Annotated in this window: 50 protein-coding genes (1 of these 50 running past the window's edge); 33 read left to right on the forward strand and 17 right to left on the reverse strand. The window is 53.4% G+C overall.

What is annotated here, in order from left to right:
- Positions 1–35 precede the first annotated feature (35 nt).
- Positions 36–224: a hypothetical protein gene (locus N0B36_RS20415; protein WP_259688912.1), complete on the reverse strand. Its 189-nt coding sequence runs from the start codon at positions 222–224 to the stop codon at positions 36–38.
- Positions 225–376: 152 nt separating this feature from the next.
- On the opposite strand from N0B36_RS20415, the gene metA reads away from it, so the two are divergent.
- From metA to aceK, 4 genes are all read left to right on the forward strand, one after another.
- A complete protein-coding gene (gene metA / locus N0B36_RS20420) occupies positions 377–1,306 on the forward strand; it encodes a homoserine O-succinyltransferase (protein ID WP_016155321.1) in 930 nt (309 codons plus the stop codon).
- 268 nt (positions 1,307–1,574) lie between these two features.
- Positions 1,575–3,176 carry a malate synthase A gene (gene aceB / locus N0B36_RS20425; RefSeq protein ID WP_259688913.1) on the forward strand — a complete coding sequence of 534 codons (1,602 nt, stop codon included), beginning with the start codon at positions 1,575–1,577 and terminating at the stop codon, positions 3,174–3,176.
- A 35-nt stretch (positions 3,177–3,211) separates the two neighbouring features.
- Positions 3,212–4,516, forward strand: a complete 1,305-nt coding sequence (gene aceA, locus N0B36_RS20430; RefSeq protein WP_016155323.1) for an isocitrate lyase — start codon at positions 3,212–3,214, stop codon at positions 4,514–4,516.
- Between the two features lie 102 nt (positions 4,517–4,618).
- On the forward strand, positions 4,619–6,346 hold the full coding sequence (gene aceK / locus N0B36_RS20435; protein WP_259688914.1) for a bifunctional isocitrate dehydrogenase kinase/phosphatase: 1,728 nt from the start codon (positions 4,619–4,621) through the stop codon (positions 6,344–6,346).
- A 17-nt stretch (positions 6,347–6,363) separates the two neighbouring features.
- On the opposite strand, the gene iclR is transcribed toward aceK, so the two are convergent.
- Entirely contained in the window at positions 6,364–7,188 is an 825-nt protein-coding gene (gene iclR / locus N0B36_RS20440; RefSeq protein ID WP_047357748.1) for a glyoxylate bypass operon transcriptional repressor IclR, read from the reverse strand.
- A gap of 195 nt (positions 7,189–7,383) precedes the next feature.
- Between iclR and metH the strand changes: the two genes are divergently transcribed.
- Positions 7,384–11,067: a methionine synthase gene (gene metH, locus N0B36_RS20445; RefSeq protein ID WP_047357747.1), complete on the forward strand. Its 3,684-nt coding sequence runs from the start codon at positions 7,384–7,386 to the stop codon at positions 11,065–11,067.
- Positions 11,068–11,280: 213 nt separating this feature from the next.
- On the forward strand, positions 11,281–12,912 hold the full coding sequence (locus N0B36_RS20450; RefSeq protein WP_016155327.1) for a Na/Pi cotransporter family protein: 1,632 nt from the start codon (positions 11,281–11,283) through the stop codon (positions 12,910–12,912).
- A gap of 56 nt (positions 12,913–12,968) precedes the next feature.
- Here N0B36_RS20450 and pepE read toward each other — a convergent pair whose 3' ends face one another.
- On the reverse strand, positions 12,969–13,658 hold the full coding sequence (pepE, locus tag N0B36_RS20455) for a dipeptidase PepE (protein WP_016155430.1): 690 nt from the start codon (positions 13,656–13,658) through the stop codon (positions 12,969–12,971).
- A 157-nt stretch (positions 13,659–13,815) separates the two neighbouring features.
- Positions 13,816–14,235: a rhodanese-like domain-containing protein gene (locus N0B36_RS20460; RefSeq protein WP_259688915.1), complete on the reverse strand. Its 420-nt coding sequence runs from the start codon at positions 14,233–14,235 to the stop codon at positions 13,816–13,818.
- Positions 14,236–14,319: 84 nt separating this feature from the next.
- Here N0B36_RS20460 and ftrA point away from each other — a divergent pair, with 84 nt between their 5' ends.
- Entirely contained in the window at positions 14,320–15,300 is a 981-nt protein-coding gene (gene ftrA, locus N0B36_RS20465; RefSeq protein WP_181626657.1) for a transcriptional regulator FtrA, read from the forward strand.
- A 68-nt stretch (positions 15,301–15,368) separates the two neighbouring features.
- The gene (gene rluF / locus N0B36_RS20470) at positions 15,369–16,244 is read left to right on the forward strand and encodes a 23S rRNA pseudouridine(2604) synthase RluF (RefSeq protein ID WP_016155331.1); all 876 of its coding nucleotides are present in this window, start codon (positions 15,369–15,371) and stop codon (positions 16,242–16,244) included.
- On the opposite strand, the gene N0B36_RS20475 is transcribed toward rluF, so the two are convergent.
- The 3 genes from N0B36_RS20475 to lysC all read right to left on the reverse strand — a co-directional run bounded on the left by N0B36_RS20475 (position 16,241) and on the right by lysC (position 18,983).
- Positions 16,241–16,513, reverse strand: coding sequence for a DUF3811 domain-containing protein (locus tag N0B36_RS20475; RefSeq protein WP_003826541.1), 273 nt, complete (start codon positions 16,511–16,513; stop codon positions 16,241–16,243). The genes rluF and N0B36_RS20475 overlap by 4 nt on opposite strands.
- A 101-nt stretch (positions 16,514–16,614) precedes the next feature.
- A complete protein-coding gene (gene panS, locus N0B36_RS20480) occupies positions 16,615–17,541 on the reverse strand; it encodes a ketopantoate/pantoate/pantothenate transporter PanS (protein WP_019077880.1) in 927 nt (308 codons plus the stop codon).
- A 92-nt stretch (positions 17,542–17,633) separates the two neighbouring features.
- Positions 17,634–18,983, reverse strand: a complete 1,350-nt coding sequence (gene lysC / locus N0B36_RS20485; protein ID WP_016155333.1) for a lysine-sensitive aspartokinase 3 — start codon at positions 18,981–18,983, stop codon at positions 17,634–17,636.
- A gap of 302 nt (positions 18,984–19,285) precedes the next feature.
- Here lysC and pgi point away from each other — a divergent pair, with 302 nt between their 5' ends.
- The 5 genes from pgi to N0B36_RS20510 all read left to right on the forward strand — a co-directional run bounded on the left by pgi (position 19,286) and on the right by N0B36_RS20510 (position 25,177).
- On the forward strand, positions 19,286–20,932 hold the full coding sequence (gene pgi, locus N0B36_RS20490) for a glucose-6-phosphate isomerase (protein ID WP_103767236.1): 1,647 nt from the start codon (positions 19,286–19,288) through the stop codon (positions 20,930–20,932).
- 470 nt (positions 20,933–21,402) lie between these two features.
- Positions 21,403–21,645 (forward strand): exopolysaccharide production protein YjbE, encoded by a 243-nt coding sequence (gene yjbE, locus N0B36_RS20495; RefSeq protein ID WP_016155435.1) that lies wholly within the window; start codon positions 21,403–21,405, stop codon positions 21,643–21,645.
- Between the two features lie 63 nt (positions 21,646–21,708).
- Positions 21,709–22,347 carry a YjbF family lipoprotein gene (locus tag N0B36_RS20500; protein WP_259688916.1) on the forward strand — a complete coding sequence of 213 codons (639 nt, stop codon included), beginning with the start codon at positions 21,709–21,711 and terminating at the stop codon, positions 22,345–22,347.
- Complete coding sequence (locus tag N0B36_RS20505) at positions 22,344–23,081, forward strand: capsule biosynthesis GfcC family protein (RefSeq protein ID WP_181221082.1); 738 nt, start codon at positions 22,344–22,346, stop codon at positions 23,079–23,081. Before N0B36_RS20500 ends, N0B36_RS20505 begins: the two co-directional genes overlap by 4 nt.
- Positions 23,081–25,177: a YjbH domain-containing protein gene (locus N0B36_RS20510; protein ID WP_259688917.1), complete on the forward strand. Its 2,097-nt coding sequence runs from the start codon at positions 23,081–23,083 to the stop codon at positions 25,175–25,177. Before N0B36_RS20505 ends, N0B36_RS20510 begins: the two co-directional genes overlap by 1 nt.
- Positions 25,178–25,211: 34 nt before the next feature.
- On the opposite strand, the gene N0B36_RS20515 is transcribed toward N0B36_RS20510, so the two are convergent.
- Complete coding sequence (locus tag N0B36_RS20515) at positions 25,212–25,664, reverse strand: acyltransferase (RefSeq protein ID WP_016155439.1); 453 nt, start codon at positions 25,662–25,664, stop codon at positions 25,212–25,214.
- Positions 25,665–25,802: 138 nt separating this feature from the next.
- On the opposite strand from N0B36_RS20515, the gene psiE reads away from it, so the two are divergent.
- The gene (gene psiE / locus N0B36_RS20520; RefSeq protein WP_003031674.1) at positions 25,803–26,213 is read left to right on the forward strand and encodes a phosphate-starvation-inducible protein PsiE; all 411 of its coding nucleotides are present in this window, start codon (positions 25,803–25,805) and stop codon (positions 26,211–26,213) included.
- A gap of 45 nt (positions 26,214–26,258) precedes the next feature.
- On the opposite strand, the gene xylE is transcribed toward psiE, so the two are convergent.
- From xylE to malE, 4 genes are all read right to left on the reverse strand, one after another.
- Positions 26,259–27,734 (reverse strand): D-xylose transporter XylE, encoded by a 1,476-nt coding sequence (gene xylE, locus N0B36_RS20525; RefSeq protein ID WP_259688918.1) that lies wholly within the window; start codon positions 27,732–27,734, stop codon positions 26,259–26,261.
- 324 nt (positions 27,735–28,058) lie between these two features.
- Positions 28,059–28,949 (reverse strand): maltose ABC transporter permease MalG, encoded by an 891-nt coding sequence (gene malG / locus N0B36_RS20530; RefSeq protein WP_016155340.1) that lies wholly within the window; start codon positions 28,947–28,949, stop codon positions 28,059–28,061.
- A 14-nt stretch (positions 28,950–28,963) separates the two neighbouring features.
- A complete protein-coding gene (malF, locus tag N0B36_RS20535; RefSeq protein ID WP_019077872.1) occupies positions 28,964–30,508 on the reverse strand; it encodes a maltose ABC transporter permease MalF in 1,545 nt (514 codons plus the stop codon).
- Positions 30,509–30,695: 187 nt separating this feature from the next.
- Positions 30,696–31,886: a maltose/maltodextrin ABC transporter substrate-binding protein MalE gene (malE, locus tag N0B36_RS20540; protein ID WP_016155342.1), complete on the reverse strand. Its 1,191-nt coding sequence runs from the start codon at positions 31,884–31,886 to the stop codon at positions 30,696–30,698.
- Between the two features lie 359 nt (positions 31,887–32,245).
- Here malE and malK point away from each other — a divergent pair, with 359 nt between their 5' ends.
- The 5 genes from malK (at position 32,246) to ubiA (ending at position 37,515) form a co-directional block, all read left to right on the forward strand.
- Complete coding sequence (malK, locus tag N0B36_RS20545; RefSeq protein WP_016155343.1) at positions 32,246–33,355, forward strand: maltose/maltodextrin ABC transporter ATP-binding protein MalK; 1,110 nt, start codon at positions 32,246–32,248, stop codon at positions 33,353–33,355.
- Positions 33,356–33,531: 176 nt separating this feature from the next.
- The gene (locus tag N0B36_RS20550; RefSeq protein WP_016155344.1) at positions 33,532–34,890 is read left to right on the forward strand and encodes a maltoporin; all 1,359 of its coding nucleotides are present in this window, start codon (positions 33,532–33,534) and stop codon (positions 34,888–34,890) included.
- 113 nt (positions 34,891–35,003) lie between these two features.
- On the forward strand, positions 35,004–35,951 hold the full coding sequence (gene malM, locus N0B36_RS20555; protein ID WP_103767232.1) for a maltose operon protein MalM: 948 nt from the start codon (positions 35,004–35,006) through the stop codon (positions 35,949–35,951).
- A 180-nt stretch (positions 35,952–36,131) separates the two neighbouring features.
- The gene (gene ubiC, locus N0B36_RS20560; protein WP_016155346.1) at positions 36,132–36,629 is read left to right on the forward strand and encodes a chorismate lyase; all 498 of its coding nucleotides are present in this window, start codon (positions 36,132–36,134) and stop codon (positions 36,627–36,629) included.
- A 13-nt stretch (positions 36,630–36,642) separates the two neighbouring features.
- Positions 36,643–37,515 (forward strand): 4-hydroxybenzoate octaprenyltransferase, encoded by an 873-nt coding sequence (ubiA, locus tag N0B36_RS20565; RefSeq protein ID WP_003826589.1) that lies wholly within the window; start codon positions 36,643–36,645, stop codon positions 37,513–37,515.
- A 60-nt stretch (positions 37,516–37,575) separates the two neighbouring features.
- Here ubiA and plsB read toward each other — a convergent pair whose 3' ends face one another.
- Positions 37,576–39,996, reverse strand: a complete 2,421-nt coding sequence (gene plsB, locus N0B36_RS20570) for a glycerol-3-phosphate 1-O-acyltransferase PlsB (RefSeq protein WP_137367690.1) — start codon at positions 39,994–39,996, stop codon at positions 37,576–37,578.
- 171 nt (positions 39,997–40,167) lie between these two features.
- Here plsB and N0B36_RS20575 point away from each other — a divergent pair, with 171 nt between their 5' ends.
- The 4 genes from N0B36_RS20575 to N0B36_RS20590 all read left to right on the forward strand — a co-directional run bounded on the left by N0B36_RS20575 (position 40,168) and on the right by N0B36_RS20590 (position 43,053).
- Entirely contained in the window at positions 40,168–40,536 is a 369-nt protein-coding gene (locus N0B36_RS20575; protein WP_003826594.1) for a diacylglycerol kinase, read from the forward strand.
- 109 nt (positions 40,537–40,645) lie between these two features.
- Positions 40,646–41,254, forward strand: coding sequence for a transcriptional repressor LexA (gene lexA, locus N0B36_RS20580; protein ID WP_003826596.1), 609 nt, complete (start codon positions 40,646–40,648; stop codon positions 41,252–41,254).
- 134 nt (positions 41,255–41,388) lie between these two features.
- Positions 41,389–42,708, forward strand: coding sequence for an MATE family efflux transporter DinF (gene dinF / locus N0B36_RS20585; RefSeq protein ID WP_049041229.1), 1,320 nt, complete (start codon positions 41,389–41,391; stop codon positions 42,706–42,708).
- Positions 42,709–42,843: 135 nt separating this feature from the next.
- Positions 42,844–43,053, forward strand: a complete 210-nt coding sequence (locus N0B36_RS20590; RefSeq protein ID WP_019077869.1) for a CsbD family protein — start codon at positions 42,844–42,846, stop codon at positions 43,051–43,053.
- A 48-nt stretch (positions 43,054–43,101) separates the two neighbouring features.
- On the opposite strand, the gene zur is transcribed toward N0B36_RS20590, so the two are convergent.
- Positions 43,102–43,620 carry a zinc uptake transcriptional repressor Zur gene (zur, locus tag N0B36_RS20595; protein ID WP_003031709.1) on the reverse strand — a complete coding sequence of 173 codons (519 nt, stop codon included), beginning with the start codon at positions 43,618–43,620 and terminating at the stop codon, positions 43,102–43,104.
- A gap of 115 nt (positions 43,621–43,735) precedes the next feature.
- Between zur and N0B36_RS20600 the strand changes: the two genes are divergently transcribed.
- The 3 genes from N0B36_RS20600 (at position 43,736) to pspG (ending at position 45,706) form a co-directional block, all read left to right on the forward strand.
- A complete protein-coding gene (locus N0B36_RS20600; RefSeq protein ID WP_016155350.1) occupies positions 43,736–44,224 on the forward strand; it encodes a cupin domain-containing protein in 489 nt (162 codons plus the stop codon).
- Between the two features lie 107 nt (positions 44,225–44,331).
- Entirely contained in the window at positions 44,332–45,330 is a 999-nt protein-coding gene (dusA, locus tag N0B36_RS20605; RefSeq protein ID WP_016155444.1) for a tRNA dihydrouridine(20/20a) synthase DusA, read from the forward strand.
- Positions 45,331–45,463: 133 nt separating this feature from the next.
- Positions 45,464–45,706, forward strand: a complete 243-nt coding sequence (gene pspG / locus N0B36_RS20610) for an envelope stress response protein PspG (protein ID WP_016155352.1) — start codon at positions 45,464–45,466, stop codon at positions 45,704–45,706.
- A gap of 232 nt (positions 45,707–45,938) precedes the next feature.
- Here the strand turns inward: pspG and N0B36_RS20615 are convergent, their stop codons facing one another.
- On the reverse strand, positions 45,939–46,922 hold the full coding sequence (locus N0B36_RS20615; RefSeq protein ID WP_141876101.1) for a quinone oxidoreductase: 984 nt from the start codon (positions 46,920–46,922) through the stop codon (positions 45,939–45,941).
- Between the two features lie 64 nt (positions 46,923–46,986).
- Between N0B36_RS20615 and dnaB the strand changes: the two genes are divergently transcribed.
- The 5 genes from dnaB to N0B36_RS20640 all read left to right on the forward strand — a co-directional run bounded on the left by dnaB (position 46,987) and on the right by N0B36_RS20640 (position 52,298).
- Entirely contained in the window at positions 46,987–48,402 is a 1,416-nt protein-coding gene (gene dnaB, locus N0B36_RS20620) for a replicative DNA helicase (protein WP_003826610.1), read from the forward strand.
- Positions 48,403–48,449: 47 nt separating this feature from the next.
- The gene (alr, locus tag N0B36_RS20625) at positions 48,450–49,529 is read left to right on the forward strand and encodes an alanine racemase (protein WP_016155354.1); all 1,080 of its coding nucleotides are present in this window, start codon (positions 48,450–48,452) and stop codon (positions 49,527–49,529) included.
- Between the two features lie 129 nt (positions 49,530–49,658).
- A complete protein-coding gene (gene tyrB, locus N0B36_RS20630; RefSeq protein ID WP_259688919.1) occupies positions 49,659–50,852 on the forward strand; it encodes an aromatic amino acid transaminase in 1,194 nt (397 codons plus the stop codon).
- Between the two features lie 249 nt (positions 50,853–51,101).
- A complete protein-coding gene (gene aphA / locus N0B36_RS20635; RefSeq protein WP_003826615.1) occupies positions 51,102–51,815 on the forward strand; it encodes an acid phosphatase AphA in 714 nt (237 codons plus the stop codon).
- 126 nt (positions 51,816–51,941) lie between these two features.
- Positions 51,942–52,298, forward strand: coding sequence for an MmcQ/YjbR family DNA-binding protein (locus N0B36_RS20640; protein WP_016155357.1), 357 nt, complete (start codon positions 51,942–51,944; stop codon positions 52,296–52,298).
- 94 nt (positions 52,299–52,392) lie between these two features.
- Here N0B36_RS20640 and uvrA read toward each other — a convergent pair whose 3' ends face one another.
- Positions 52,393–55,215 carry an excinuclease ABC subunit UvrA gene (gene uvrA / locus N0B36_RS20645; protein ID WP_016155358.1) on the reverse strand — a complete coding sequence of 941 codons (2,823 nt, stop codon included), beginning with the start codon at positions 55,213–55,215 and terminating at the stop codon, positions 52,393–52,395.
- Between the two features lie 251 nt (positions 55,216–55,466).
- Between uvrA and ssb1 the strand changes: the two genes are divergently transcribed.
- The gene (gene ssb1 / locus N0B36_RS20650) at positions 55,467–55,994 is read left to right on the forward strand and encodes a single-stranded DNA-binding protein SSB1 (protein ID WP_016155359.1); all 528 of its coding nucleotides are present in this window, start codon (positions 55,467–55,469) and stop codon (positions 55,992–55,994) included.
- A 66-nt stretch (positions 55,995–56,060) separates the two neighbouring features.
- Here the strand turns inward: ssb1 and N0B36_RS20655 are convergent, their stop codons facing one another.
- Positions 56,061–56,342, reverse strand: a complete 282-nt coding sequence (locus N0B36_RS20655) for a YjcB family protein (RefSeq protein ID WP_016155360.1) — start codon at positions 56,340–56,342, stop codon at positions 56,061–56,063.
- A 551-nt stretch (positions 56,343–56,893) separates the two neighbouring features.
- Between N0B36_RS20655 and N0B36_RS20660 the strand changes: the two genes are divergently transcribed.
- Positions 56,894–57,671, forward strand: the 5' end (the start) of a protein-coding gene (locus N0B36_RS20660) for an EAL domain-containing protein (protein WP_047499546.1). Its footprint extends 809 nt past the window's final position; the window shows 778 of its 1,587 coding nt (coding positions 1–778); its start codon is at positions 56,894–56,896; its stop codon lies beyond the right edge, outside the window.

Here is a 57,671-nt window from a genome sequence, read left to right on the forward strand (position 1 = left end):
TGGCGGGCAGGACGCCCGCCATAAACTGCCAGGCATCAAATAAGTGAAGAAGCCCATCCTGCCGGATGGGCTTTTTTTGCGTCTGCAGGGCAGTCAGAACTGCCGGATGCAGCGTACCGTTTTATCCAGCCCATCATGTTGTAACCGGTGTTCAGGCCTGAGAAGCGCAGCGCACCTGGCTCTCCCGGCAGCACATTGCCTGTTACGCGAACGACGAATAGCATTCTCCTTTTTTCTTTACTGCACTAATCTACAGCAAGGAGCCGTGAAACTTTCTCAACTTGAGGATGCAGGCTCGACATTCGCATGATTCCTGGGTATCTTCAGCTATCTGGATGTCTAAACGTTTAAACGTATGTAGTGAGGTTATCAGGTTATGCCAATTCGCGTGCAGGACGAGCTACCCGCCGTCAATTTCTTGCGTGAGGAAAACGTCTTTGTGATGACGTCATCTCGCGCTTCTGGTCAGGAAATTCGTCCACTGAAGGTGCTCATCCTCAACCTGATGCCCAAGAAGATTGAAACGGAAAACCAGTTCCTGCGTTTACTGTCTAATTCACCGCTGCAGGTAGATGTTCAGCTATTGCGCATTGATGCCCGCGAGTCACGCAACACCCCTACGGAGCATCTGAATAACTTTTACTGTAATTTCGAGGATATCTGCGATCAGAACTTTGATGGACTGATCGTGACCGGCGCGCCGTTGGGTCTGGTTGAATTTAATGACGTAGCTTACTGGCCGCAGATTAAACAAGTGCTTGAATGGGCGAAAGATCATGTTACATCGACGCTCTTTGTCTGTTGGGCGGTGCAAGCCGCATTGAATATCCTGTACGGAATTCCCAAGCAAACCCGTACGGATAAACTCTCAGGCGTCTATGAGCACCATATTCTTCATCCTCATGCGCTGCTGACGCGTGGATTTGATGATGCGTTCCTGGCCCCGCATTCGCGCTATGCCGATTTTCCTGCTGCCCTTATCAGGGACTACACCGATCTCGAGATTTTTGCCGAAACAGAAGAGGGAGATGCCTACCTGTTTGCCAGCAAAGATAAACGTATCGCCTTCGTAACGGGCCATCCTGAGTATGACGCCCATACACTCGGCAGTGAATATTTTCGTGACGTCGAAGCGGGCTTAACGCCGGAAGTGCCCTATAACTACTTCCCAAAAGATGACCCGCAAAATAAACCGCGGGCAACCTGGCGTAGCCACGGCAATCTGTTGTTTACCAACTGGCTCAACTATTACGTTTACCAGATCACGCCATATGATCTGCGTCACATGAATCCAACGCTGGATTAATCTTCTGTAACAGACGATCCTTAAGCGTTTCAGCATGTTGAATCAGGCACCTTCGGGTGCCTTTTTTATTTCCGAAACGCACCTCACTGTGTAATTAAATTTTATTTATATTGTTATCAATAAGTTAATTGATAATTAAATTAAAAATGGAAATTGTTTTTGATTTTGAAATTTAAATGAGTAGTCTTAGTTGTGCTGAACGAAAACCGCACAACGATCCTTCGTTCGCATTGGGGATGTGTTTGGATCAATGACGAGGAACTACGCAATGAATCAACAGGCAACGACAACCGATGAACTGATCTTCACCAGGCCGCGTGGCGAACAGGAACAGCAGATTCTGACCGCTGAGGCGGTGGAGTTTCTGACCGAGCTGGTGACAAGATTTACGCCAAAGCGGAATAAACTTCTGGCTGCACGTATCCAGCAGCAGCAGGATATTGATGACGGTAAGTTGCCTGACTTTATTTCGGAAACAACTTCCATTCGTGAAGGTAACTGGAAAATTCGCGGTATTCCTGATGATTTACTGGATCGCCGTGTAGAGATTACCGGACCGGTTGAGCGCAAGATGGTTATCAACGCGCTGAACGCGAACGTCAAAGTCTTTATGGCTGATTTTGAAGATTCGCTGGCTCCTGAGTGGAGCAAAGTTATCGACGGGCAGATCAACTTGCGCGATGCGGTCAATGGCACCATTAGTTACACCAACGAAGCCGGTAAAATTTATCAACTCAAACCCAATCCGGCCCTGTTAGTGTGCCGCGTTCGCGGTCTGCACCTGCCGGAAAAACACGTCACCTGGCGTGGCGAATCGATCCCGGGCAGCCTGTTCGACTTTGCCCTCTATTTCTTCCACAACTACAAAACGTTGCTGGCAAAAGGTAGTGGCCCTTATTTCTATCTACCCAAAACGCAGGCCTGGCAAGAAGCGGCATGGTGGAGTGAAGTGTTCAGCTATGCAGAGGATCGCTTTAATCTGACGCGCGGCACAATTAAAGCGACCCTGCTGATTGAAACGCTGCCAGCCGTTTTCCAGATGGACGAAATTCTGCACGCGCTGCGTGACCACATTGTGGGCCTGAACTGCGGTCGCTGGGACTACATTTTCAGTTATATCAAAACACTGAAGAACCACCCGGATCGCGTGTTGCCGGACCGTCAGGTGGTGACGATGGATAAGCCATTCCTCAGTGCGTATTCGCGTCTGCTGATTAAAACCTGCCATAAACGCGGCGCGTTCGCGATGGGCGGCATGGCCGCGTTCATTCCCAGCAAAGATGCGGAACGTAACAACCAGGTTCTGACCAAGGTAAAAGCGGACAAAGCGCTGGAAGCCAATAACGGTCATGACGGCACATGGATTGCCCATCCAGGACTGGCAGATACCGCAATGGCGGTGTTCAACGACGTACTCGGTGAAAATAAAAATCAGCTGTTCGTGACCCGTGAAGAAGATGCGCCGATTACCGCAGAACAATTGCTGGCACCCTGTGAAGGTGAGCGTACTGAAGAAGGCATGCGTGCCAACATTCGTGTCGCGGTGCAGTACATCGAAGCGTGGATCTCCGGTAATGGCTGCGTACCGATTTATGGTCTGATGGAAGATGCGGCCACCGCCGAAATCTCTCGTACTTCCATCTGGCAGTGGATCCACCACCAGAAAACGCTCAGCAACGGCAAACCGGTTACCAAACCGTTGTTCCGCCAGATGCTGGCCGAAGAGATGTTGGTGATTCAGGACGAACTGGGGGAACACCGCTACAGCAGCGGGCGTTTTGACGATGCCGCGCGCCTGATGGAGCAAATCACCACTTCCGACGAGTTAATTGACTTCCTGACGTTACCGGGCTATCGCCTGTTGGCCTAATTTACCCACAATTTATCCTAATGGAGCATCTGCACATGAAAACCCGTACTCAACAAATCGAAGAATTACAGAAAGAATGGACTCAACCGCGCTGGGAAGGCATCACCCGCCCCTATAGCGCGGAGGAAGTGGTGAAATTACGTGGCTCGGTCAACCCGGAATGCACGCTGGCGCAGCTTGGCGCGGCGAAAATGTGGCGTCTGCTACACGGCGAATCGAAGAAAGGTTATATCAACAGCCTCGGCGCGCTGACTGGTGGTCAGGCGCTGCAGCAAGCGAAAGCTGGTATTGAAGCGGTCTACCTTTCAGGCTGGCAGGTGGCGGCAGATGCCAACCTGGCGTCCAGCATGTATCCGGATCAATCGTTGTATCCAGCGAACTCCGTTCCGGCGGTGGTGGACAGGATCAACAACACATTCCGTCGTGCCGATCAGATCCAATGGTCAACCGGTATTGAGCCGAACGATCCGCGCTATGTGGATTACTTCCTGCCGATCGTTGCCGATGCGGAAGCGGGTTTTGGCGGGGTACTGAACGCGTTTGAACTAATGAAATCGATGATTGAGGCTGGTGCAGCGGCCGTTCACTTCGAAGATCAGCTCGCATCGGTGAAAAAATGTGGTCACATGGGCGGCAAAGTCCTGGTGCCGACTCAGGAAGCTATCCAGAAACTGGTGGCAGCCCGTCTGGCTGCAGACGTTATGGGCGTTCCGACGCTGGTGATTGCGCGTACCGATGCTGACGCAGCCGATCTGATTACGTCTGATTGTGACCCATACGATAGCGAGTTCATCACTGGCGAGCGTACCAGCGAAGGGTTCTATCGTACGCATGCGGGCATTGAGCAGGCGATCAGCCGTGGTCTGGCTTACGCACCGTATGCGGATCTGGTGTGGTGTGAAACCTCCACGCCGGACCTCGAACTGGCGAAGCGCTTTGCCGATGCTATTCATGCGAAATTCCCAGGCAAACTGCTGGCCTACAACTGTTCGCCATCGTTTAACTGGCAGAAAAACCTGGATGACAAAACCATTGCCAGCTTCCAGCAACAGCTGTCCGATATGGGTTACAAATACCAGTTCATTACGCTGGCGGGTATCCACAGCATGTGGTTCAACATGTTCGACCTCGCGCATTCCTATGCGCAGGGTGAGGGCATGCGCCACTACGTTGAGAAGGTTCAGCAGCCGGAATTTGCGGCGGCTAAAGATGGTTACACCTTCGTGTCCCATCAGCAGGAAGTAGGGACAGGCTACTTCGACAAAGTAACCACCATCATTCAGGGCGGCACTTCTTCAGTGACCGCGCTGACCGGCTCGACTGAAGAATCGCAGTTTTGATCAATGCCCGGTGGCGCTGCGCTTACCGGGCCTACGAAGGGATGTAGGCCGGATAAGCGAATGCGCCATCCGGCATGACATTGTGCCGGATGGGAGAAATTGATGACGCGTGGCCTGGAATTACTGATTGCTCAGACGATTTTGCAAGGTTTCGACGCCCAGTACGGGCGTTTTCTGGAAGTGACATCCGGCGCGCAGCAGCGTTTTGAACATGCCGACTGGCACGCGGTTCAGCAGGCGATGAAAAGCCGTATCCACCTTTACGATCATCATGTGGGTCTGGTGGTGGAGCAACTGCGCTGCATTACTGATGGCAAAAGTACCGACGCGGATTTTTTACTTCGCGTGAAAGAGCATTACACCCGGCTATTGCCAGATTACCCGCGCTTCGAGATTGCGGAGAGTTTCTTTAACTCCGTCTATTGCCGGTTATTTGACCACCGCTCGCTGACTCCCGAGCGACTGTTTATTTTCAGCTCTCAGCCAGAGCGCCGTTTTCGCACGATCCCACGCCCGTTGGCGAAAGACTTTTTTCCCGATACCGGCTGGGAGTGGCTGCTTACGCGCGTCCTCAGCGATCTGCCCTTGCGTCTGCCGTGGCAGAACAGACATCGGGATATCCACTACATCATCGAACACCTGACCGAAACGCTGGGGGCGGATCTGTTGCAGCGCAGTCATTTGCAGGTGGCGAACGAACTGTTTTATCGCAACAAGGCCGCCTGGCTGGTCGGTAAGTTGAATACCCCTTCCGGGACGCTGCCGTTTTTACTGCCAATTCACCGTACTGACGAGGGTGAACTGTTTGTCGATACCTGCCTGACCACGACGGCGGAAGCCAGTATCGTGTTTGGCTTCGCCCGCTCGTATTTTATGGTTTACGCCCCACTGCCCGCCGCGTTAGTGGAGTGGCTGCGCGAGATCCTGCCCGGTAAAACCACCGCTGAATTGTATATGGCGATCGGCTGTCAGAAACACGCGAAGACCGAAAGTTACCGCGAATATCTGCTCTATCTTGCCCATTGCGATGAGCAATTTATCGAAGCGCCGGGGATCCGCGGCATGGTGATGCTGGTATTTACCCTGCCAGGCTTCGACCGCGTCTTTAAAGTCATCAAAGACAAATTTGCGCCGCAAAAAGAGATGTCGGCCGCCCACGTCCGCGCCTGTTATCAACTGGTCAAGGAGCACGATCGTGTCGGGCGGATGGCTGACACTCAGGAGTTCGAGAACTTTGTGCTGGATAAACGGCAAATCGATCCGTCGCTGATGGCGCTGTTGCTACAGGAAGCCCCGGAAAAAATTACCGATCTCGGCGATCAGATCGTCATTCGCCATCTGTATATCGAACGACGGATGGTGCCGCTGAATATCTGGCTGGAGCAGGTCGAAGGCCAGCAACTGCGCGATGCAATTGAAGAGTACGGCAATGCCATTCGTCAGCTGGCCGCCGCCAATATTTTCCCCGGCGATATGCTGTTTAAGAACTTCGGCGTGACTCGCCACGGGCGCGTGGTGTTCTACGACTACGATGAAATTTGCTACATGACTGAGGTGAATTTCCGTCATATCCCGCCGCCGCGCTACCCGGAAGATGAGATGAGCGCTGAACCGTGGTATAGCGTATCCCCGGGGGATGTCTTCCCGGAAGAGTTTCGTCACTGGCTATGCGCTGACCCGCGTATCGGGCCGCTATTTGAAGAGATGCATGCTGACCTGTTCAGCGCCGACTACTGGCGAGGTCTGCAAACGCGGATCCGTGAAGGGCACGTGGAAGATGTTTACGCCTACCGGCGCAAACAGCGGTTTTGCATCAGATTTGCGGCTTGACGCCCGGTAACCCTTTCTTAACGAAATCCGCCGTATGCCAGCGTGACTTCTTTCGCCGCTTTGATCGCCATGGCGCCAAACTCGGTCACTCGATCGTCGGTAATGCGCGAAATGGGTCCGGAGATGGAAATAGCGGCAAACGGCTCGCGGTGTTCATCATAAATGCACGACGCCACGCAGCGCAGACCCAGCGCATGCTCCTCATCATCAAAGGAGTAGCCGCGCTTGCGCGTCTGGGCTAAATCCTCTTTCAGATGCACCGGCGACACCAGCGTGGCGTGGGTGTATGCGTGCAGCCCTTTACGGTGCAGCAGGCCAGTCACCTGTTCTTCACTCAGTTGGGATAAAAACGCCTTACCCGCACCGGAGGCGTGCATCGGCAGTTTGCCGCCGATAGGCGCGGACATACGCATCAGTTGGGTACACTGCACCTGGTCGATAATAATGGCCTGATGGTCGCTTTGATCTAACACGGCCAGGTTTACCGTCTCACCGGAGTCTTCCATCAGCTTGCGCAGGATCGGGTGGACAATCGCCAGCAAATTACGGCTTTGCAAAAAGCTGCTGCCGACGATAAACGCATGCGCACCCACGGCCCAGTGGCCTAATTCACCCACCTGACGGACAAATCCTTGCTGCTGCATGGTGGTCAACAAACGGTGAGTCGTGGAGTTTGGCAAACCGGCCTGCTGTGCCAGCTCGGTTAGTGCCACGCTGCCGTTGGATTCTGCAATCCACTCCAGTAGCTTCAGGCCGCGAGTCAGAGACTGAACCTGCCCGGTTGCAGGCGTAGTAGCAGCGGCGGGTTTTCTACCGCGTTTCGCGGGGATTGTGGCAACCATGGCGGACTCCTTTTCTGTATCGTGGAAATCATTTTCGTTTTATTCAATTATAATGCAAGAATTCCTGTACTGATCGGATGAGTGAAGCTGAACATGTCTCATGTTGGCCGTTGTTCTCTTTTCCACCTCTCAGGTTTGTGCCAGTATGGTCTGTTGAGTTTTTTTCGGTCTGGTTGAGCGTTGTCGGGAGCGAGTGTGAGCAGCAAAGTTGAACAATTACGTCAGCAGTTAAATGAACGTATTCTGGTGCTGGACGGCGGTATGGGCACCATGATCCAGGGATATCGTCTGAGCGAAGAGGATTTCCGCGGCGAACGCTTTGCCGACTGGCCGTGCGATCTGAAAGGCAACAACGACCTGTTGGTGCTCAGCAAACCTGAGGTGATCGCCGCCATCCATAACGCCTATTTTGAGGCGGGCGCGGATATCATCGAAACCAACACCTTTAACTCCACGACTATCGCCATGGCGGATTACCAGATGGAATCCCTGTCGGCGGAAATCAACTTTGCGGCAGCCAAACTGGCGCGCGCAGCGGCAGACGAATGGACGGCACGCACACCGGAAAAGCCGCGTTATGTCGCGGGCGTGCTCGGCCCAACCAACCGTACGGCGTCTATCTCGCCTGACGTCAACGACCCGGCTTACCGCAATATTACCTTTGATCAGCTGGTGGCCGCCTACCGTGAATCCACCAAAGCGCTGGTGGAAGGTGGCAGCGACCTGATCCTGATTGAAACTGTCTTCGATACCCTGAACGCCAAAGCCGCTATTTTCGCGGTTAAAACCGAGTTCGAAGCGCTGGGCGTTGAGTTGCCGATTATGCTCTCCGGCACTATCACCGATGCTTCCGGGCGTACGCTCTCCGGTCAGACAACCGAAGCGTTCTATAACTCACTGCGCCACGCCGATGCGCTGACCTTCGGTCTGAACTGCGCCTTAGGCCCGGACGAGTTGCGCCAGTACGTGCAGGAGCTGTCGCGCATTGCCGAATGCTACGTTACCGCGCACCCGAATGCCGGGTTGCCGAACGCCTTTGGCGAATACGATCTCGATGCCGACACCATGGCGGCGCAAATACGCGAGTGGGCGCAAGCGGGCTTCCTCAACGTGGTTGGCGGCTGCTGCGGCACCACGCCGGAACACATCGCCGCGATGAGCCGCGCAGTGGAAGGCTTGCCGCCGCGCCGCTTGCCGGAAATCCCGGTAGCCTGCCGTCTGTCTGGCCTTGAACCGTTGAATATTGGCGACGATAGCCTGTTTGTGAACGTCGGCGAGCGTACCAACGTCACCGGTTCGGCGAAATTTAAGCGACTGATCAAAGAAGAGAAATACAACGAAGCGCTGGATGTCGCCCGTCAGCAGGTGGAAAGTGGCGCACAGATTATCGATATCAACATGGATGAGGGGATGCTCGACGCCGAAGCGGCGATGGTGCGTTTTCTCAACCTTATCGCCGGTGAGCCGGATATCGCCCGCGTGCCGATTATGATCGACTCCTCAAAATGGGACGTCATCGAAAAAGGGCTGAAGTGCATTCAGGGTAAAGGCATCGTTAACTCCATCTCGATGAAAGAGGGGGTTGAGACCTTTATCCACCACGCGAAGTTGCTGCGACGCTACGGTGCCGCAGTGGTGGTGATGGCCTTTGACGAGCAGGGGCAGGCCGACACCCGAGCGCGTAAAATTGAGATTTGCCGACGGGCGTACAACATTCTTACCGAAGAGGTAGGCTTCCCGCCGGAAGACATCATCTTCGACCCGAACATCTTTGCGGTCGCGACCGGGATTGATGAGCACAATAACTACGCGCAGGACTTTATCGGCGCCTGTGAGGACATCAAACGCGAACTACCGCACGCGCTGATCTCCGGCGGCGTCTCCAACGTGTCGTTCTCCTTCCGTGGTAACGACCCGGTTCGTGAAGCCATTCACGCGGTATTCCTTTACTACGCCATTCGCAACGGCATGGACATGGGGATCGTCAACGCCGGACAACTGGCGATTTACGACGACCTGCCCGCCGAGCTGCGCGATGCGGTTGAAGATGTGATCCTCAACCGTCGTGACGATGGCACCGAGCGTCTGCTGGAGCTGGCTGAGAAATATCGCGGTAGCAAAACTGATGACACTGCCAATGCCCAGATGGCGGAATGGCGCAGTTGGGACGTGAAAAAGCGCCTCGAATATTCGCTGGTGAAAGGTATTACCGAATTTATTGAGCAGGATACTGAAGAAGCTCGCCAGCAGGCCGCGCGTCCGATCGAGGTGATTGAAGGGCCGCTGATGGACGGGATGAACGTGGTTGGCGATCTGTTTGGCGAGGGCAAAATGTTCCTGCCGCAGGTGGTGAAATCCGCCCGCGTGATGAAGCAGGCGGTGGCCTACCTCGAACCGTATATTGAGGCCAGCAAAGAGAAAGGCTCCAGCAACGGCAAGATGGTCATTGCTACCGTGAAAGGCGATGTGCACGATATCGGCAAAAACATCGTTGGTGTGGTGCTGCAATGTAACAACTACGAAATCGTCGATCTTGGCGTGATGGTGCCAGCGGAGAAAATCCTCAGAACGGCACGTGAAGTGAATGCCGATCTGATTGGTCTTTCCGGGCTGATTACCCCGTCGCTGGACGAAATGGTCAACGTGGCGAAAGAGATGGAGCGTCAGGGGTTCACTATTCCGTTGCTGATTGGCGGCGCGACCACCTCAAAAGCGCACACGGCGGTGAAAATAGAGCAGAACTACAGTGGTCCGACGGTTTATGTGCAGAACGCCTCGCGTACCGTTGGCGTAGTCGCCGCACTCCTCTCTGACACTCAGCGCGATGACTTTGTCGCCCGTACGCGTAAAGAGTACGAAACCGTGCGTATCCAGCATGCGCGTAAGAAACCGCGGACCCCACCAGTAACGTTACAGGCTGCCCGCGACAACGATCTGGCCTTCGACTGGGAAAACTACACGCCGCCGGTGGCGCACCGCCTCGGCGTACAGAGCGTTGAAGCCAGCATCGAAACGCTGCGCAACTACATCGACTGGACGCCGTTCTTTATGACCTGGTCGCTGGCCGGGAAATACCCGCGCATCCTCGAAGATGAGGTGGTGGGAGAAGAGGCGAAACGTCTGTTCAAAGACGCCAATGACATGTTGGATAAACTCAGCGCTGAGAAAACCCTGAATCCGCGCGGCGTGGTGGGCTTGTTCCCGGCTAACCGCGTGGGGGACGACATCGAGATTTACCGTGACGAGACGCGTACGCACGTTATCAACGTCAGTCATCACCTGCGCCAGCAGACGGAAAAAGTCGGTTTCGCCAACTACTGCCTGTCTGACTTTGTTGCGCCGAAACTGAGCGGAAAAGCGGATTACATCGGTGCTTTCGCAGTTACCGGCGGTCTGGAGGAAGATGCACTGGCGGACGCCTTCGAAGCCCAGCATGACGACTACAACAAGATCATGGTGAAAGCGATCGCCGACCGCCTGGCGGAAGCGTTCGCGGAATATCTGCACGAGCGCGTGCGTAAAGTCTACTGGGGCTATGCGGCGAATGAGAACCTCAGCAACGAGGAGCTGATCCGCGAAAACTACCAGGGAATTCGCCCGGCACCGGGCTATCCGGCGTGTCCGGAACACACCGAAAAGGCCACCATCTGGGAACTGCTGGATGTAGAAGCGCACACCGGGATGAAGCTCACTGAATCCTTCGCGATGTGGCCAGGTGCGTCGGTTTCCGGCTGGTATTTCAGTCATCCAGACAGCAAGTACTACGCCGTGGCGCAAATCCAGCGCGATCAGGTTGAAGATTACGCCTTCCGTAAAGGCATGAGCGTGGCGGAAGTCGAACGTTGGTTAGCGCCTAATCTGGGCTATGACGCTGACTGATTCACAAAACTGTCATCTTTATTTACAACAAACAGGGCACTCAATGAGTGCCTTGTCTCTTTATTACGTTTAAACCCTTATACTGAAAGAACGTTCATCGGTAGTGCTTGCCGGATGGCACATTTTTGTCGGCCTGATAAGCGTAGCGCCATCAGGCGGTATGTCATTGCTATGAACCTCAGGAACATATAACGATAAGGAGAACCTGATTCCGTGCTAACTCTGTTACACCTGCTTTCTGCTGTCTCTATGCTGGTTTGGGGTACTCATATTGTGCGCACCGGCGTGATGCGCGTCTTCGGCGCCCGCTTGCGTACCGTACTCAGCCGTAGTGTTGAAAAGAAGCCGCTCGCCTTTTGTGCGGGTATCGGCGTGACGGCGCTGGTACAAAGCAGCAACGCCACCACCATGCTGGTGACCTCGTTTGTCGCGCAGGACCTCGTCGCGCTCACCCCTGCGCTGGTGATTGTACTCGGCGCCGACGTCGGGACCGCGCTGATGGCGCGTATCCTGACCTTCGATCTCTCCTGGCTGTCGCCACTGCTGATTTTTATCGGCGTGATCTTCTTTCTCGGACGTAAGCAGTCCCGTGTGGGGCAACTGGGGCGGGTTGGTATTGGACTGGGGTTGATTTTACTGGCGCTGGAACTGATTGTGCAGGCGGTAACACCGATCACCCAGGCTAACGGCGTACAGGTTATTTTCGCCTCGCTCACCGGCGATATCATGCTGGATGCGCTGATTGGCGCTATGTTCGCGATTATCAGTTACTCCAGCCTTGCGGCGGTGCTGCTAACGGCAACGCTGACCGCGGCAGGCATTATCTCGTTCCCGGTGGCGTTGTGTCTGGTGATTGGCGCCAACCTCGGCTCTGGCCTGCTGGCGATGCTTAATAACAGCGCCGCTAACGCCGCCGCCCGCCGTGTGGCGCTCGGTAGCCTGCTGTTTAAGCTGGTGGGAAGCCTGATTATCCTGCCGTTTGTTCATCCGTTGGCAAATCTGATGGATGAACTGCCGCTGCCGAAATCTGAACTGGTTATTTACTTCCATGTCTTCTACAACCTGGTGCGCTGTGTGGCGATGGTGCCGTTCGCAGAACCGATGGCGCGTTTTTGTAAGCGCATTATCCGCGATGAGCCGGAGCTGGATGCGCATCTGAAGCCCAAACATCTGGACGTCAGTGCGCTGGATACGCCGACGCTGGCCCTGGCCAATGCCGCTCGTGAAGCTCTGCGCATCGGCGACGCGATGGAGCAGATGATGGACGGGCTGAAGAAGGTGATGCACGGCGAGCCGCGTGAAGAGAAAGAGCTGCGCAGGATGGCGGACGACATTAACGTGCTATACACGGCAATCAAGCTTTATCTGGCGCGGATGCCAAAGGATGAACTGGCGGAAGAGGAATCACGCCGTTGGGCGGAGATTATCGAAATGTCGCTTAACCTCGAGCAGGCTTCCGATATTGTCGAACGTATGGGCAGTGAGATAGCGGATAAGTCGCTGGCTGCCCGTCGCGCATTCTCCGTGGAAGGATTGAAAGAGCTGGATGCGCTCTTCGATCAGCTGCTCAGCAATCTGCAGCTGGCGATGTCGGTGTTCTTCTCTGGTGACGTGACCAGCGCCCGACGTCTGCGCCGTAGCAAGCACCGTTTCCGTATTCTCAACCGTCGGTATTCGCATGCGCACGTTGACCGTCTGCATCAGCAGAACGTGCAGAGCATCGAGACCAGCTCCTTGCACCTGGCGCTGCTGGGCGATATGCAGCGTCTGAACTCGCTGTTTTGTTCCGTGGCCTATAGCGTGCTGGAACAGCCGGATGAGGACGATGAGCGCGACGATTATTGAGTGAGGTGGACCGGTTGGCCGGATAAGGCATTTATGCCGTTATCCGGCAACGTCGGTTAGAAGCAGTGACCAGCTTCGAGGGCAACCGCGTCTTCACCCGCTTTAAAGACGTAAGTAGTGTTCGGACCGCCAAGAACCGCCTGGCCGTTACTCACCTTAATCCAGTTTCCTTCCGGCAAACCAATTACCGTCAGCTCTGGTGCCACAACCAGCAGCTCGCGAATACGCTGTTCACGCGTTTCGCCTTTGTGGCCTTCCGGAAGCGCATTGGTGAAATGTGGGTTAATCTGCAGCGGGAACAGACCCAGGGCATCAAAACCTTTTGGATCGACAATCGGCATGTCGTTGGTGGTGCGGATGGTCTGGCAGGCGAGGTTAGAACCTGCGCTCCAGCCGATGTACAGCGCACCGCGTTTGACGACATCCACAATCGGCGCCAGCAGTCCGCGCTCGCGGCTCTCTTTCAGTAACTGGAAGGTGTTACCCCCGCCGACAATCACCAGTTCTGCGTTTTCAATGGCAGCGATCGGATCGGCAACGGTATGAATGCCAGTAACGTTGACGCCCATTGGCGCAAAGATGGCTGCCGTTTTCGCCGTGTATTCATCCCAGGTTTGCGTCACGCCAGCGAACGGAATAAACACCGCCGTACGGCGACCATTCAACTGCTCAGCAATCAGCGGTAGCGCATGTTCCATCCAGCCTTTGCCCGGCAGCGTCGAGTTACTCAATAAAAGCAGTTCCATCATTTCTCCATGTAATCAGAAAATTACAAACCGCGCTAATGCTACCACTATCAGCGTAACGCCTTACTGATATGGCTCACGATGTTGGAAGGGGGGAAAAGCCGAACGGGTTAACCACAACCTCCTGTTGGAAAAGCCCGTTCGGACTTAACAACGATCAATCTATTGAAACAGCGTCCTTTTGCGTAGTGGCAAACGCCAGGCCTTCGTCCTCCCAGCCCTTAATACCACCAATCATTATTTTCACCGGTCGACCTAGCTGCGCCAACTTCAGCGCCGCGCGATCGGCCCCGTTACAGTGTGGGCCAGCGCAATAGACGACAAACAGTGTGTCCTGTGGCCATTTTTTCAAGGATTCCGTATTTATCTGTCGATGAGGAAGATGAATCGCGCCAGGGATATGACAACGGGAAAAACTCTCTGCACTCCCCACCACATGTAAAAGCACAAAATCTTTGTCGTCAGCAGCCATCGCGGAATGAACGTCAGAACAATCCGTCTCCATATTCAGACGTTGCTGGAAATGGGTGATAGCTTGTGCAGATGAAGCGGCTGGAATATCAGTTACGGTACTCATATTGTTGTTTTCTCTTGTGGTGAAATCAGCTGTTGTGTTACCTCTTATCTCATCAAAAAATTAACCTTGAAACACCCTCTGACCATGACAGATTCCGCCAGGATCATGACAACATCTTCTCGCCCGTTGGTCGTTGCACTCGCTTATGACGGGCTATGTACTTTCGAGTTTGGTGTCGCAGTGGAAGTTTTTGGGCTTCCGCGACCTGAACTGGGAGAGGGCTGGTATCGTTTTGCCGTGGCTTCGGTTGATCAAGGTGAATTAAGGGCAACTGGCGGGGTTCGTATCGTGGTGGACGGTGGATATGAATTGCTGCAGGAAGCAGACACTATTGTCATTCCTGGCTGGCGTGACGTGAGCTCACCGGTCCCGGAAGCATTATGCGATGCGCTTCGTGAAGCACATCAACGCGGTTGTCGAGTCATCTCTATCTGTTCTGGTGTATTTGTTCTGGCTGCGGCAGGTTTGCTGGATGACCGTAAGGCGACGACGCACTGGCGTTACGTCAGTGAACTCCAGCGACGCTTTCCCGCCATCAACGTCGTGGAAGATGTCCTGTATGTCGGTGACCACGACGTGCTCACTTCGGCAGGTAGTGCGGCAGGGATTGATTTATGTTTGCATGTGGTGCGCACTGATTTTGGACTTGAGGTTGCCAATAACGTGGCCCGTCGCCTGGTGCTGCAGCCCCACAGGGATGGCAGCCAGACTCAGCAGCAACTGCGTCCTGTTGCCCGCAGTCGGGAAAGCCAGCGTTTTGGTCTTTTGCTTGACTGGTTACATAACAATATCGCGCAGAAGCATACTCTTGACGCTCTGGCCAGCCAGGTCGGTATGAGTCCCCGAACGTTGATGCGGCGATTTCAGGAGTCAACGGGGCTTACTCCCGCACGTTGGCTGATGAATGAACGGCTAAACCGTGCGCAGCAGGCGCTCAATACATCCCATATCAGTATTGAGCAGATCGCGCAGCAAACCGGGTTCGGCAGCGCAAACTCTTTGCGTTACCACTTTCAAAAACGATTTGGTATCAGCCCGCAGGCATTACGTAATCAGATGCGATAGCACATTTTCACGCTCTGCTTTTTTATCCCCCGCAAGGTAGGGTATATTTCGCTGTCAAAGGAGAAATTATGCTGCCCGACTCATCCATCCGATTAAATAAATACATCAGTGAAAGCGGAATCTGCTCGCGCCGCGAGGCGGATCGCTTTATCGAACAAGGGAATGTCTTCCTGAATGGTAAACGCGCCACCATTGGCGATCAGGTGATGCCTGGCGACGTCGTAAAAGTGAATGGTCGGTTGATTGAGCCGCGTGAAGCGGAAGATCTGGTTTTTATCGCGCTGAACAAGCCGGTAGGGATTGTCAGCACCACTGAAGACAGCGAACGCGACAACATTGTTGATTTCGTTAACCACAGCAAGCGCGTGTTCCCAATCGGTCGTCTGGACAAAGATTCCCAGGGACTTATCTTTCTGACCAACCACGGCGATCTGGTGAATAAAATCCTGCGTGCCGGTAACGATCATGAAAAAGAGTATCTGGTGACGGTAGATAAGCCGGTCACTGATGACTTTATCCGTGGGATGAGCGCCGGTGTGCCAATCCTTGGCACCGTCACCAAGAAATGTAAGGTCAAGAAAGAAGCGCCGTTTGTGTTTCGCATCACGCTGATTCAGGGGCTGAACCGCCAGATCCGTCGTATGTGCGAGCACTTTGGCTATGAAGTTACTAAGCTTGAGCGTACACGTATCATGAACGTTGGTCTGTCCGGCCTGCCGCTGGGTGAATGGCGCGACCTGACGGATGACGAACTGATCGACCTGTTCAAGCTGATTGAGAACTCGTCCTCAGAAGCCAAACCGAAGGCGAAAGCGAAGCCCAAAACCGCAGGCATTAAGCGCCCGGTGGTGAAAATCGAAAAATCGGCTGAGAAAGAGAAATCGCGCCCGGCGGCAAACGGGAAGCGTTTTACCTCGCCGGGGCGTAAGAAGAAAGGGCGTTAACGTCTGCCGCGTGTTGGCGTATTCGCTGACCAGGAAAATGATGCTTCCGCATCCGGTTTATAAGCCTGCTTTTTCTTCAACTGGCGGGCTTTTTTAGCTTCTGCTTCGCGCAAGGCCATCAGTTTATCGATGTACTCTTTCTTGATGCTGTTGGTCTCAGCGTTGGTCAGCAGCCGACCATGCGCAATGCGCGCGCGGTCGAGCAGCGTTTTCAGTTCACGCTGTTCGCGCTCGGTCATCTCTTTTTGGGTAATGCGGGGGAGTGCCATAAGGGTGCCCTCTGTTAGCCGATATTCGCAGTGTACGGCAAAGTGCAGAGGCTGGGTAGGCCGGATAAGGTGTTAGCCGCTATCCGGCCTACCGCCGCCAATTAGCGGCGTTCTTTTTCTTCAATCGGTTTACCGGACCAGTAACCTGCCAGCAGCGAACCGGAAAGGTTATGCCAGACCGAGAACAACGCGCCGGGCAGCGCCGCAAGCGGGCCAAAGTAGATTTTGCCCAGCGCAGCGGCAAGCCCTGAATTCTGCATGCCCACTTCAATAGCCAACGTACGACAGGTTGACTCGTCGAAACCAAACAGTTTTCCGCCCCAGTAGCCGCCGAGCAAGCCAATGGTGTTATGCAGGATCACGGCGATAATCACCACAAAGCCGACGGACGCAATGTGCGAGGCAGAACCCGCCACGACGGCGCTGATGATCGCCAGGATGCACACCATAGAAAACGCCGGCAGATACGGTTCCACGGCTTTTACGACGCGTGGGAACAGATGGTGAATGACCAGCCCCAAAGCAATCGGAATGACCACGATCTGCAGAATACTCAGCAGCATACCCATCACATCCACCTGGATATGCGCGTCGACATACAGCCGTGTCAGCAGCGGCGTGGCGACAACGCCGACCAGCGTTGAAACCGATGAAATAGTCACGGAGAGCGCCACATCACCTTTTGCCAGATAGATCATGACGTTCGATGCGGTTCCGCTGGCGACGCTACCGACCAGCACCATCCCTGCCGACAGTTCCGGAGGCATATTAAATGCCAGCGCCAAAATCCATGCGGCGAGCGGCATCACCAGATAGTGCAGGAAAATACCCGCCGCGACAGGTGCGGGGCGTGAGAGTACGCGTTTAAAGTCGTCCACCTTCAGGTGAACGCCCATGCCGAACATGATCAGCATCAGCAACGACGGTACGAATGGCCCGACAGGCGTAAAGGTGGAGGGCGTGTAATACGCAATAACAGAGAGCAGCAGCGCCCATAACGGGAACAGCCGCGTGAGAGTAGCGAGCATGTTATCTTCCTTGCGATTGAAATGTGTTGTGTTGTTATAAAAAAGCCGGGTTCGAGCCCGGCTATAGTTATTGTTTATCGCGTGATGAAATATTATTCAAACAAATTATGATGTAGCTTCTGTACCACCTGTTCGGCTTCGCTACCGGGCACCAGGAAGCACAGGTTATGGCTGGACGCGCCGTAGCAAATCATGCGGATGTTGAACGGCTCCAGTACACCAAATACCTCTTTACCCACGCCGCAGGCTTTGGACAGGTCGTTGCCAATCAACGCCACCAGCGCCAGGCCTTCTTCGACTTCAACCCGGCACAGGGCAGACAGTTCCATCAGCAGAGACTGCGTTAACAGCGTATCGCCGGTGGAGGTTGAACCGGTGGTATCCAGCGTCAGCGCTACGCTGACTTCTGATGTGGTAATTAAATCTACCGATATATTGTGGCGTGCAAGGATGCCGAACACTTCTGCTAAAAAGCCGCGGGAGTGCAGCATATTCAGGCTATGCAGCGTCAGCAGCGTCTGCTTACGGCGTAGCGCCAGCGCACGGAACAGCGGTGGATTCGCGGTTTTATTGCAGACCAGCGTACCACCTGCTTTTGGATCTTTGCTGGAGCCAACAAATACCGGGATATCGCTACGTACGGCCGGCAACAGGGTTGCCGGGTGCAGCACTTTCGCGCCAAAGGTCGCCATTTCCGCGGCCTCTTCAAAGGCGATTTCATCAATACGCTGCGCTGCAGGAACAACGCGCGGATCGGTAGTGTAAATGCCTGGAACATCGGTCCAGATATCGACGCGCGTTGCGTGCAGCGCTTCGGCCAGCAGGGCGGCTGTATAATCGCTACCGCCGCGCCCCAACGTGGTGGTGCGGCCTTTGCCTTCGCTGCCGATAAAACCCTGAGTGATTACCAGACCTTCGCTCAGACGCGGGGCCAACTGAAGCGTTGCCAGTTCAGCCAGCGCCGCGACGTCGGGTTCTGCGCGACCAAAACGATCGTTGGTGCGCATCACTTTACGCACGTCAAACCACTGTGCTTGCACGTTGCGTTCACGCAGGATCTCGACGAACAACAGGGTAGACATCAGTTCACCGTGGCTGACCAGTTCGTCGGTCAGGGCGGTAGAGGTCGCCAGTGACGCCGCTTCTGCCAGCGTGGTGATGTTTTCCAGCAGACGTTCAATCTCTTCACGAATTACGTTTGGATAACGCAGGCGTTCCAGAATATTGAACTGAATTTGACGAATGGCGTCGAGTTTTTCGAAGCGCTCGGTTGGCTCCAGCCCTTCAGCCAGTGCGACCAGCAGGTTGGTAATTCCAGCGGAAGCGGAAAGTACCACTACACGGACGTTAGCATCAGAAAGCACCACATCAGCGCTGCGATTCATGGCATCAAAATCCGCCACGCTGGTACCGCCAAACTTGGAGACAACTACATCAGTCATAACTACCTCGTGTCAGGGAATGAATAGAGCGACCATGGCACATAAGGCAGAACGAAAACCGGTGCAGGCGCAAATGCAAATACCGTATTTATAAATAAAATGTGTAGCTTGCACTGTCAACGCTGGGATTATGCGGATTTTTCATGCTGCGTTTCCGTTCAGTAACAGCGCTTATAACATCTATACTTTTTACCCTGGTTCGATGGATACAAGGGCGATGGCATTAAAACAATCACACTTTTCTGTGACTGGCGTTACAATCGATCTCAGTCACAATTCTCAAAATCAGAAGAGTATTGCTAATGAAAAACATCAATCCAACGCAGACCTCAGCCTGGCAGGCACTACAAAAACACTTTGAAGAGATGAAAGACGTTACTATCGCGGATCTGTTCGCGAAAGATAGCGATCGTTTCGCTAAATTTTCCGCGACGTTTGACGATCTGATGCTGGTGGATTTCTCCAAAAACCGCATCACTGAAGAGACGCTGGCTAAACTGCAGGATCTGGCGAAAGAGACCGATTTGGCAGGTGCCATCAAGTCCATGTTCTCCGGTGAGAAAATTAACCGCACTGAAGATCGTGCCGTGCTGCACGTGGCGCTGCGCAACCGTAGCAACACTCCAATCATCGTTGACGGCAAAGATGTGATGCCGGAAGTGAACGCGGTGCTTGAGAAGATGAAATCCTTCTCTGAAGCGATTATCTCCGGAAGCTGGAAAGGCTATACCGGTAAAGCCATTACTGATGTCGTGAACATCGGTATCGGCGGTTCAGACCTCGGCCCGTTCATGGTGACCGAAGCGCTGCGCCCGTACAAAAATCACCTGAACATGCACTTTGTGTCTAACGTCGATGGTACGCACATTGCCGAAGTGCTGAAGAAAGTGAATCCGGAGACTACGCTGTTCCTGGTCGCTTCCAAAACCTTCACCACTCAGGAAACCATGACTAACGCCCACAGCGCGCGCGACTGGTTCCTGGCGACCGCTGGCGACAACAAGCACGTTGCCAAACACTTCGCAGCGCTCTCCACTAACGGTAAAGCGGTTGGCGAGTTCGGTATTGATACCGCCAATATGTTCGAGTTCTGGGACTGGGTTGGCGGTCGTTACTCCCTGTGGTCTGCAATCGGTCTGTCCATCATCCTTTCTGTGGGCTTCGACAACTTTGTTGAGCTGCTTTCTGGCGCGCACGCCATGGACAAACACTTCGCCACCACTCCGGCGGAGAAAAACCTGCCGGTGCTGCTGGCGCTGATCGGTATCTGGTACAACAATTTCTTCGGTGCTGAAACCGAAGCGATTCTGCCGTACGACCAGTATATGCACCGTTTCGCGGCCTACTTCCAGCAGGGCAATATGGAATCCAACGGTAAATACGTTGACCGTAACGGCAATGCGGTGGATTACCAGACAGGCCCAATCATCTGGGGTGAGCCGGGTACTAACGGTCAGCATGCGTTCTACCAGCTGATTCACCAGGGTACCAAAATGGTTCCGTGCGATTTCATCGCTCCGGCAATCACCCACAACCCGCTGTCGGATCACCATCCGAAACTGCTGTCTAACTTCTTCGCCCAGACCGAAGCGCTGGCTTTTGGTAAATCTCGTGAAGTGGTTGAGCAGGAATACCGCGACCAGGGTAAAGATCCGGCAACGCTTGACCACGTTGTTCCGTTCAAAGTGTTCGAAGGTAACCGTCCAACTAACTCCATCCTGCTGCGCGAAATCACACCGTTCAGCCTGGGTGCGCTGATTGCGCTGTACGAGCACAAAATCTTCACTCAGGGCGCGATTCTGAATATCTTCACCTTTGACCAGTGGGGCGTTGAGCTGGGCAAACAGCTGGCGAATCGCATTCTGCCAGAGCTGAATGATGATAAAGAAATCACCAGCCATGATTGCTCAACTAACGGTTTGATTAACCGTTATAAGTCCTGGCGTTAATCTGCTTCTTCCTTCGAGCCGCAGCGGTGTTGGCTGCGTTCGTTAACCCCGGTAACATAGCTATCTATGCTCCCGGGGATTAACGATCTTGCCGCCTTGCTGCAATTCGAATGAATTTGCAGATTACTTATAAAAAAAGCCGATATTAATATCGGCTTTTTTTATAATCTGGCGCCCGAATATCTACGTTTTTGCTTTACACCTTTATTGAGCTTAATCCTAAAATAATTCATTCAACGTTATCGTGTTTCTGGTTTTTTCAGAATTACCGGATGTTGTGTTTTTGTTTTTATATTTTAACTTTTTGATTGTATTGATTTAATTATCTATCGTTAATCATTTTATTTCTTGCTATCTAATTATCCTAAATTCCCGCCTGGCGTAATTTGCACACTTTGGCTTGTGTATACTCGATCTCGCCCGAAATTCTTTTGGGTAAATCTCCATTCATACAATGAAGGGAATTTGTGATGAAAAAAGTTCTGTATGGCCTTTGGGCTATATCTGCGCTTGCGGCGACTTCTGTCTATGCTGCCCCCGTTCAGGTGGGTGAGGCTGCAGGGTCGGCTGCCGCGTCGGTTTCGGCAGGAAGTTCCTCCGCAACCAGCGCGAGCACCGTAAGTTCTGCGGTGGGGGTTGCCCTTGCGGCAACCGGTGGCGGCGATGGTTCTAACACCGGAACCACAACCACCACAACCACCAGTACCCAGTAATACCGGTACGTTTAATTCTAACCACACTTCGGTGTGGTTATTTTGCCGCTGCGGAGAAATGTCGTGAAGCGACCAGCGCTGATAATGGTTTGCCTGTTATTACAGGCGTGCTCAGCCACCACCGAAGGGCTGGGTCATTCGCTATGGGATAGCGTGTTTGGTACTCCCGGCGTACAGATGACGGACGATGAAATCAAAAACATGCCCTACGCCAGCCAGTACATACAGCTCAACGGCGGCCCTCAGCTGTTTGTGGTACTCGCGTTCGCGGAAAACGGACAGCAGAAATGGGTGACTCAGGATCGGGCCATTCTCGTCACGCAGTCTGGGCGCATGGTGAAAACGCATCTCGGCGGGGATAACCTGATCGAGGTGAATAATCTCGCGGCAGATCCGCTCATCAAACCAAACCAGATAGTTGATGGGGCAACGTGGACCCGCACGATGGGCTGGACCGAACATCAGCAGGTGCGCTATGCCACTGCCCGCTCGGTTTTCGAATGGGATGGCACTGACACCATTAAGGTGGGTAGCGAAGATACGCCAGTACGAATCCTTGACGAAGAAGTCACCACCGATCAAACGCGCTGGCATAACCGCTACTGGATCGACAGCGAAGGGCAGATTCGCCAATCGGAACAGTATCTTGGCGCACGTTACTTCCCGGTGAAAACCACGCTGATTAAGGCGGCAAAATCATGATGAAACGAGCCGTTGTGGCGCTGCTATTGAGCCTGAGCGCAGCGTCAGTTTTTGCTGCGGGTAGCGTTAAGGTCTTTACCTCCGCCAGCGAAGAGCCAAAAACGTTGACCGGGGCCGAACATCTGCTCGACCTGGTTGGGCAGCCGCGGTTGAGTAATAGCTGGTGGCCAGGAGCGGTTATCAGCGAAGAGCGGGCAACGACGGAAGCAGAGCGTCAGCAGCAGGCATTACTGGCTCGTCTGGCGATGCTCAGCGCTGAAGCAAGTGGTGACGATGCCGCGGCTATCAACGCATTGCGCCAGCAAATTCAGGCGCTGAAGGTGACCGGCAGACAGAAGATTAATCTCGACCCGGATGTTGTGCGCGTCAGTGAGCGAGGCAACCCGCCGTTGCAGGGCAATTACACGTTGTGGGTCGGGCCGCAGCCAACGGATATAACGCTGTTTGGCCTGCTAAGTCATCCGGGTAAACAACCGTTTATGCCCGGGCGCGATATCGCCAGCTATCTCGATGGGCAACGTCGGCTCAGCGGCGCAGATCGTAGCTACGCCTGGGTCATCTATCCCGACGGACGCACGCAAAAAGTCCCGGTCGCCTACTGGAACAAACGTCACGTTGAGCCGATGCCCGGCAGCATCATTTTTGTCGGACTCTCTGATGCCGTCTGGCGCAGCACCCCGGATGAAATCAATGCCGACATTCTTCGCACCCTGACCCAGCGGATACCCGAATAATGAGAAAAACTTATCTGCTCAGCTTACTGGCGCTGGGCGTAAGCGTTGCCTGCCACGGTGAAACCTGGCCCGCGCCCATTGGACCTTCCCAGTCCGACTTTGGCGGCGTGGGACTGCTGCAAACCCCAACCGCACGCATGGCGCGTGAAGGCGAAATGAGCCTTAACTACCGCGATAACGATCAATACCGTTACTACTCTGCGTCGGTACAACTCTTCCCCTGGCTGGAAACCACCCTGCGCTATACCGATGTGCGTACCAAAAAATACAGCGGCGTGGAGTCGTTTTCTGGCGATCAGACTTATAAAGATAAGGCTTTTGATCTCAAACTTCGCCTGTGGGAAGAGAGCTACTGGATGCCGCAGGTGGCGGTTGGCGCGCGGGATATCGGTGGTACCGGCCTGTTCGATGCGGAGTATGTGGTGGCGAACAAAGCCTGGGGCCCATTTGATTTCTCTCTCGGCCTTGGCTGGGGATATCTCGGGACCAGCGGCAACGTTAGCAATCCGTTTTGCTCATACAGTGATAAATTCTGCCATCGCGATAACAGCTACAAGCAGGCCGGTTCTATTGACGGTAGCCAGATGTTCCACGGCCCGGCGTCGCTGTTTGGCGGCGTAGAGTATCAGACTCCCTGGCAGCCGCTGCGCCTGAAACTGGAGTATGAAGGTAATAATTACCAGCAGGATTTTGCCGGCAAGTTGGATCAGAAGAGCAAGTTTAACGTCGGCGCTATTTATCGCGTCACCGATTGGGCCGACGTTAACCTCAGCTATGAGCGCGGGAATACCTTGATGTTTGGGGTCACGCTGCGGACTAACTTTAACGATCTGCGACCAAACTATAACGACAATACCCGCCCGAAATATCAACCACAGCCGCAGGATGCCATTCTGCAACATTCGGTGGTGGCGAATCAGTTAACGCTGCTGAAATATAATGCCGGGCTGGCGGATCCTAAAATTCAGGTGCAGGGCGATACGCTGTATGTGACGGGTGAACAAGTGAAATACCGTGATTCGCGCGAAGGGATCGAGCGTGCTAACCGGATCGTGATGAACGATCTTCCCGATGGGATCCGCACGATCCGCATTACGGAAAACCGCCTCAACTTGCCGCAGGTGACGACCGAAACGGAGGTTTCCAGCCTCAAGCGCCATCTGGAAAGCGAGCCGTTGGGCCATGAAACTCAACTGGCACAAAAACGCGTCGAGCCCGTGGTACCGAAAACGACCGAGCAGGGCTGGTATATTGATAAGTCGCGCTTCAATTTCCACATCGATCCGGTGCTAAATCAGTCGGTGGGCGGTCCGGAAAACTTCTATATGTATCAGTTGGGCGTGATGGGAACGGCGGATTTGTGGGTTACCGATCATCTGCTGACCACCGGGAGTTTGTTCGCCAACCTCGCCAATAACTATGACAAGTTTAACTACACCAACCCGCCGCAGGATTCGCATTTACCACGCGTGCGTACCCATGTGCGTGAGTATGTGCAAAACGATGTCTACGTGAATAACCTGCAGGCCAACTACTTCCAGTCACTCGGAAACGGGTTCTACGGACAGGTTTACGGTGGCTACCTGGAAACTATGTACGGCGGAGCGGGGGCAGAAGTGCTTTATCGCCCGCTGGACAGCAACTGGGCGTTTGGTGTTGACGCCAACTACGTGAAACAGCGTGACTGGCGCAGCGCGCAGGACATGATGAAGTTCACCGACTACAGCGTGAAGACCGGGCATTTGACGGCTTACTGGAATCCTTCGTTCGCCCAGGATGTACTGGTGAAAGCCAGCGTGGGGCAGTATCTGGCGGGGGATAAGGGCGGAACGCTGGAAGTGGCGAAACGCTTTGACAGCGGCGTAGTGGTGGGGGGCTATGCGACCATCACCGACGCCTCGCCGGATGAGTACGGAGAGGGTGATTTTACCAAAGGGGTGTACGTTTCTGTGCCGCTGGATCTGTTCTCGTCAGGCCCAACCCGCAGTCGTGCGGCGATTGGCTGGACGCCGTTAACACGCGATGGCGGCCAGCAGCTTGGACGTAAGTTTGGTCTGTACGACATGACCAGCGACAGGAGTGAAAACTTCCGCTGATAGATGGCCGGATGGGACCTGCGCTTATCCGGCTCTATAAACGACGTAATAATTTTGCCGGATTTCCCGCATACACGCCTTTCTCGGTGATCGATTTGGTCACCACGCTTCCCGCGCCGACGACCACGCCATCACAGATAGTGACCGCCAGAATGGTCGCTCCGCTACCGATCGAGACATCGTCGCCAATCGTAATACGTCCCCAACTGTTGCGGTCGGCATTGGGTTTTCCTTCGCGAAACATATCGTTGGCGAACATCACGCCGTGACCGATAAAACAGCGGGCGCCGAGGGTGACATATTCGCAGATGAAGGTGTGCGACTGAATTTTGCTGTCTGCGCCAATCTGCGTATTACCCTGGATTTCAACAAATGGTCCGACAAAAACGTTGTCACCCAATGTGCAGTCGTAGAGATTTGCGGGTTCATAGATCACCACGTTCTCACCGCAGGTAACGTTGCGAACAGCGGATTGTCTGAGCTGCATAATTCATCCTGTGAAATGTGTCGTGACACTCATCATTCCCTGCTGACCTTTCTTGCACAAAATATAAACAAAAAATGTAGATCTCTGTCACATTTTTGCGTTATACAGGAACCTTGCCACTGAGTAAGAGGTGCTGTTATGACGTCGCTATCTCGTCCGCGCGTGGAGTTTATCTCCACTATTTTACAGACCGTGTTGAATCTGGGGTTGCTGAGTCTGGGCCTGATCCTGGTCGTATTCCTCGGGAAAGAAACGCTGCATCTGGCGGATGTGCTGTTCGCGCCGGAACAAACCAGCAAATATGAACTGGTGGAAGGGCTGGTGGTTTACTTTCTCTACTTTGAATTTATCGCGCTGATTGTGAAGTACTTTCAGTCAGGTTTTCACTTTCCGCTGCGCTACTTTGTCTATATCGGGATCACTGCGATTGTGCGGTTGATCATTGTCGATCATAAAGCGCCGATGGATGTGCTGATCTATTCTGCGGCGATCCTGCTGCTGGTGATCACCCTGTGGCTGTGTAATTCCAAACGGCTGAAGCGAGAGTAAAAGACAACACGCCGCAATTGGGCTGCGGCGTGTTTTGGGTAAGAATTACTGCGCAGAGGCCGGCTGGGTTTTCTCCGCTGCGGGCTCCCACAGCTCTTCAAGTTCTTCCAGCGTTTTGCCTTTGGTTTCCGGCACAAACTTCCACATAAACAGCGCGGCCAGAATGCCCATACAACCGTAAATCCAGTAGGAGAAACCGTTGTGGAAATGGGAAATCAGCCACGAATTTTTGTCCATCATCGGGAAAGTCCAGGAAACGAAGTAGTTCGCCAGCCATTGCGCGGCAACCGCAATGGCGAGCGCTTTGCCACGAATTGCATTGGGGAAGATTTCGGCCAGCAGCACCCAACAAACCGGTCCCCAGGACATGGCGAATGCGGCGACATAAAACAGCATCGACAGTAACGCAACCAGCCCGGAAGCCTGGGTATAAAAGGCGGTTCCGAGGCTGAACATACCGATGGCCATGCCTAAGGCGCCAATAATCTGCAGCGGCTTGCGACCAAATTTATCCACCGTCATGATCGCCAATACGGTAAAGCTTAGGTTGATCACGCCAACAATAATGGTCTGCAACAGCGCCACGTCAGTGCTGGCTCCCAGCGTTTTAAACACTTCCGGGGCATAGTAGAGCACGACGTTAATACCGACGAATTGCTGGAAGATAGACAGCATCACGCCGATGACGATAACGCCTGCGCCAAACATCAGCAGTCGACCGCCGGTTTTACGACCATGTTCCAGAGACTGATTGATCTCGTGTATGGCCTGGGCGGCGAGGGTGCTGCCCATAATTTTGCGCAGAATACCTTCCGCTTGTTCATGTCTACCACGCGCCATCAGCCAGCGTGGGCTTTCTGGTACGGTATACAGCAGCAGTAAAAATAGCAGAGCGGGAATACTTTCGGACGCAAACATATATCGCCAGCCATCAGTATTCAGCCAGTTAGCGTCACCTGAACGAGCGATAAAATAGTTAACGCAATACACCAATAGTTGACCAAAAATAATGGCGAACTGGTTAAATGACACCAGTTTCCCACGAATATGTGCGGGTGCCAGTTCAGCAATATACATTGGTGAGAGCATTGAGGCTAAACCTACCCCAATACCACCAATGATGCGATAAATAACAAATTCGGGAACGTATCCGGCTAAATAAACAGGTACCGCGTTATCTGGATTAATCGTCGTAAAGCCTAATTCTGGCCAGGCGGATCCAATGCCGGAAATAAAGAACAGCAGGGCGGCGATTTTCAGCGAGTCCCGACGACCAAACCGGTTACTGCAATAGCCGCCCAGCGCGCCGCCGATGATGCAACCAATCAACGCACTGGCGACGCAAAAACCTAACAGCGAGTTGGCAGCGGACTCACTTAAGTGTTGTGGGGCGACAAATACGGTATTTAAGGATTCTACCGTTCCGGAAATGACAGCCGTGTCATAGCCGAATAATAACCCTCCTAATGTTGCGACTAATGTAATCGAAAAAATATAACTGGAATTATATTGAGTGTTCATTCAGACCTGCCTTAAAGGGTACAGCTCTTTTGATCAGTGCGGTGATGGTGAATTTAACAGGCAGGGAAGACAATTATCATTTTTTACATTGCAATTATGTTTTGTCTTTTCTGTGATCTTAATTCTGTTTAATTTGTCGAGTTTCAGGCGAAAAATTGATTTGCAGTGATGGGGGGCACGAAAGGAAATAATCGTAAGCGTAATGCAAAATAACATAAAAAAAGGGCGCTCCGGAGAGCGCCGAATAACAGTCACAGGTTGGGATAACATAAGTTGAGGGTTGCAGTGGCATTGCCCGTTGCCGGGCAGTTACTTCGGTAAAACTTAACCTTTCACACCACCCGCCGTCAGTCCGTTGACCAGCCAGCGCTGTGCCAGCAGGAACACCAGAGTGATCGGAATGGCTGAAAGTACAGCTGCGGCGGCAAAGTCGCCCCACAAATAGTTCTGTGGATTGAGGTACTGCTGCATACCTACCGCAAGGGTATAGCTGTTCACATCACGCAGCAGCAGTGATGCGACCGGTACTTCGGTAATCGCGGCAATGAAAGACAGAATAAACACGACCGCCAGAATCGGAACGGAAAGCGGTAGCAACACCAGGCGGAATGCCTGCCATGGCGTTGCGCCATCCAGCGCGGCCGCTTCTTCCAGCGAACCGTCGATGGTTTCGAAATAGCCCTTAATCGTCCACACATGCAGCGCAATACCGCCGAGATAGGCGAAGATCACGCCACCGTGAGTGTTCAGACCAATAAACGGAATGTACTGGCCCAGGCGGTCAAACAAAGCATACAACGCGACCAGAGACAGCACCGCCGGGAACATCTGGAATATCAGCATCCCTTTCAGCAGGGTTGCTTTGCCCGGGAAGCGCATACGGGCAAAGGCGTAAGCGCAGGTGGTGGAAAGCGTCACGATACCGATCGCGGTAATGGTGGCTACTTTCACCGAGTTCCACAGCCATAACAGCACCGGGAACGGCGGCGGCGTCACGCGGCCATCCGCGTGTTCAACGCTAAAGCCCAGCGCCAGTTTCCAGTGTTCCCAGGAGATGTTTTCCGGGATCAGGCTGCCGGTGGCAAAGTTACCTTCACGCAGCGAGATAGCGATAACCATCAGCAGCGGGAACATGATCGCTGCAATGAAAATCAGCAGCAGCAAGTGCGTTGTTAAGAGACGCAGTTTCTGAGATTTGGGTTGTACCATAGCCATGTTCGTTGTCTCCCTTAATCAAACTTCATACGCGTGGCTTTCAGGTTCACGATGGCCAGCGCACCGACCAGCAGGAAGATCAGCGTGGCAATCGCCGCCGCCAGACCGAAGTCCTGACCACCGCCGCCTTCGAAGGCGATACGGTAGGTGTAGCTCACGAGCAGGTCGGTATAGCCTGCTGGCGTGGTGGTACCAAGACGGTCTGGACCACCGTTGGTCAACAGTTGAATCAGCACGAAGTTGTTAAAGTTAAAGGCGAAGCTGGCGATCATCAGCGGCGTCAGCGGCTTAATCAGCAGCGGCAACGTAATCTTAAAGAAGTTCTGGAACGGACCTGCACCATCCATCGCCGACGCTTCATACAGGTCGTCAGGGATCGCTTTAAGCAGACCCATGCACAGGATCATCATGTACGGATAACCAAGCCAGGTGTTGACGATAATAATCATCGAACGCGCGGTGGTTGGGTCGCTGAACCAGGCCGGTTTGATGCCAAACAGCGCGCTCAGCATCATGTTGATTTCACCGAAGCTCTGGTTGAACAGTCCTTTGAAAATCAGAATCGAAATAAACGACGGTACGGCATACGGCAGAATCAGCAGGACACGGTAAATCGCTTTGCCTTTGAGAGACTCCCACTGTACGAGACAGGCCAGTACCATCCCCACGGCCACGGTGAGGATCACGGTCAGAACGGAGAAGACCACCGTCCAGACAAAGATGGCGAAGAACGGTTTCTGAATGCCTTCGTCGGTAAATACGCGGGCGAAGTTGTCCCAACCGATGGCAACGGTATAGCCTGGGCTGAGTTTTTCGTTACCCCAGCTACCGTCAGCGTTAATTGCCTGATAATAACCAATATCGTTGTTGGCGCGGTATTTTACGCCGCTTTGGCTGTTGGTAAGCGTGCCGTCATCAGCGAGCGTATAGAGTGGCTGCGTGCCGGAAAACTGGCGCAGTGAACTCATAATCACTTTGCTTTCATCTGGCAGGATGGCGGTGAGTTGGGTTAACGCCTGGCGATTTTGCGTGATGACACGCAGCGTCGCACGTTCGCCCGCTGGCAGCGCTTCGGCTTCTTTCAACTGCAGTTTCTGTTCGCCGCCAAATTTAAAGGCGTCGGAGAGATAATTCTTGCCAGTTTCACCGTCGGTGAGGGCCAGTTGCCACTCCGTACCCGCCGGATACAGGCCGAAGTTGTAGGTTTTCCCCGCCTGATAAGAACGGTCCATCAGGACTTCCTGAGCACGTTCAAAGGTCAGTTGGTTGGTGCTGCTGTAGTTGGTAAAGGCAATTGCGATAGTACAAATTAGCGGAAACAGGACAAACAGCCCCATCCCTGCAACGCCTGGGTAAACATAGCGCCAGGCGTAGGCTTTACGGTTAGCAAAAATATACAGGCCAGCAGAGCTTAAAATCAGCGTCATGATGGCAAACAGGTACTCCCCCTGAGCATACATCAAAACAACAAGGTAACCGACCAGCAGCCCAAGCAGACCCATCACTGACCATTTCAGCCGGTCGCTTTGCCACCAGTGTTTCTTTTTAATGACATCCATGGGGATCAATCCTCTTTACGCTTTATCCTTCGCACTACCTCTTTGTTGGCTGCGGAAGCTCACCCCAGTCACTTACTTATGTAAGCTCCTGGGGATTTGCCTCCTTGCCGCCTCGATGTAGCGCGAATGATTTCGCGTAACAACGTATTCAATAAACCTGATTCCCTAAGAAATAAGGGAAACCGTATTACTTGGTGATACGACCTTGTGCATCTTTCAGCGCGGCATCGACGGTCTGACGGCCGCTGGCAGCGTTGATCACTGCGGTACGAACGGCATACCAGAATGCGGACATCTGCGGGATGTTCGGCATGATCTCGCCTTTCTGGGCGTTATCCATGGTAGCCGCGATACGCGGGTCTTTTGCTAACTGATCCTGGAAGGATTTCAGCGCAACCGCGCCCAGCGGTTTGTCCTTATTCACTTCATCCAGACCCTGATCGGTCAGCAGGTAGTTTTCGAGGAACTCTTTTGCCAGTTCTTTGTTCGGGCTGGCAGCGTTGATACCTGCGCTCAGAACGCCCACGAACGGTTTGGACGGTTTACCCTTGAAGGTTGGCAGCAGGGCAACGCCGTAATTCACCTTGCTCTTATCGATGTTGGACCACGCCCACGGACCGTTGATGGTCATCGCGGTGTCACCTTTGTTAAAGGCCGCTTCGGCGATGGAGTAATCGGTATCCGCGTTCATGTGTTTGTTCTTGATCAGATCAACCAGGAAGGTCAGACCCGCTTTTGCGCCCGCGTTGTCCACGCCCACGTCTTTCACGTCGTACTTGCCGTTTTCAAACTTGAACGCGTAACCGCCGTCGGCGGCAATCAGCGGCCAGGTGAAGTACGGTTCTTGCAGGTTGAACATCAGCGCGGATTTCCCTTTCGCCTTCAGTTCTTTATCCAGCGCAGGAATTTCTTCCCAGGTTTTTGGCGGGTTCGGAACGAGGTCTTTGTTGTAAATCAGCGACAGCGCTTCAACCGCAATTGGGTAGGCAATCAGTTTGCCGTTATAGCGTACGGCATCCCAGGTGAACGGATAGAGTTTGTCCTGGAACGCTTTATCTGGGGTGATTTCAGCCAGCAGGCCAGACTGAGCGTAGCCGCCAAAACGGTCATGTGCCCAGAAGATGATGTCCGGGCCGTCGCCAGTCGCGGCAACCTGTGGGAACTTCTCTTCCAGTTTGTCCGGGTGCTCAATGGTGACTTTGATACCGGTGTCTTTCTCGAATTTTTTGCCCACTTCAGCGAGGCCGTTATAGCCTTTGTCGCCGTTAATCCAGATAACCAGCTTACCTTCTTCAATCTTGGCGAGAGCCGAGGCGGAAAACATCATCGTCGTTAATGCAGACAATGCGAGGATGCGTGCGCCAGTTTTGATTTTCATAGTTCCCATCCTGTTTGGTGATTTTGCAGAGGTGGCTTAACGGTTACTAGTTTCTTTATACGACAACCTCTTTCCATCCTCCTTACCCCTACGCCCCACCCGCTCTTTATGTGATCTGTGTTACATAAATGTGAGTATTGCGTACTGGCGCACATAAAAACCCACTGATTTTTGCAGGCTGCATCACGAAATTCCTCCGCGGCGTACGGCCCGGGTCTCAGACGCTGTTCTCTCATCCTCCCGCCTCCTCCCCCATAAAAAAGCCGGGGGTGGAGGATTCACGCAGTCAAGGGATCACGCATAGTCAGCCCATCATGAATGTTGCTGTCGATGACAGGTTGTAACGAAGGGAGAAGGGCATGGCGAGCGTACAGCTGCGAAATGTAACGAAAGCCTGGGGTGACGTGGTGGTATCGAAAGATATCAATCTCGACATTCACGAAGGGGAATTCGTGGTGTTTGTCGGACCGTCTGGCTGCGGTAAGTCGACCTTGCTGCGTATGATCGCCGGACTTGAAACCATCACCAGTGGCGACCTGTTTATCGGGGAGACCCGGATGAACGACATTCCCCCCGCCGAACGCGGCGTGGGCATGGTCTTTCAGTCCTACGCGTTGTATCCCCATTTATCCGTCGCAGAAAACATGTCGTTTGGCCTCAAACTGGCTGGCGCAAAAAAAGAGGTGATGAATCAGCGCGTGAATCAGGTCGCGGAAGTTCTGCAACTGGCGCACCTGCTGGAGCGTAAACCGAAAGCGCTTTCCGGCGGACAACGTCAGCGTGTGGCGATTGGCCGAACGCTGGTTGCCGAGCCGCGCGTATTCCTGCTGGATGAACCGCTGTCGAACCTCGACGCCGCTCTGCGTGTGCAAATGCGTATTGAAATCTCCCGCCTGCATAAACGTCTGGGCCGCACGATGATTTACGTCACCCACGATCAGGTCGAAGCGATGACGCTGGCCGACAAAATTGTGGTGCTGGATGCTGGTCGCGTGGCGCAGGTCGGCAAACCGCTGGAGCTATACCACTATCCGGCTGACCGCTTTGTGGCGGGCTTTATTGGTTCGCCGAAGATGAACTTCCTGCCGGTGAAAGTCACCGGGACGGCCATCGATCAGGTGCAGGTTGAACTGCCTAACCGCCAGCAAATATGGCTACCAGTGGACAGCCATGCGGTACAGGTTGGTGCCAACATGTCTTTAGGTATCCGCCCGGAACATCTGCTGCCCAGCGATATCGCCGATGTCACCCTCGAAGGTGAAGTGCAGGTGGTCGAGCAGCTTGGTCACGAAACTCAAATTCATATCCAGATCCCCGCCATCCGTCAAAACCTGGTTTACCGCCAGAACGACGTGGTGTTGGTAGAAGAGGGTGCCACATTCGCCATCGGCCTGCCGCCAGAGCGTTGCCATCTGTTCCGTGAGGATGGCACTGCATGTCGTCGGTTGCATCAAGAGCCGGGCGTTTAAGGTCCCCATAAAAAACGAAACGCAAAGCCATTCGAAGCTACATCGAGGCGGCAAGTAAATGAATCCCCGGGAGTGTACAAAGAGTACGCGACTGGGGTGAAAGAACGCAGCCAACAAAGAGGCAGCCCGAAGGGGGACGCGTTTAAAGAAAAGCAATGATCTCAGGAGATAGAACGATGATTACTCTGCGCAAACTCCCTCTGGCGGTTGCTGTAGCAGCAGGCATTATGTCTGTTCAGGCAATGGCTGTAGATTTCCACGGTTACGCTCGTTCCGGTATTGGCTGGACAGGGAGTGGCGGTGAACAACAGTGTTTCCAGGCAACCGGTGCACAAAGTAAATACCGTCTCGGTAACGAATGTGAAACCTATGCGGAAATCAAATTAGGTCAGGAAGTGTGGAAAGAAGGCGATAAGAGCTTCTACTTCGACACCAACGTTGCTTACTCCGTCGCACAGCAGAATGACTGGGAAGGCACAGACCCGGCATTCCGTGAAGCAAACGTGCAGGGTAAAAACCTGATCGAATGGCTGCCAGGCTCCACTATCTGGGCCGGTAAGCGCTTCTACCAGCGTCATGACGTACACATGATCGACTTCTACTACTGGGATATTTCAGGTCCTGGCGCCGGTATTGAAAACATCGATCTGGGCTTCGGTAAACTGTCTTTGGCAGCGAGCCGTTCACAGGAAGCGGGTGGTTCATACGCTTTCAGCAGCCAGAATATCTATGATCGTACCAAAGACACCGCGAACGATGTCTTTGACGTTCGTTTAGCGCAGTTGGCAACTAACCCGGATGGGATGTTGGAACTGGGCGTTGACTATGGTCGCGCGAATACCACCGATGATTACAGGCTGGCGGACGGCGCATCTAAAGATGGTTGGATGTTCACCGCTGAACATACCCAGAGCATGCTGAAGGGCTACAACAAGTTTGTCGTTCAGTACGCCACAGATTCCATGACCACCCAGGGCAAAGGCCTGAACCAGGGTTCTTATGGTTCTTCCACTACGACCATTGAAGATCCCGTTACTGGCGTTAAAACCAACTATGCCAACAACGTTGTGAATAACAACGGTAGCCTGTTCCGCGTGCTGGACCACGGTGCAATCTCCCTGGGCGACAAGTGGGACCTGATGTACGTCGGTATGTACCAGAACCTCGACATGGATAACGACCTGGGGACCGAATGGTACACCGTCGGTATTCGCCCGATGTATAAATGGACGCCAATCATGAGCACCCTGCTGGAAGTCGGTTACGACAACGTCAAATCTCAGCAGACCAGCGATCGCAACAGCCAGTACAAAATCACCCTGGCCCAACAATGGCAGGCGGGTGACAGCATCTGGTCTCGTCCGGCAATCCGCGTCTTCGCAACCTATGCAAAATGGGATGAAGAGTGGGGTTACATCAAAAATGGTAACGACGTAACCAAATTCGCAGCGGCAACGAACTCTGGCCTCAGCACAACCAGCCGTGGCGACAACGATGAGTGGTCCTTCGGTGCCCAGATGGAAATCTGGTGGTAATTCAGCACTAACCTGACGTAAAGACCGAAAGAGGGGCGCAAGCCCCTCTTGATTACGGTTTAGCGCGCTATTGCCTGGCCACCGCTGAACCCATGCTATCTGAGGTGATAACAATGAAAATGAAGAAAAGTCTCGTTGCCCTTTGTTTATCTGCAGGGTTATTTGCCAGCGCACCTGGCATCAGCCTGGCCGATGTGAATATTGTTCCGCAGAACACCACCGCGGCCCCATCTATTCCCACTGCGGCGCTGCAGCAGTTAACCTGGACGCCTGTTGATCAATCCAAAACCCAGTCTTCGCCGCTTGCGACAGCGGGTCAGCGTCTGGATGTCGCCGGTATTACTGGCCCGGTCGCTGCGTATAGCGTCCCGGCGAATATTGGCGAACTCACCCTGACGCTGTCCAGTGAAGTGAATAAACAAACCAGCGTATTTGCGCCAAACGTATTAATTCTTGACCAAAACATGACGCCATCTGCGTTCTTCCCCAGCAGCTATTTTACCTACCAGGAGCCCGGCGTGATGAGTGCCGATCGTCTGGAAGGAGTAATGCGTCTGACGCCAGCGCTGGGTCAGCAAAAACTCTATGTTTTGGTCTTTACCACTGATAAAGATCTCCAGCAGACCACAACCCTGCTTGACCCGGCAAAAGCCTATGCCAAGGGCGTAGGTAACGCTATTCCGGATATTCCAGACCCGATCGCCCGTCATACCACCGACGGTTTACTGAAACTGAAAGTCAAAACCAGCTCCTCCTCCAGTGTTCTGGTCGGGCCGCTGTTTGGCTCATCCGGCCCTGGTCCTGTCACGGTGGGCAATACCGCCGCGCCTGCGGTGACCTATGCGGCTCCGGCAGCAGCCGTTGCGTCTCCAGCGCCACAACCGGTGAAGAAAAGTGAGCCGATGCTGAACGACACGGAAAGTTATTTTAACCAGGGCATTAAGGATGCCGTTGCGAAAGGCGATGTCGATAAAGCGCTGAAGCTGCTTGATGAAGCTGAGCGTCTGGGATCCAAATCTGCCCGATCCACCTTTATCAGCAGTGTAAAAGGCAAGGGGTAAACATCGCCCCGCATTGTTGATTTTGCAACAACTGGTGCGTCTCCTGGCGCACCTTTTTTTATCCTTCGGTGCTAATTGTTACACTTATGTTGCTCTGGCGATCACTTAATTGTGTTTGCTCACCCCGTAATGCATTTTCTGCGATACAATGCCTTCAAGTTATAAATCGGAGAGTAAGGCATGCCACACCCTGCGTTAACGCAACTGCGTGCGCTGCGTTATTTTGATGCGATCCCGGCGCTGGACGCCCAACTGCTCGACTGGTTGTTACTGGAAGATTCCATGACTAAACGTTTTGAGCAGCAGGGAAAACAGGTCACCGTAACGTTGATTCGCGAAGCATTCGTTGGGCAAAATGAGGTGCCTGAAGAGCTGCCGCTGCTGCCTAAAGAGTCCCGTTATTGGTTACGTGAAATCCTGTTATGCGCGGATGGTGAACCCTGGCTTGCCGGGCGGACCGTGGTGCCTGAATCAACCTTGTGCGGCCCTGAGCTGGCCTTACAAAATCTGGGGAAAACCCCGCTCGGACGTTACCTGTTTACATCATCGACATTGACCCGAGATTTTATTGAGATTGGCCGCGATGCAGCGCTGTGGGGGCGCCGTTCCCGCCTGCGGCTGAGCGGTAAGCCGCTGATGCTTACCGAGCTTTTTCTACCTGCATCGCCGTTGTACTGAGAGGAAGATAAAGATGGAGTGGAGTCTGACGCAGAATAAGCTGCTGGCATTTCACCGCTTGATGCGTACGGATAAGCCAATCGGTGCCTTACTGCTGCTCTGGCCTACGCTGTGGGCATTGTGGGTGGCAACCCCAGGCATGCCGCAATTGTGGATCCTGGCGGTTTTTGTCGCTGGCGTTTGGTTAATGCGCGCCGCCGGCTGCGTGGTGAATGATTATGCCGACAGGAAATTTGACGGACACGTTAAACGCACCGCAAATCGCCCGTTGCCGAGCGGGGCCGTCACTGAAAAAGAGGCCCGAACGCTGTTCGTCGTATTGGTACTGCTGGCCTTCCTGCTGGTTTTGACGCTCAACACGATGACCATTTTGTTGTCCGTTGCGGCGTTAGCGCTGGCGTGGGTTTACCCGTTCATGAAACGCTATACGCACCTGCCGCAGGTGGTGCTGGGGGCGGCGTTTGGCTGGTCGATCCCGATGGCGTTCGCCGCCGTGAGCGAGTCCGTACCGCTGAGCTGCTGGCTGATGTTCCTTGCCAATATTCTCTGGGCGGTGGCCTACGACACCCAATATGCGATGGTTGACCGCGATGATGACCTGAAGATCGGCATTAAATCGACCGCGATTCTGTTCGGTCAAAACGACAAGCTGATCATTGGTATCCTGCAGGTGGGCGTACTGGTGCTGATGGCGCTGGTGGGTTGGCTAAACGGGCTGGGACTGGGTTATTACTGGTCTCTGCTGGTGGCCGGCGCGCTGTTTGTATATCAGCAGAAACTGATCGTCAATCGCGAGCGTGATGCCTGTTTTAAAGCGTTTATGAACAATAACTACGTCGGTCTGGTGCTGTTCTTAGGGCTGGCGATGAGCTACTGGCATTTTTGAGTTTGGCTTAGCCTGCAAAATAAAAAACCGGTCATTTTATTTCGACCGGTTTTTTTATGCTTACTCGCCTTGTGTGGCGCTCTCGATGGTCAGACGCACATCTGACGTGACCAGTTCGGCCAACATCTGATAGATCTTCATCGTCTCTTCCGGTTCGGCATCTCCGGTATCGCTGATGAATCCCTCGTCACGCAGCGTCAGCACCAGAGAGCTGAACACGGCTTTATCGAAGAATTCCGGCGCGTTAATGCCGTGCAGTACGGAGAGGCGTTGCGCCACGGTACGGCTCTCTTTCTCCAGCGTGCCACGGTTGATAGACGGGTTCGCGCTCAGCAGCCAGAAGGTAATGGCGTAGCGTTGCAACGTCTCGCGAGCACCCGCCGCCAACAGCTGTAGCGTACGGGAGCGGGCCGGATTGATATGCAGTTCGTCATCGTTCAGGGCGATCAGTCCCTGGCGCTGCATTTCGCTGGCCAGTTCGTCAATCACTCCGGCGAGTTCATCACGCTCCCAACGTAAGAACAGCTCTGCTTTCAGCATCGGGTACAGCGCATCAATATGCTGCTGTAGCGCGGCGCGTGAAATACGACGATGCTGAGTCACAATGGCTGCCATTAACGAAGGCAGAACCAGCATATGCGCAATGTTGTTGCGGTAATACGTCATCAATACCGCCTGCTCGCGCGGCAGAATGATGATGTCACCGATGGTGTCTTTCTCGACCTCAAACTTATTCATCTGTAAGGCATGGTCGATCAATTCACTGGCGCTCTGCGCAGGAACCGTACAATCTGCCGCATACGGCACGTTGCGCAGCAGACTCAGATAGCAGTCGAGCTGTTCAGTCAGTTGCTCACGGGTCAGAGAGCGCTGGCGGGAGGCCAACAGCGCGGTACAGCACAGGTTCATGGCATTGGCCGCGCCTGCATTGTTAATGCGTACCATCAGATCGGCGGCAATGTTATTCACCGTCGGCGTCAGCCAGGCCGGACGGATGGACTCGATAGGATCGATCGATTCACGCCACTCCGGTACATGCTGGTTGAGGTAAGTCATCAATGGCATCGGTTCGCCAAAGTTGACATAACCCTGACCCAGATTACGCAGCTTGCTCAAGCCACGCAGCATTTGCGGCAAACTCTCTTTCTCTTTCGTCGCGCCACGCAGCTCTTTCGCGTACGTGCCCACTTCCATTACGTGCTCGTAACCGATGTAGATGGGGACGAGGGTAATCGGACGCGTACCACCGCGCAGCATCGCCTGAATGGTCATCGACAGCGTGCCGGTTTTCGGGTCGAGCAGACGCCCGGTACGTGAACGGCCTCCTTCGACAAAGTATTCAACCGAGTAGCCGCGGCTGAACAACTCGCCCAGGTATTCGCGGAAAACGGTGGAATAGAGCTTGTTGCCCTTGAAGGTACGACGAATAAAGAACGCGCCCAGACGACGGAAAATCGGACCTGCTGGCCAGAAGTTCAGGTTGATACCGGCAGCGATGTGCGGCGGAACCAGCCCCTGGTGGTACAGAACGTACGACAGCAGCATATAGTCCATATGGCTGCGGTGGCACGGAACATAGACGATTTCGTGCCCATCGTGCGCCAACTGACGTACACGCTCCGCATTGTGAACGTTAATCCCCTGATACAGACGGTTCCAGGTAAAGCCCAGAATACGGTCTGTCAGACGAATCATCTCGTAGGAGAAATTGGCGGCAATCTCTTCCATCAGCGCAATGGCATTTTGTTGCGCTTTTTCGTGGGAGATTTTTTTACTGCGCGCTTCATCTTCTACCGCGCGAGCGATAGCTTTTGAGGCCAGCAGCTTATTGAACAGGTCCTGGCGGGCAGGGAGGCGCGGGCCGACTGCGGCCAGACGCTGACGAGCAAAGTGCATGCGCGCCACGCGAGCCAGCTTCTGAGCGATGATTTTATCCGTACCGTGTTCGTCCGCCATGCGACGCAGGGAGACCGACGGGGAGAAGCGGACAAAACTGTCGCGACCCAGCCAGGACACAGCAAAGAATTTCTGTACGCCGTTCAGCATGCGCAGCGGCGGATTGACCTCGCCTTTTTCACGCCCAGGCGCACGGCCAAACATCACCGAAACCGGCACCATTTGCACATCCAGGTCTGGATTGCTGCGATGCAAGTCGAGATAGTTATGGAACAGCTTAATGGACTCTTCTTTCGGCGTGTAATAGGTGAACACGCGCGGGCCGCCGTGAATAAACACGTAGCGCGGCAGCAGAGTTCCGTCTATCTCCAGCGGTTCCAGGGGATCCGGGAGATCGTGCACCAGACATTGGGCACGCAGCGTCAGCAAGTCTGCTTTTGAGTTGTACGGTAGGACGTACATAATGGGACGCGAAGTATCGAGCCCCAATTCCGGGGCAGGTTCTGCCGGAATAGACTTGCTTTTTACCAGGACGCTTAATGGTAAATTCAGTAATTTGTAGTAAATTCGTGGCCAGCCGGACATAAACGATGTAAAGCCTCTGGTTAATAATGCAAATGCGCTGCAAGGATATCAGAAAGTTTAGTGAATTTCTGGTGTATCCGGTCATACTTCGCGCTGCTTTGCCACACCCTGAAACAAACGGGGTAACGTTACAATGACATTGACGCTAATAATGTAAAAAGGTTCTTTTTGATGGCCAATAATACCACTGGATTCACCCGAATTATCAAAGCTGCAGGCTATTCCTGGAAAGGTTTTCGCGCCGCATGGATCAATGAGGCGGCATTCCGCCAGGAAAGCGTTGCCGTGCTGTTGGGCGTAGCCATCGCCTGCTGGCTGGACGTTGACGCCATTACCCGCGTGCTGTTGATTGGTTCCGTGATGCTGGTGATGATCGTTGAAATCCTCAACAGTGCGATTGAGGCGGTGGTTGACCGTATTGGCTCTGAGTATCACGAACTTTCCGGTCGGGCGAAAGATATGGGCTCGGCAGCGGTATTGCTGTCTATTTTTGTCGCTCTGATCACCTGGGGCATCCTGTTGTGGTCGCATTTGCGATAAAGATTCCACAACTGCATAAATCTCCTGTTTTTTGTGCAGTTTGCGGTTCCAAAATCACCTTTAGCTGTATATACTCACAGCATAACTGTATATACACCCAGGGGGCGGAATGAAAGCGTTAACGGCCAGGCAGCAAGAGGTGTTTGATCTCATTAGGGATCACATCAGCCAGACAGGTATGCCACCGACGCGTGCGGAGATCGCGCAGCGTTTGGGGTTCCGTTCCCCAAACGCCGCTGAAGAACACCTGAAAGCGCTTGCGCGTAAAGGCGTCCTTGAAATTGTATCCGGCGCATCGCGCGGTATTCGACTGCTGCAGGAAGAAGAAGAAGGGTTACCGCTTGTCGGACGTGTGGCGGCAGGCGAGCCACTGCTGGCGCAGCAGCACATCGAAGGCCACTATCAGGTCGATCCTTCACTGTTCAAACCGAACGCCGATTTTCTGCTGCGCGTCAGCGGTATGTCGATGAAAGACATCGGTATTATGGACGGTGATTTACTGGCTGTGCATAAAACTCAGGATGTGCGTAACGGTCAGGTTGTTGTTGCCCGTATCGATGACGAAGTCACCGTCAAGCGTCTGAAAAAGCAGGGCAACAAGGTTGAACTCCTGCCAGAAAACAGCGAATTTAAACCTATTGTTGTCGACCTGCGCGAGCAAAACTTCACTATTGAAGGGTTGGCGGTAGGCGTCATTCGTAACGGTGAATGGCTGTAATTTTCTGTTGATTCCCTGTAGGCCGGATAAGACGTTTACATCGTTATCTGGCAACTTGCCCGGTGGCGCTACGCTTACCGGGCCTACACAGCATCTTTTTTCAGTACATCTAACTTCTTCTCAGGCTCTCCTGTATGCCTTTCTTTACCTCTTCTGATAAAGCACTCTGGCACCTCGCCTTACCGATGATCTTCTCCAATATCACCGTTCCCCTGTTGGGACTGGTGGACACCGCGGTGATTGGTCATCTGGATAGTCCGGTCTATCTTGGCGGCGTTGCTGTTGGCGCCACGGCGACCAGCTTTCTCTTTATGCTGCTACTTTTTTTGCGCATGAGTACCACCGGCCTTACCGCACAGGCATTTGGCGCGAAAAATCCGCAGGCGCTGGCGCGCGCGTTGGTGCAGCCGCTATTGCTGGCGCTGGGCGCGGGGTTGCTTATCGCACTGTTTCGGACGCCGATTATCGATCTGGCTCTGCACATTGTCGGCGGAAGTGAGGCGGTACTGGAGCAGGCCCGACGCTTCCTGGAAATCCGCTGGTTAAGCGCACCCGCGTCGCTGGCGAATTTGGTGCTGCTCGGCTGGTTGCTTGGCGTTCAGTATGCGCGCGCGCCAGTTATCCTGTTGATTGTCGGCAATATTCTCAACATTGTGCTCGATTTATGGCTGGTAATGGGCCTGCATATGAACGTGCAGGGGGCGGCGTTGGCGACGGTGATTGCCGAATATGCCACGCTGCTGATCGGCCTGATGATGGTACGCAAAGTCCTGCATATGCGTGGAATTTCGCTGGCAATGTTGAAGCTGGCGTGGCGTGGCAACTTCCGTCGTTTGCTGGCGCTCAACCGCGACATCATGCTGCGTTCTCTGCTGCTACAGCTCTGCTTTGGGGCCATTACGGTTCTGGGCGCGCGTTTGGGAGGCGACATCATCGCGGTAAACGCCGTTCTGATGACTCTGCTGACGTTTACCGCCTACGCGCTGGATGGATTTGCCTATGCTGTGGAAGCGCATTCGGGTCAGGCCTATGGGGCGAGGGATGGCAGCCAGTTGCTTGATGTCTGGCGGGCGGCCTGTCGACAGTCCGGTATTGTGGCTATTCTGTTTTCGCTGGTTTACGCCCTGTTTGGCGAGCAGATTGTTGCGCTGCTGACCTCGCTGCCGCAAATCCAACTGTTGGCCGATCGCTATCTTTTCTGGCAGGTGGTTTTGCCGCTAGTGGGAGTGTGGTGTTATCTGCTCGACGGTATGTTTATTGGAGCGACACGGGCTGCAGAAATGCGCAACAGTATGGCCGTTGCCGCAGCAGGATTCGCATTAACGCTACTGGCTTTACCGTTGCTGGGAAATCATGGTTTGTGGCTGGCGTTAACCGTTTTTCTCGCGCTGCGTGGGCTTTCCCTGGCCTTTATCTGGCGGCGTCACTGGCGTAATGGAACCTGGTTTGCCTGAGCGGATGGTTAAAAATTCCGAATAGTAAATAAAACCCAGAATCCCTGACTACACTTATTCTCACGTCCAGCAAAAACAGCATGTGTCTGGACATGGCACTCTCGCTATTCACAACCTAACGATGAGGACTTGATGATGAATAAAGACGAAGTCGGCGGTAACTGGAAGCAGTTTAAAGGTAAAGTGAAAGAGCAATGGGGCAAACTGACCGATGATGATATGACGGTCATTGAAGGTAAACGTGACCAACTGGTCGGTAAAGTCCAGGAGCGTTACGGTTACGCGAAAGATCAGGCGGAGAAAGAAGTGACCGATTGGGAAAAACGTAATGATTACCGCTGGTAATTAACCCTTCCCTCCTGAGAGTACAAGGATGTACGCTCTCCCACCCGCTTAACGCCCAACTTTCTTCTTCACCTGAATCGTATGGTCATGCTGGCATTCGCCAGGGTGACGACATGACTCAACCTCCACACAGGCCGGGCACAGTCCATGGGCTTCAATAACGTTATGTCGAAGGGCAAAACCCATTTTTGCTGCCAGCGTATGCATGATGTCTTCAACGCCTTCCGCGCACTCTTCTTTTACCACACCACAGCGGTCGCAAATGAACATTGCGGAACTGTGAGTTGGCTGATCGAACAGATGGCAAAGCACATAGCTGTTGGTGGATTCCACCTTGTGCACAAACCCTTGTTCCAGCAGAAAATCGAGCGCACGATACACGGTCGGCGGCTTGGCCTGCGGCTCGGTTTCCCGCAACAGGTCAAGTAGGTCGTAAGCGCTGATTGCGCCTTCCTGCAGGCTCATCAGGCGCAGCACTTCGAGGCGTTGTGGCGTAAGCCGTACGTTGCGTTGCGCACAGAGTTTTTCAGCTTGAGCCAATAACTCCTGCGTGGTGGTTTTGTCCATTTGGCGCCTCGATTTGCGTGCAAGGTTAATCCCTTACTTTAACATGTTCTGTTTAAAACACCGAGATCCACCGCGGTGTGCTATACCTGACCCATCGCAATACTGGAAAATAATCATGAAAAGACCCGATTGTATTCGTCACTGGCGTGAAGTTGAGGGGGCTGATGACTCCACCTATCCCGACAGCGATGAGCTGTTTTCCATAGGTGCGCCGCTTGCCCGCAAGCTGGGGTTAGGGCGACTCGGCATTCATCATGAGCGCCTGCCGCCGGGCCGACGCACCTCGTATCCGCACGCTGAAAGTGATGAGGAAGAGTTTATCTATGTGCTGGAGGGATATCCTGAAGCCTGGATTAACGGTTATTTATGGAAGCTGGAGCCGGGCGACAGCGTCGGTTTCCCGGCGGGCACCGGCGTGTGTCACACCTTTATCAATAACACCAGTGAAGAGGTTCGTCTGCTGGTCGTGGGTGAGGCGAACAAAAAATACAATCGTATTTATTATCCGCTTAATCCGGTTTATGCCGCCACGCGTGAGGACCGTTGGGTCGACCATCCGCCGCAGTTTTTTGGATCTCACGACGGAAAACCGGGGCGTAAATAGCGCTTGTCGGGGAGCAGGGAGGGGGAACCGCGAGGATGTGGCTCACTATCGTAACGGTCTATGCTATAGTAGCGCCCCTTTTTTAACCGGATGCTTGAATATTCGCCATGCTGCCTGAATCTCAGTCTACCGCTTTTCCCGCTCATCGTTTTTCTATCGCGCCGATGCTCGACTGGACGGACAGACATTGCCGCTACTTTTTGCGCTTACTGTCCAGCCAGACGCTGCTCTACACGGAGATGGTAACCACCGGCGCGATCATTCATGGTAAAGGCGATTATCTGGCGTATAGCGAAGAAGAACATCCGGTCGCTTTGCAACTGGGCGGGAGCGATCCGGCTGCGCTGGCGCAGTGCGCAAAGCTTGCTGAACAACGGGGCTATGACGAAATTAACCTCAACGTGGGTTGCCCTTCCGATCGTGTACAGAATGGAATGTTTGGTGCCTGTCTGATGGGAAATGCGCAACTGGTCGCTGATTGCGTCAAAGCGATGCGCGATGTGGTATCGATTCCGGTAACGGTGAAAACCCGTATCGGTATTGATGACCAGGACAGCTACGAATTCCTGTGCGATTTCATCAACACGGTCTCCGGTAACGGTGAATGTGAGATGTTTATCATCCACGCCCGTAAGGCCTGGTTGTCCGGGTTAAGCCCGAAAGAAAACCGCGAAATCCCACCGCTGGATTATGACCGTGTTTATCAGCTAAAGCGCGATTTTCCGCATCTGACGATGTCGATCAACGGTGGCATAAAATCGCTGGAAGAAGCGAAAATCCATCTGCAACATATGGATGGCGTGATGGTGGGGCGCGAAGCTTATCAAAACCCAGGCATTCTGGCGTCCGTTGACCGCGAGATTTTTGCTGTCACTAGCGAAGATGCCGATCCGGTCGCCGTAGTGCGTGCGATGTATCCGTATATTGAGCGTGAACTGAGTAAAGGAACCTATTTGGGGCATGTCACGCGCCATATGCTGGGACTGTTTCAGGGGATTCCTGGGGCACGGCAGTGGCGTCGCTATCTGAGCGAAAATGCGCATAAAGCCGGGGCAGATATTGAGGTTCTGGAACATGCGCTGAAGCTGGTGGCAGACAAACGTTAAGTTTTCGCCAAAAGTTAGTGAATTTCACCACGCCCTGCGCTTCGTCGCGGGGCGTTTGCTATATAAATCAATATATTAATTTTGGCATGTTTCTTGTAAAGCTGTGGAGAGTATTTCATTTCGGGAGAGAGCCATGCTGGAACTACTTTTTGTGATTGGATTTTTTATCATGCTGATGGTCACCGGCGTATCTTTGCTGGGAGTGCTGGCCGCATTGGTGGTAGCCACTGTGGTGATGTTTTTGGGCGGACTATTTGCGTTGATGATTAAACTGTTGCCCTGGCTGTTATTGGCCGTTGCCGTGGTGTGGGTTATCAAGGCGATAAAAGCGCCAAAAGTCCCACAGTATCAGCGCAATAACCGCCGATTTTACTAAGGTATTGAGCGGTGTGTCACAACCTGCAACATTGCCTTTAGAAGCAAATAGGAATTGATTATCAAATCTGTCACTATTGCCAGGTTAACGAATTCATCGAGCTGTACCCTACATACAGCCGAACTAAAAAAAGAAAGGGCTTCCTACGGGAAGCCCTAATTCTTTCTTCCCCCTTCATAATTCAAACCGCAGGTTTGTTGGCGGCTTGAATTATTTAACGGAAATGAGGGCGTTACGGGATCAGCAAACTCGACCCCTGTGTGGCCCGGCTTTCCAGCACTTCATGAGCATGCTGCGCGTCGTGCAGTGCGAACGTCTGGCCCGGTGCGACATCCACTTTGATCACTCCGCTGGCAATCAGCGAGAAAAGCTCATTGCTGGCTTCGGTTAATTCATGGTGGTTGGTGATGTAACCCTGGAGTGAAGGGCGAGTCACGTACAGCGAACCTTTCTGATTCAGAATGCCTAAGTTAACGCCAGTCACCGGTCCGGAAGCATTACCAAAGCTGACCATGAGCCCCCGGCGCTGCAGGCAATCCAGTGAGGCTTCCCAGGTATCTTTCCCCACCGAGTCATACACCACCCGCACTTTTTTACCGCCAGTGATCTCTTTTACACGTTCTACAATGCTCTCTTCACGATAGTTAATGACCTGCCATGCGCCGGCCTGCAGCGCAATTTGCGCTTTTTGCGCATTACCGACGGTGCCAATCAGCTTCGCACCCAATGCTTTTGCCCACTGGCAGGCAATCATACCGACGCCGCCAGCTGCCGCATGGAACAAAAATGGTTCATCGGGCTGAATTTCATAGGTCTTACGCAACAGATAAAAAACGGTGAGCCCTTTAAGAAAAGAGGCGGCAGCTTGTTCAAACGAGATAGCGTTGGGCAAAATAGCGGTTTTATCAGCCGGGACGTTATGCACTGAGCTGTAGGCGCCCAGGGGAGACTGCGCGTAAACCACGCGATCGCCGGCTTTAATGTGCGTCACTTTGCTACCGACTTTACTGACCACGCCTGCGGCTTCGGTACCCAGACCGCTGGGCAGAGAAGGCGGCGGATAAAGACCACTGCGGATATAGGTGTCGATATAGTTGATCCCAATCGCTTTGTTCTCGACCTGGATTTCATTTTCCGCCGGGTCTACGGGCGTAAACTCCACAGCCTTGAGTACATCAGGGCCACCATGCTTGTGAAATTCAATACGTGTTGCCATGCTTCCTCCAAAAGAAATGTGGTAATCTTTCGACCCAATCATTATCTCGGTAACTCCATTCACTATGGCAGGAAATAAACCCTTCAACAAACAACAGACTGATGCTCGTGAGCGCGATCCCCAGGTCGCCGGGCTGAAAGTACCGCCGCACTCGATTGAAGCGGAACAGTCGGTGTTGGGCGGTTTAATGCTGGATAACGAACGCTGGGACGATGTGGCCGAGCGTGTGGTGGCGGAAGATTTTTATACCCGACCGCACCGGCACATCTTCACCGAAATGCATCGCCTGCAGGAGATGGGAAAACCCATCGATCTGATCACGCTTGCAGAATCGCTGGAAGTTCAGGGGCAACTGGACAGCGTCGGCGGTTTTGCTTACCTGGCTGAGTTATCTAAAAATACGCCAAGTGCAGCGAACATTAGTGCCTATGCGGATATTGTCCGCGAACGTGCCGTTGTTCGTGACATGATTTCGGTGGCGAACGAGATCGCGGAAGCTGGGTTTGATCCGCAAGGCCGTTCCAGTGAAGATCTGCTGGACCTCGCGGAATCCCGTGTCTTTAAAATTGCTGAAAGTCGCGCCAATAAAGACGAAGGTCCGAAAAATATTACCGATGTGCTCGACGCTACCGTCGCGCGTATCGAACAGCTGTTCCAGCAGCCACACGACGGTGTCACCGGGGTCAACACCGGTTATGACGACCTCAATAAAAAGACTGCTGGTTTGCAGCCGTCAGACTTAATTATCGTCGCCGCGCGTCCGTCGATGGGTAAAACGACATTTGCAATGAACCTCGTCGAAAATGCGGCGATGCTGCAAGATAAGCCGGTTCTTATCTTTAGTCTTGAAATGCCCTCAGAACAGATCATGATGCGTTCCCTGGCCTCACTCTCACGTGTAGACCAAACCAAAATCCGTACCGGTCAACTGGATGATGAAGACTGGGCGCGAATTTCCGGAACAATGGGTATTTTGCTGGAGAAACGAAACATCTATATTGATGACTCCTCCGGCCTGACGCCAACGGAAGTGCGCTCGCGTGCCCGTCGTATCGCCCGCGAACACGGTGGTATCGGACTTATCATGATCGACTACCTGCAGCTGATGCGCGTGCCGTCGCTCTCCGACAACCGTACGCTGGAAATTGCTGAAATTTCCCGCTCGCTGAAAGCGTTAGCGAAAGAACTGCATGTGCCGGTGGTGGCGCTGTCGCAGCTTAACCGCTCTCTGGAACAACGCGCCGATAAGCGTCCGGTCAACTCGGATCTGCGTGAGTCCGGCTCCATCGAGCAGGATGCCGACTTAATCATGTTTATCTATCGTGATGAGGTTTATCACGAAAACAGCGACTTGAAAGGCATCGCCGAGATCATTATCGGTAAACAGCGTAACGGCCCGATCGGTACGGTGCGCCTGACGTTTAACGGTCAGTGGTCGCGCTTCGATAACTATGCTGGCCCGCAGTACGACGACGAATAACAACACTGAATCAGGTTACTCAAGCAAATACTTATCAAGGAATACAAATGCAAGCGGCAACTGTAGTCATTAACCGCCGCGCTCTGCGACACAACCTGCAACGTCTGCGTGAACTGGCTCCAGCCAGTAAACTGGTTGCGGTCGTGAAAGCGAACGCTTACGGCCATGGTCTGTTAGAGACCGCGCGAACGCTCCCCGATGCGGACGCTTTTGGTGTCGCTCGTCTTGAAGAAGCCCTGCGGTTGCGAGCGGGAGGGATCACGCAGCCCATCCTGCTGCTGGAAGGATTTTTTGATGCTTCCGATCTGCCGACTATCTCCGCGCAGCGTCTGCATACTGCCGTCCACAACCAGGAGCAGCTTGAAGCTCTGGAAGCCGCGGTACTGGCTGAACCGGTCACCGTCTGGATGAAGCTCGACACGGGAATGCACCGTCTGGGCGTGCGTCCGGAGCAGGCCGAGGCGTTTTATCAGCGCTTGACGCAATGTGAAAACGTCCGCCAGCCGGTCAATATCGTCAGCCACTTTGCGCGTGCGGACGAGCCTGAGTGCGGCGCGACCGAAAAGCAGCTCGATATCTTCAATAGCTTTTGCGCAGGTAAACCGGGTCAGCGTTCGATCGCCGCGTCGGGAGGTATTCTGCTGTGGCCGCAGTCTCACTTCGACTGGGCGCGTCCGGGGCTGATTCTGTATGGCGTATCGCCGTTGGAAAACCACTCTATCGGTGCCGATTTTGGCTGCCAGCCGGTGATGTCGCTCACTTCCAGCCTGATTGCGGTGCGTGAACACAAAGCGGGCGAGCCGGTTGGCTATGGTGGAACCTGGCTGAGCGAGCGCGACACGCGTCTGGGCGTGGTGGCGATGGGCTATGGCGATGGTTATCCGCGCGCAGCGCCGTCTGGGACACCGGTACTGGTCAATGGCCGTGAAGTGCCGATCGTCGGTCGCGTCGCGATGGATATGATTTGCGTCGATTTAGGTCCCGAGGCGCAGGATAAAGCCGGCGATTCGGTTATCCTGTGGGGTGAAGGCCTGCCCGTTGAACGCATTGCTGAAATGACGAAAGTAAGTGCTTACGAACTTATCACGCGCCTGACCTCAAGGGTGGCAATGAAGTATATCGATTAAGTTCATGATGTGCCGGATAAGGCGGTTACGCCGCCATCCGGCAATATTCCTCTCAACATCCTCTCGATCTTCTCCCGCTTCCGGTTTATTGTGTTCTTAACCCCTGCCTGTAAACCTGGAGAACCACACGTGTTTCAAAAAGTTGACGCCTACGCCGGCGACCCGATTTTATCGCTCATGGAGCGTTTCAAAGAAGATTCACGTAGCGACAAAGTGAACCTCAGCATCGGTCTGTACTACAACGAAGACGGCATTATTCCTCAGCTTAAAGCGGTGGCAGAAGCGGAAGCCCGACTGAATGCCAAACCGCATGGCGCTTCGCTGTATCTGCCGATGGAAGGCCTGAACACTTATCGCCATACTATTGCGCCGCTGCTGTTTGGCGCAGAGCATCCGGTTCTCCAGCAGCAGCGCGTCGCAACGATTCAGACGCTGGGCGGCTCCGGTGCGCTAAAGGTTGGCGCAGACTTCCTGAAACGCTATTTCCCTGATTCTGCCGTGTGGGTCAGCGATCCGACCTGGGAAAACCACATCGCGATTTTTGAAGGTGCTGGATTCGAAGTAAGTACTTACCCCTGGTATGACGACACCACCAATGGCGTGCGTGTCAACGACCTGCTGGCCACGCTGAACACCTTACCGGCGCGCAGCATCGTACTGCTGCATCCGTGCTGCCATAACCCGACGGGTGCGGATTTAACCCCCGCGCAATGGGATGGTGTCATTGAGATCCTGAAAGCTCGCGATCTGATCCCGTTCCTGGATATTGCTTACCAGGGTTTCGGCGGTGGAATGGAAGACGATGCCTACGCGATCCGCGCCATTGCCAGCGCCGGATTGCCTGCACTGGTCAGCAACTCATTCTCGAAGATTTTCTCTTTGTACGGCGAGCGTGTCGGCGGACTTTCAGTAGTCTGTGAAGACGCTGATGCCGCCAGCCGCGTTCTGGGGCAGCTAAAAGCGACGGTGCGTCGTAACTATTCCAGCCCGCCAAACTTTGGTGCGCAGGTCGTGGCCGCGGTGTTGGGTGATGACGCGCTGAAAGCCAACTGGCTGGCGGAAGTCGAAGAGATGCGTACCCGTATTCTGGCGATGCGCCAGGCGCTGGTTAACGTATTGAATGCGGAGATCCCTGGTCGTAACTTTGATTACCTGCTGCAACAGCGCGGGATGTTCAGCTATACCGGGCTCAGCGCTGCTCAGGTCGATCGCCTGCGCGATGAGTTCGGTGTGTACCTGATAGCCAGCGGTCGTATGTGCGTGGCCGGGTTGAATCACGGTAACGTGCAACGCGTGGCGAAGGCATTTGCTGCCGTCATGTAACCGGGTTTTTAGGCCTGATAAGCGTCGCGCCATCAGGCATTGTATTGCCGGATAGAGGTGTAATCACCTTATCCGGCCTACTTTCTTTCACCGTGCTATTGGTCTGTTTTCCAATGTGATCATGCTCTTTTTCCAGGACAAAACCAGAGAAAATCCTTCCTTTCCCTCCCCCTAAGGGGTAAGGTCAGATAGTTTTTTGACCAGTTGTTAATAAAAAAATGATAACTAACTGACTACTTAGGGAAAAATATGCGCAAGTTTACGTTGGCACTGAGTGCCGTTTGTTTATTGTTCACGCTAAATCAGCCGGCCCAGGCGTTAGTTTCCTCTCCCTCTCAGCTTAATCCAGGCACCAACGTTGCAAAACTCGCTGAGCAGGCACCCATTCACTGGGTCTCCGTGGCACAAATTGAAAACAGCCTGACCGGACGCCCGCCGATGGCCGTCGGGTTTGATATCGATGACACCGTCCTCTTTTCCAGCCCAGGCTTCTGGCGCGGAAAAAAAACGTATTCTCCGGACAGTGAGGACTACCTGAAAAATCCGGCCTTCTGGGAAAAAATGAACAATGGCTGGGACGAATTCAGCATTCCGAAAGAAGTGGCGCGTCAGTTGATTGATATGCACGTGCGTCGCGGCGACAGCATCTTTTTCGTAACCGGGCGTAGCCAGACGAAGACCGAAACGGTGTCGAAAACGCTGTCCGATAACTTTCACATCCCGGCCGGCAATATGAACCCGGTCATTTTTGCCGGTGATAAGCCGGGTCAGAATACGAAAACGCAGTGGCTGCAGGATAAAAATATCCGCATGTTCTACGGCGACTCTGATAATGACATTACCGCCGCCCGAGATGTGGGTATTCGCGGTATTCGTATTTTACGCGCTTCTAACTCCACTTATAAACCGTTGCCACAGGCCGGCGCGTTTGGTGAAGAGGTGATCGTCAACTCGGAGTATTGAGGACGTTGCTTGCGGTTGTTGTTTTTTTAAACAAATTTGCGTTACCTGCTTTTACCTTTTGCGGACTTGCTGCACACTGAATAAAAGATGTTCTCATTAGGCAATATGCTGGTAAGGGGAATTAAGATGACAAATTCGGAGTTGCTGCAATACTGCATGGCAAAAATGGGCGCCGAGCAGAGCGTACACAGTGACTGGAAGGCCACACAAATCAAAGTCGAAGATGTGCTTTTTGCCATGGTAAAAGAGGTGGAAGAACGCCCGGCGGTGTCACTGAAAACCAGCCCGGAACTGGCAGAGTTGTTACGTCAGCAGCATAGCGATGTACGGCCAAGCCGGCATCTCAATAAGGCGCACTGGAGTACGGTGTATCTGGACGGCTCGCTGCCGGATTCGCAAATCTACTACCTGGTAGACGCCTCTTATCAGCAGGCCGTAAACACGCTGCCGGAAGATAAACGCCGGATACTGGCGCAGTCCTGATCTGTTTTCCGCAATGAGGCGCCAGCGCCTTATCAGGCCTACAAGCAATTATGCATATTTTGTAGGCCTGATAAGCGTAGCGCCATCGGCATGATTACAACAGTGGTTTGAGGAAACGGGCCGTGTGTGAGGCTTCACACTCAGCGACTGTTTCTGGTGTGCCTGAAACCAGAATTTCCCCGCCGCCGCTGCCGCCTTCCGGACCGAGATCGACAATCCAGTCAGCGGTTTTTATCACGTCCAGATTGTGCTCAATCACTACGATGGTGTTGCCCTGATCCCGGAGCTGATGCAGCACGTCCAGCAGTTGCTGAATATCCGCAAAATGCAGACCGGTGGTCGGTTCATCGAGAATATACAGCGTTTGACCGGTACCGCGTTTGGACAGTTCACGCGCCAGCTTCACGCGCTGCGCTTCACCGCCCGAGAGCGTGGTGGCGGACTGACCCAGTCGGATGTACGTCAGACCCACGTCCATCAGCGTTTGCAGCTTACGCGCCAGCGCCGGAACGGCATCGAAGAACTCACGCGCTTCTTCAATCGTCATATCCAGCACTTCGTGGATAGTCTTGCCTTTGTACTTAATCTCCAGAGTTTCGCGGTTATAGCGCTTGCCTTTACACTGATCGCACGGCACGTAGATATCCGGCAGGAAGTGCATTTCGACTTTGATCACGCCGTCGCCCTGACAAGCTTCACAGCGTCCGCCGCGGACGTTAAAGCTGAAACGACCCGGAGTATAACCGCGCGCACGCGACTCCGGCACACCGGCAAACAGTTCGCGCACTGGCGTAAACACGCCGGTGTAGGTTGCCGGGTTAGAGCGCGGCGTACGGCCAATCGGGCTTTGGTCAATGTCGATCACTTTGTCGAAATGTTCCAGGCCCTGAACATCACGATATGGCGCGGGTTCCGCCAGCGTGGCGCCGTTCAGCGCCGTCTGCGCAATCGGGAACAGCGTGTCGTTAATTAGCGTCGATTTACCCGAACCGGAAACACCGGTAATGCAGGTAAATAAACCAACCGGCAGCGTCAGGGTGACATCTTTCAGGTTGTTACCGCGCGCGCCGGTCAGCTTCAACACTTTTTCCGGGTCTGCCGCCACGCGCTGTTTCGGCACTTCAATCTTGCGCTTACCGCTCATGTACTGGCCGGTCAGCGACTCAGGCACGGCCATGATATCTTTTAGCGTACCTTCGGCAACCACCTGGCCGCCGTGAACGCCCGCGCCGGGGCCGATGTCGATAACGTGGTCAGCGGCGCGAATCGCGTCTTCATCGTGCTCAACCACAATGACGGTATTGCCCAGATTACGCAGGTGGATAAGCGTACCCAACAGACGCTCGTTATCGCGCTGATGCAGACCGATAGACGGTTCATCCAGCACGTACATTACGCCGACCAGACCTGCGCCGATCTGGCTTGCCAGACGAATACGCTGGGCTTCGCCGCCGGAGAGCGTTTCTGCTGAACGCGACAGCGTCAGATAGTTGAGGCCGACGTTGACCAGGAACTTCAGACGATCGCCAATCTCTTTGAGAATTTTCTCTGCAATCTTCGCTCGCTGACCCGCAAGCTTCAGGTTGTTGAAGAAATCCATGGCGTGACCGATGCTCATGTCGGAAATCGCGGGCAGCGGCGTATTTTCGACAAATACGTGGCGGGCTTCCCGGCGTAAACGCGTCCCCTCACAGCTGGCGCACGGTCGGTTGCTAATGAACTTGGCTAATTCTTCACGTACCGCGCTGGATTCCGTCTCTTTATAACGGCGCTCCATATTGTGCAATACGCCTTCGAACGGATGGCGGCGTACGGACGTATCGCCGCGATCGTTCATGTATTTAAATTCGATATTCTCTTTGCCGGAACCGTACAGCACCACTTTATGCACGGCAGGGTTCAGGCTGGCCCATGGGGCTTCGACGTCGAATTTATAGTGTTCCGCCAGTGACTTAAGCATCTGGAAGTAATAGAAGTTACGGCGATCCCAGCCGCGGATAGCACCACCGGCCAGCGACAGTTCCGGATTTTGGATCACCCGGTCAGGATCGAAATACTGCTGCACGCCGAGACCGTCACAGGTCGGGCATGCGCCCGCTGGGTTATTGAACGAGAACAGGCGTGGTTCCAGCTCGCGCATGCTGTAGCCGCAGATCGGGCAGGCGAAGTTGGCGGAGAACAGCAACTCTTCCGCTTTCGGATCGTCCATATCGGCGACCACCGCCGTACCACCGGACAGTTCCAGCGCGGTTTCAAAGGATTCAGCCAGTCGCTGGGTGAGATCGTCGCGTACTTTAAAGCGGTCAATCACCACTTCAATAGTGTGTTTCTTTTGCAGTTCAAGCTTGGGCGGATCGGAAAGGTCGCACACTTCACCGTCGATACGGGCGCGGATATAGCCCTGGCCTGCCAGGTTTTCCAGCGTTTTAGTATGCTCGCCTTTACGCTCTTTAATCACCGGCGCCAGCAGCATCAGACGTTTGCCTTCCGGCTGCGACAGAACGTTGTCCACCATCTGGCTAACGGTCTGGGCCGCCAGGGGAACGTCGTGATCCGGGCAGCGCGGTTCGCCAACGCGGGCAAACAACAGGCGCAGATAGTCGTGAATTTCGGTAATCGTACCTACCGTGGATCGCGGGTTGTGGGATGTCGATTTTTGTTCAATTGAGATGGCGGGAGACAGCCCCTCAATGTGGTCGACATCCGGCTTTTCCATCAGCGACAGAAACTGACGCGCGTACGCGGAAAGGGATTCAACGTAACGACGCTGCCCTTCGGCATACAAGGTGTCGAAAGCGAGCGAAGATTTGCCTGAGCCCGAAAGCCCGGTGACGACAATCAGCTTGTCGCGCGGGATGACGAGGTTGATGTTTTTGAGATTATGGGTGCGGGCGCCCCGAACTTCGATCTTATCCATTCATCTTTCCCGGATTAAACGCTTTTTTGCCTGGCTGCATGGTGCTACCGGCGATCACAAACGGTTAATTATGACACAACCTGACCTGAATGGATATACAGTATTGGAATGCAAAACGCAGATGCCTGTGCAACAATGTCTGTCTGGGGTTGTTTACTGGAATCGATCTCGCAACGTAGTAAAAGCGCTATTGGAAATGCTACAATCCCGCGCTTACACTTATTCAGTAACGTTTTTCAGGAGACACGATCATGGCCAGCAGAGGCGTAAACAAGGTGATTCTCGTCGGTAATCTGGGCCAGGACCCGGAAGTACGCTATATGCCGAATGGTGGCGCAGTTGCCAACATTACGCTGGCTACTTCCGAATCCTGGCGTGATAAAGCGACCGGCGAAATGAAAGAGCAGACTGAATGGCACCGTGTGGTGCTGTTCGGCAAACTGGCGGAAGTTGCCAGCGAATATCTGCGTAAAGGTTCCCAGGTCTATATCGAAGGTCAGCTGCGTACCCGCAAATGGACCGATCAATCCGGCGTAGAAAAGTACACCACTGAAGTTGTGGTTAACGTTGGCGGCACCATGCAAATGCTGGGCGGTCGTCAGGGTGGTGGTGCTCCGGCAGGTGGCGGCCAGCAGCAGGGTGGTTGGGGTCAGCCTCAGCAGCCGCAAGGTGGCAATCAGTTCAGCGGCGGCGCGCAGTCTCGCCCGCAGCAACAGTCGGCTCCGGCAGCGCCGTCTAATGAGCCGCCGATGGATTTCGACGACGATATTCCGTTCTAATCCTTCTGCTTTTCGCTGAAAATTATGGCTACCTCAGGACTGGGGTAGCCATATGCAATTCTGTTATCAGTTCAACACCATCGGCCAGTCTGGCGGTGTATGGCTCATCACTTCAACCATTACGGTTTCAATGTTCTTCCAGATTGCGGACATATCCACCAGGGTTATGCCGAGTAATCCGGTCGCAAACCAGCAGGCAAAAACCAGCCCTAAACCGCTGCTAATGACGGCCAGGCCAATATAATCTGATTTACGAAAACGGATATTAAGCGTACTGGCTAAAAACATCAGCACTGCACTGAGTAATTGCCACCGCAGAAGAACCACGCCAGTTGTTATCGTTGCCATGAAAAACGTCCTCAGAAAGTCTGGATGCCCAGGACAGCGCGGGGGTGTTCACCGAGGGTGTAGTACTCTGGCTATCGACGGGCAATAACATGAATGAAACATCGTTTCTGTTACATGATTTTTGTGAACTATATCACATATGCTCGTTTGTTCACCAGTGTTGGACGTATTTTTTGCAGGATGATAACCATGTTAAATATGTGGTTATATTCAAGGAAGCAATGATACTAAATAATCAACTCTAAAGATGCATTTGCGTTACCTGTTTTATTTATCCTAAATTAATCGTTAAAAAAATCTAATGAATTTCTTAAATAAAGCCAGGATAGTGCTTATAAAAAATTACTCCTTGGGGATAATAACGTTATGAAATAAGCATAACTTTAAGTTTGCCTTACGGAAAAATAATATCATCATCAACTATTATCAGACTTTTACATAGAGAAGTCTGTTGCTAATACTGATAGATTCATGCAACTTAATCAGTCGGTGTTTATAGCATCTTGCCTTAATGGGTTCTGGCATATACGAAACAGGGAAACAGGGCTGACATGAATCACAGTGCGCGACGCAAGATACTGAAGTTCCTCGGAACATTCATGGTGGTATTGCTCCCCGTGGTGCTGGCGTTATGGTTTGCTCAAATCCGGGCAATGTCCGAAACCCGTAATCAACTTCGCTCTTTTGCGCAACTGGTGTTAAATAAAACTGAATTGGTGATCCAACAAGCCGATTTAGCGCGAGATATGGCCCTGTTGTATCAAGGTAAGATGTGTACCCCGGCACATCAGAAAAATATGCTAGATATTATTCGTGGTCGTTTATATATCAGCGAGCTAATTTATGCGCAGGGCGATCATTTTTTGTGCTCTACGTCGATGGCGCCGCCAGTCGCCTATATTATGCCGACCGCCGACTATAAACGTACGCCGGACATCTCCATCTATTACTATCGCGATACCCCCTTTTTCGCTGGCTACAGAATGACGTATATGCAACGTGGAAACTACGTTGCCGTCATCAACCCATTATCTTACAGCGAAGTTATGTCAGATGACCCGGACCTGTCCTGGGGCGTGTATGACACGGTAACGGGTACTTTTTTCTCTGCCAGCGAAGGGGCGCCTATTGCGCAGTTATTGCCGTTGGTGCGCGGTGAAGCCTCAACCTTCCAGTTGGACGATCGCTTCTACACCAAAGTGCATTCAGAAAAACGCCCGATTGCGATTATTGTGTCGACCTCGGATAAACGCATACATTCGATTTTCTATCATGAGGCTGCGTTAACGATTCCTTTCGGGATTATCTGCAGCATCCTGATGCTGTTAA

The organism is Citrobacter sp. XY323 (genome assembly GCF_025106035.1).
Taxonomy (GTDB): Bacteria; Pseudomonadota; Gammaproteobacteria; order Enterobacterales; family Enterobacteriaceae; genus Citrobacter; species Citrobacter braakii.

Bases quoted from the DNA above. Each gene is read 5' to 3' on its own strand.
- zur (WP_003031709.1), bottom strand. From the start codon at position 43,620: ATGGACAAAACCACCACGCAGGAGTTATTGGCTCAAGCTGAAAAACTC.
- N0B36_RS20640 (WP_016155357.1), top strand. From the start codon at position 51,942: ATGACAAATTCGGAGTTGCTGCAATACTGCATGGCAAAAATGGGCGCC.
- ubiA (WP_003826589.1), top strand. From the start codon at position 36,643: ATGGAGTGGAGTCTGACGCAGAATAAGCTGCTGGCATTTCACCGCTTG.
- rluF (WP_016155331.1), top strand. From the start codon at position 15,369: ATGCTGCCCGACTCATCCATCCGATTAAATAAATACATCAGTGAAAGC.
- malE (WP_016155342.1), bottom strand. From the start codon at position 31,886: ATGAAAATCAAAACTGGCGCACGCATCCTCGCATTGTCTGCATTAACG.
- alr (WP_016155354.1), top strand. From the start codon at position 48,450: ATGCAAGCGGCAACTGTAGTCATTAACCGCCGCGCTCTGCGACACAAC.
- malG (WP_016155340.1), bottom strand. From the start codon at position 28,949: ATGGCTATGGTACAACCCAAATCTCAGAAACTGCGTCTCTTAACAACG.
- panS (WP_019077880.1), bottom strand. From the start codon at position 17,541: ATGCTCGCTACTCTCACGCGGCTGTTCCCGTTATGGGCGCTGCTGCTC.
- N0B36_RS20550 (WP_016155344.1), top strand. From the start codon at position 33,532: ATGATTACTCTGCGCAAACTCCCTCTGGCGGTTGCTGTAGCAGCAGGC.
- uvrA (WP_016155358.1), bottom strand. From the start codon at position 55,215: ATGGATAAGATCGAAGTTCGGGGCGCCCGCACCCATAATCTCAAAAAC.
- pspG (WP_016155352.1), top strand. From the start codon at position 45,464: ATGCTGGAACTACTTTTTGTGATTGGATTTTTTATCATGCTGATGGTC.
- dusA (WP_016155444.1), top strand. From the start codon at position 44,332: ATGCTGCCTGAATCTCAGTCTACCGCTTTTCCCGCTCATCGTTTTTCT.
- N0B36_RS20615 (WP_141876101.1), bottom strand. From the start codon at position 46,922: ATGGCAACACGTATTGAATTTCACAAGCATGGTGGCCCTGATGTACTC.
- N0B36_RS20590 (WP_019077869.1), top strand. From the start codon at position 42,844: ATGAATAAAGACGAAGTCGGCGGTAACTGGAAGCAGTTTAAAGGTAAA.
- N0B36_RS20600 (WP_016155350.1), top strand. From the start codon at position 43,736: ATGAAAAGACCCGATTGTATTCGTCACTGGCGTGAAGTTGAGGGGGCT.
- aceK (WP_259688914.1), top strand. From the start codon at position 4,619: ATGACGCGTGGCCTGGAATTACTGATTGCTCAGACGATTTTGCAAGGT.
- ssb1 (WP_016155359.1), top strand. From the start codon at position 55,467: ATGGCCAGCAGAGGCGTAAACAAGGTGATTCTCGTCGGTAATCTGGGC.
- N0B36_RS20460 (WP_259688915.1), bottom strand. From the start codon at position 14,235: ATGAGTACCGTAACTGATATTCCAGCCGCTTCATCTGCACAAGCTATC.
- dinF (WP_049041229.1), top strand. From the start codon at position 41,389: ATGCCTTTCTTTACCTCTTCTGATAAAGCACTCTGGCACCTCGCCTTA.
- psiE (WP_003031674.1), top strand. From the start codon at position 25,803: ATGACGTCGCTATCTCGTCCGCGCGTGGAGTTTATCTCCACTATTTTA.
- N0B36_RS20575 (WP_003826594.1), top strand. From the start codon at position 40,168: ATGGCCAATAATACCACTGGATTCACCCGAATTATCAAAGCTGCAGGC.
- plsB (WP_137367690.1), bottom strand. From the start codon at position 39,996: ATGTCCGGCTGGCCACGAATTTACTACAAATTACTGAATTTACCATTA.
- yjbE (WP_016155435.1), top strand. From the start codon at position 21,403: ATGAAAAAAGTTCTGTATGGCCTTTGGGCTATATCTGCGCTTGCGGCG.
- N0B36_RS20415 (WP_259688912.1), bottom strand. From the start codon at position 224: ATGCTATTCGTCGTTCGCGTAACAGGCAATGTGCTGCCGGGAGAGCCA.
- ftrA (WP_181626657.1), top strand. From the start codon at position 14,320: ATGACAGATTCCGCCAGGATCATGACAACATCTTCTCGCCCGTTGGTC.
- N0B36_RS20515 (WP_016155439.1), bottom strand. From the start codon at position 25,664: ATGCAGCTCAGACAATCCGCTGTTCGCAACGTTACCTGCGGTGAGAAC.
- aceB (WP_259688913.1), top strand. From the start codon at position 1,575: ATGAATCAACAGGCAACGACAACCGATGAACTGATCTTCACCAGGCCG.
- iclR (WP_047357748.1), bottom strand. From the start codon at position 7,188: ATGGTTGCCACAATCCCCGCGAAACGCGGTAGAAAACCCGCCGCTGCT.
- N0B36_RS20505 (WP_181221082.1), top strand. From the start codon at position 22,344: ATGATGAAACGAGCCGTTGTGGCGCTGCTATTGAGCCTGAGCGCAGCG.
- dnaB (WP_003826610.1), top strand. From the start codon at position 46,987: ATGGCAGGAAATAAACCCTTCAACAAACAACAGACTGATGCTCGTGAG.
- N0B36_RS20475 (WP_003826541.1), bottom strand. From the start codon at position 16,513: ATGGCACTCCCCCGCATTACCCAAAAAGAGATGACCGAGCGCGAACAG.
- aphA (WP_003826615.1), top strand. From the start codon at position 51,102: ATGCGCAAGTTTACGTTGGCACTGAGTGCCGTTTGTTTATTGTTCACG.
- N0B36_RS20655 (WP_016155360.1), bottom strand. From the start codon at position 56,342: ATGGCAACGATAACAACTGGCGTGGTTCTTCTGCGGTGGCAATTACTC.
- malK (WP_016155343.1), top strand. From the start codon at position 32,246: ATGGCGAGCGTACAGCTGCGAAATGTAACGAAAGCCTGGGGTGACGTG.
- N0B36_RS20510 (WP_259688917.1), top strand. From the start codon at position 23,081: ATGAGAAAAACTTATCTGCTCAGCTTACTGGCGCTGGGCGTAAGCGTT.
- malM (WP_103767232.1), top strand. From the start codon at position 35,004: ATGAAAATGAAGAAAAGTCTCGTTGCCCTTTGTTTATCTGCAGGGTTA.
- ubiC (WP_016155346.1), top strand. From the start codon at position 36,132: ATGCCACACCCTGCGTTAACGCAACTGCGTGCGCTGCGTTATTTTGAT.
- pepE (WP_016155430.1), bottom strand. From the start codon at position 13,658: ATGGAACTGCTTTTATTGAGTAACTCGACGCTGCCGGGCAAAGGCTGG.
- malF (WP_019077872.1), bottom strand. From the start codon at position 30,508: ATGGATGTCATTAAAAAGAAACACTGGTGGCAAAGCGACCGGCTGAAA.
- pgi (WP_103767236.1), top strand. From the start codon at position 19,286: ATGAAAAACATCAATCCAACGCAGACCTCAGCCTGGCAGGCACTACAA.
- lysC (WP_016155333.1), bottom strand. From the start codon at position 18,983: ATGACTGATGTAGTTGTCTCCAAGTTTGGCGGTACCAGCGTGGCGGAT.
- aceA (WP_016155323.1), top strand. From the start codon at position 3,212: ATGAAAACCCGTACTCAACAAATCGAAGAATTACAGAAAGAATGGACT.
- xylE (WP_259688918.1), bottom strand. From the start codon at position 27,734: ATGAACACTCAATATAATTCCAGTTATATTTTTTCGATTACATTAGTC.
- lexA (WP_003826596.1), top strand. From the start codon at position 40,646: ATGAAAGCGTTAACGGCCAGGCAGCAAGAGGTGTTTGATCTCATTAGG.
- metA (WP_016155321.1), top strand. From the start codon at position 377: ATGCCAATTCGCGTGCAGGACGAGCTACCCGCCGTCAATTTCTTGCGT.